Annotated in this window: 48 protein-coding genes, 4 tRNA genes and 2 pseudogenes (1 of these 54 running past the window's edge); 22 read left to right on the top strand and 32 right to left on the bottom strand. The window is 55.2% G+C overall.

Translation table 11 applies throughout. The annotated features are described in order from the left end of the window. The 4 genes from hrpA to NH344_RS08055 form a co-directional block, all read right to left on the bottom strand. A protein-coding gene (hrpA, locus tag NH344_RS08070; RefSeq protein WP_253027741.1) for an ATP-dependent RNA helicase HrpA crosses the window boundary here: on the bottom strand, positions 1–2,401 show its 5' portion. The gene continues 1,511 nt to the left of window position 1, outside the view; the window shows 2,401 of its 3,912 coding nt (coding positions 1–2,401); its start codon is at positions 2,399–2,401; its stop codon lies beyond the left edge, outside the window. 224 nt (positions 2,402–2,625) lie between these two features. Next, complete coding sequence (locus NH344_RS08065) at positions 2,626–4,299, bottom strand: AMP-binding protein (RefSeq protein WP_058576302.1); 1,674 nt, start codon at positions 4,297–4,299, stop codon at positions 2,626–2,628. Positions 4,300–4,464: 165 nt separating this feature from the next. Beyond that, the gene (locus NH344_RS08060) at positions 4,465–5,244 is read right to left on the bottom strand and encodes a class II glutamine amidotransferase (protein ID WP_074210766.1); all 780 of its coding nucleotides are present in this window, start codon (positions 5,242–5,244) and stop codon (positions 4,465–4,467) included. A 27-nt stretch (positions 5,245–5,271) separates the two neighbouring features. Beyond that, positions 5,272–5,694 carry a hypothetical protein gene (locus NH344_RS08055; RefSeq protein WP_058576301.1) on the bottom strand — a complete coding sequence of 141 codons (423 nt, stop codon included), beginning with the start codon at positions 5,692–5,694 and terminating at the stop codon, positions 5,272–5,274. 62 nt (positions 5,695–5,756) lie between these two features. On the opposite strand from NH344_RS08055, the gene NH344_RS08050 reads away from it, so the two are divergent. Continuing rightward, complete coding sequence (locus NH344_RS08050; RefSeq protein WP_253027739.1) at positions 5,757–7,856, top strand: prolyl oligopeptidase family serine peptidase; 2,100 nt, start codon at positions 5,757–5,759, stop codon at positions 7,854–7,856. A gap of 369 nt (positions 7,857–8,225) precedes the next feature. Here the strand turns inward: NH344_RS08050 and NH344_RS08045 are convergent, their stop codons facing one another. From NH344_RS08045 to grxD, 8 genes are all read right to left on the bottom strand, one after another. After that, positions 8,226–8,684 (bottom strand): YcgN family cysteine cluster protein, encoded by a 459-nt coding sequence (locus NH344_RS08045; RefSeq protein WP_044630126.1) that lies wholly within the window; start codon positions 8,682–8,684, stop codon positions 8,226–8,228. Positions 8,685–8,741: 57 nt separating this feature from the next. Further along, positions 8,742–9,314 (bottom strand): ACP phosphodiesterase, encoded by a 573-nt coding sequence (locus NH344_RS08040; RefSeq protein WP_228168997.1) that lies wholly within the window; start codon positions 9,312–9,314, stop codon positions 8,742–8,744. Between the two features lie 31 nt (positions 9,315–9,345). Then, positions 9,346–9,639, bottom strand: a complete 294-nt coding sequence (locus NH344_RS08035; protein ID WP_044630128.1) for a YcgL domain-containing protein — start codon at positions 9,637–9,639, stop codon at positions 9,346–9,348. Beyond that, positions 9,636–10,769, bottom strand: a complete 1,134-nt coding sequence (gene rnd / locus NH344_RS08030; RefSeq protein ID WP_253027738.1) for a ribonuclease D — start codon at positions 10,767–10,769, stop codon at positions 9,636–9,638. Before rnd ends, NH344_RS08035 begins: the two co-directional genes overlap by 4 nt. 53 nt (positions 10,770–10,822) lie before the next feature. Further along, positions 10,823–11,428, bottom strand: coding sequence for a recombination mediator RecR (recR, locus tag NH344_RS08025; RefSeq protein WP_044630129.1), 606 nt, complete (start codon positions 11,426–11,428; stop codon positions 10,823–10,825). A 3-nt stretch (positions 11,429–11,431) separates the two neighbouring features. Next, positions 11,432–11,758, bottom strand: a complete 327-nt coding sequence (locus NH344_RS08020; RefSeq protein ID WP_044630130.1) for a YbaB/EbfC family nucleoid-associated protein — start codon at positions 11,756–11,758, stop codon at positions 11,432–11,434. Between the two features lie 48 nt (positions 11,759–11,806). After that, positions 11,807–13,747, bottom strand: a complete 1,941-nt coding sequence (gene dnaX, locus NH344_RS08015; protein ID WP_253027737.1) for a DNA polymerase III subunit gamma/tau — start codon at positions 13,745–13,747, stop codon at positions 11,807–11,809. Between the two features lie 157 nt (positions 13,748–13,904). Further along, the gene (grxD, locus tag NH344_RS08010) at positions 13,905–14,255 is read right to left on the bottom strand and encodes a Grx4 family monothiol glutaredoxin (RefSeq protein ID WP_044630132.1); all 351 of its coding nucleotides are present in this window, start codon (positions 14,253–14,255) and stop codon (positions 13,905–13,907) included. A gap of 217 nt (positions 14,256–14,472) precedes the next feature. Here grxD and argF point away from each other — a divergent pair, with 217 nt between their 5' ends. After that, complete coding sequence (gene argF / locus NH344_RS08005) at positions 14,473–15,393, top strand: ornithine carbamoyltransferase (protein ID WP_044630133.1); 921 nt, start codon at positions 14,473–14,475, stop codon at positions 15,391–15,393. A 146-nt stretch (positions 15,394–15,539) separates the two neighbouring features. Here the strand turns inward: argF and NH344_RS08000 are convergent. Beyond that, positions 15,540–15,615 (bottom strand) — tRNA-Ala (locus NH344_RS08000). A gap of 175 nt (positions 15,616–15,790) precedes the next feature. Between NH344_RS08000 and uvrY the strand changes: the two genes are divergently transcribed. The 7 genes from uvrY (at position 15,791) to nadB (ending at position 21,159) form a co-directional block, all read left to right on the top strand. Next, positions 15,791–16,441, top strand: coding sequence for a UvrY/SirA/GacA family response regulator transcription factor (gene uvrY / locus NH344_RS07995; protein WP_213262232.1), 651 nt, complete (start codon positions 15,791–15,793; stop codon positions 16,439–16,441). Positions 16,442–16,487: 46 nt separating this feature from the next. After that, entirely contained in the window at positions 16,488–18,302 is a 1,815-nt protein-coding gene (gene uvrC, locus NH344_RS07990) for an excinuclease ABC subunit UvrC (protein WP_253027736.1), read from the top strand. A 99-nt stretch (positions 18,303–18,401) separates the two neighbouring features. Beyond that, positions 18,402–18,950, top strand: coding sequence for a CDP-diacylglycerol--glycerol-3-phosphate 3-phosphatidyltransferase (gene pgsA, locus NH344_RS07985; protein ID WP_172416049.1), 549 nt, complete (start codon positions 18,402–18,404; stop codon positions 18,948–18,950). Between the two features lie 99 nt (positions 18,951–19,049). Beyond that, positions 19,050–19,124 (top strand) — tRNA-Gly (locus NH344_RS07980). Positions 19,125–19,149: 25 nt separating this feature from the next. Continuing rightward, positions 19,150–19,223 (top strand) — tRNA-Cys (locus NH344_RS07975). A gap of 39 nt (positions 19,224–19,262) precedes the next feature. Beyond that, positions 19,263–19,349, top strand: a tRNA-Leu gene (locus NH344_RS07970). A 202-nt stretch (positions 19,350–19,551) separates the two neighbouring features. Next, positions 19,552–21,159, top strand: a complete 1,608-nt coding sequence (nadB, locus tag NH344_RS07965; protein ID WP_172416048.1) for an L-aspartate oxidase — start codon at positions 19,552–19,554, stop codon at positions 21,157–21,159. 370 nt (positions 21,160–21,529) lie between these two features. On the opposite strand, the gene NH344_RS07960 is transcribed toward nadB, so the two are convergent. After that, positions 21,530–21,823: a succinate dehydrogenase assembly factor 2 gene (locus tag NH344_RS07960; RefSeq protein WP_044628108.1), complete on the bottom strand. Its 294-nt coding sequence runs from the start codon at positions 21,821–21,823 to the stop codon at positions 21,530–21,532. A 220-nt stretch (positions 21,824–22,043) separates the two neighbouring features. On the opposite strand from NH344_RS07960, the gene NH344_RS07955 reads away from it, so the two are divergent. From NH344_RS07955 to lapB, 3 genes are all read left to right on the top strand, one after another. After that, positions 22,044–22,340, top strand: a complete 297-nt coding sequence (locus NH344_RS07955) for an integration host factor subunit beta (RefSeq protein ID WP_044628109.1) — start codon at positions 22,044–22,046, stop codon at positions 22,338–22,340. Between the two features lie 99 nt (positions 22,341–22,439). Beyond that, positions 22,440–22,745, top strand: a complete 306-nt coding sequence (locus NH344_RS07950; protein WP_044628110.1) for a LapA family protein — start codon at positions 22,440–22,442, stop codon at positions 22,743–22,745. Continuing rightward, positions 22,746–23,945 carry a lipopolysaccharide assembly protein LapB gene (lapB, locus tag NH344_RS07945; RefSeq protein WP_253027735.1) on the top strand — a complete coding sequence of 400 codons (1,200 nt, stop codon included), beginning with the start codon at positions 22,746–22,748 and terminating at the stop codon, positions 23,943–23,945. Here the strand turns inward: lapB and pyrF are convergent, their stop codons facing one another. Continuing rightward, positions 23,946–24,650: an orotidine-5'-phosphate decarboxylase gene (pyrF, locus tag NH344_RS07940; protein ID WP_058576291.1), complete on the bottom strand. Its 705-nt coding sequence runs from the start codon at positions 24,648–24,650 to the stop codon at positions 23,946–23,948. Between the two features lie 283 nt (positions 24,651–24,933). Here pyrF and NH344_RS07935 point away from each other — a divergent pair, with 283 nt between their 5' ends. Further along, on the top strand, positions 24,934–25,218 hold the full coding sequence (locus tag NH344_RS07935; RefSeq protein ID WP_044628113.1) for a ComEA family DNA-binding protein: 285 nt from the start codon (positions 24,934–24,936) through the stop codon (positions 25,216–25,218). Positions 25,219–25,287: 69 nt separating this feature from the next. Here the strand turns inward: NH344_RS07935 and prpF are convergent, their stop codons facing one another. The 5 genes from prpF to NH344_RS07910 form a co-directional block, all read right to left on the bottom strand. Then, a complete protein-coding gene (gene prpF / locus NH344_RS07930; RefSeq protein ID WP_062375731.1) occupies positions 25,288–26,466 on the bottom strand; it encodes a 2-methylaconitate cis-trans isomerase PrpF in 1,179 nt (392 codons plus the stop codon). Between the two features lie 79 nt (positions 26,467–26,545). After that, positions 26,546–29,185, bottom strand: coding sequence for a Fe/S-dependent 2-methylisocitrate dehydratase AcnD (acnD, locus tag NH344_RS07925; RefSeq protein WP_044628115.1), 2,640 nt, complete (start codon positions 29,183–29,185; stop codon positions 26,546–26,548). Positions 29,186–29,216: 31 nt separating this feature from the next. After that, the gene (prpC, locus tag NH344_RS07920; RefSeq protein ID WP_044628116.1) at positions 29,217–30,344 is read right to left on the bottom strand and encodes a 2-methylcitrate synthase; all 1,128 of its coding nucleotides are present in this window, start codon (positions 30,342–30,344) and stop codon (positions 29,217–29,219) included. Positions 30,345–30,423: 79 nt separating this feature from the next. Then, on the bottom strand, positions 30,424–31,326 hold the full coding sequence (prpB, locus tag NH344_RS07915; protein WP_044628117.1) for a methylisocitrate lyase: 903 nt from the start codon (positions 31,324–31,326) through the stop codon (positions 30,424–30,426). Positions 31,327–31,340: 14 nt separating this feature from the next. Then, a complete protein-coding gene (locus tag NH344_RS07910; protein ID WP_044628118.1) occupies positions 31,341–32,084 on the bottom strand; it encodes a GntR family transcriptional regulator in 744 nt (247 codons plus the stop codon). A 250-nt stretch (positions 32,085–32,334) separates the two neighbouring features. Here NH344_RS07910 and pabB point away from each other — a divergent pair, with 250 nt between their 5' ends. Further along, positions 32,335–33,693: an aminodeoxychorismate synthase component I gene (gene pabB, locus NH344_RS07905; protein ID WP_044628119.1), complete on the top strand. Its 1,359-nt coding sequence runs from the start codon at positions 32,335–32,337 to the stop codon at positions 33,691–33,693. A gap of 118 nt (positions 33,694–33,811) precedes the next feature. Beyond that, the gene (locus NH344_RS07900) at positions 33,812–34,432 is read left to right on the top strand and encodes a phosphoadenosine phosphosulfate reductase family protein (RefSeq protein ID WP_044628120.1); all 621 of its coding nucleotides are present in this window, start codon (positions 33,812–33,814) and stop codon (positions 34,430–34,432) included. Between the two features lie 71 nt (positions 34,433–34,503). Here NH344_RS07900 and cysB read toward each other — a convergent pair whose 3' ends face one another. After that, positions 34,504–35,478 carry an HTH-type transcriptional regulator CysB gene (gene cysB / locus NH344_RS07895; protein WP_044628121.1) on the bottom strand — a complete coding sequence of 325 codons (975 nt, stop codon included), beginning with the start codon at positions 35,476–35,478 and terminating at the stop codon, positions 34,504–34,506. A gap of 289 nt (positions 35,479–35,767) precedes the next feature. On the opposite strand from cysB, the gene trxA reads away from it, so the two are divergent. Continuing rightward, the gene (gene trxA, locus NH344_RS07890) at positions 35,768–36,151 is read left to right on the top strand and encodes a thioredoxin (protein WP_074210775.1); all 384 of its coding nucleotides are present in this window, start codon (positions 35,768–35,770) and stop codon (positions 36,149–36,151) included. Positions 36,152–36,211: 60 nt separating this feature from the next. Here the strand turns inward: trxA and NH344_RS07885 are convergent, their stop codons facing one another. The 3 genes from NH344_RS07885 to NH344_RS07875 form a co-directional block, all read right to left on the bottom strand. Continuing rightward, on the bottom strand, positions 36,212–37,345 hold the full coding sequence (locus tag NH344_RS07885; RefSeq protein ID WP_044628122.1) for an AI-2E family transporter: 1,134 nt from the start codon (positions 37,343–37,345) through the stop codon (positions 36,212–36,214). A gap of 270 nt (positions 37,346–37,615) precedes the next feature. Further along, entirely contained in the window at positions 37,616–37,960 is a 345-nt protein-coding gene (locus NH344_RS07880) for a hypothetical protein (RefSeq protein ID WP_044628123.1), read from the bottom strand. Between the two features lie 126 nt (positions 37,961–38,086). Continuing rightward, a complete protein-coding gene (locus NH344_RS07875) occupies positions 38,087–38,728 on the bottom strand; it encodes a hypothetical protein (protein WP_172416042.1) in 642 nt (213 codons plus the stop codon). Positions 38,729–39,285: 557 nt separating this feature from the next. Between NH344_RS07875 and NH344_RS07870 the strand changes: the two are divergent. Then, a pseudogene (locus NH344_RS07870) lies at positions 39,286–39,416 on the top strand (IS1380 family transposase); the annotation flags it as partial. A 67-nt stretch (positions 39,417–39,483) separates the two neighbouring features. Here NH344_RS07870 and NH344_RS07865 read toward each other — a convergent pair. The 4 genes and pseudogenes from NH344_RS07865 to NH344_RS18345 form a co-directional block, all read right to left on the bottom strand. After that, a pseudogene (locus tag NH344_RS07865) lies at positions 39,484–40,131 on the bottom strand (IS630 family transposase); the annotation flags it as partial. Between the two features lie 504 nt (positions 40,132–40,635). Beyond that, positions 40,636–41,802, bottom strand: a complete 1,167-nt coding sequence (locus NH344_RS07860; RefSeq protein ID WP_172416041.1) for a porin — start codon at positions 41,800–41,802, stop codon at positions 40,636–40,638. A 226-nt stretch (positions 41,803–42,028) separates the two neighbouring features. Next, entirely contained in the window at positions 42,029–42,241 is a 213-nt protein-coding gene (locus NH344_RS18350) for a di-heme oxidoredictase family protein (protein WP_074210778.1), read from the bottom strand. Next, positions 42,196–42,348 (bottom strand): di-heme oxidoredictase family protein, encoded by a 153-nt coding sequence (locus tag NH344_RS18345; protein ID WP_197746112.1) that lies wholly within the window; start codon positions 42,346–42,348, stop codon positions 42,196–42,198. The genes NH344_RS18350 and NH344_RS18345 overlap by 46 nt, the downstream gene beginning before the upstream one ends. A gap of 1,172 nt (positions 42,349–43,520) precedes the next feature. Between NH344_RS18345 and NH344_RS07855 the strand changes: the two genes are divergently transcribed. The 3 genes from NH344_RS07855 (at position 43,521) to NH344_RS07845 (ending at position 47,950) form a co-directional block, all read left to right on the top strand. Continuing rightward, complete coding sequence (locus NH344_RS07855; RefSeq protein WP_062359135.1) at positions 43,521–45,662, top strand: TonB-dependent receptor; 2,142 nt, start codon at positions 43,521–43,523, stop codon at positions 45,660–45,662. 268 nt (positions 45,663–45,930) lie between these two features. Next, positions 45,931–46,602: a response regulator transcription factor gene (locus tag NH344_RS07850; RefSeq protein WP_044628127.1), complete on the top strand. Its 672-nt coding sequence runs from the start codon at positions 45,931–45,933 to the stop codon at positions 46,600–46,602. Positions 46,603–46,627: 25 nt separating this feature from the next. Further along, positions 46,628–47,950, top strand: coding sequence for an ATP-binding protein (locus NH344_RS07845; protein ID WP_008174544.1), 1,323 nt, complete (start codon positions 46,628–46,630; stop codon positions 47,948–47,950). A 52-nt stretch (positions 47,951–48,002) separates the two neighbouring features. On the opposite strand, the gene NH344_RS07840 is transcribed toward NH344_RS07845, so the two are convergent. From NH344_RS07840 to NH344_RS07830, 3 genes are read right to left on the bottom strand one after another with little or no spacing between them, the layout of a single operon-like run. Continuing rightward, entirely contained in the window at positions 48,003–51,200 is a 3,198-nt protein-coding gene (locus tag NH344_RS07840; RefSeq protein ID WP_172416040.1) for a CusA/CzcA family heavy metal efflux RND transporter, read from the bottom strand. 14 nt (positions 51,201–51,214) lie between these two features. After that, the gene (locus NH344_RS07835) at positions 51,215–52,498 is read right to left on the bottom strand and encodes an efflux RND transporter periplasmic adaptor subunit (protein ID WP_253027734.1); all 1,284 of its coding nucleotides are present in this window, start codon (positions 52,496–52,498) and stop codon (positions 51,215–51,217) included. A gap of 21 nt (positions 52,499–52,519) precedes the next feature. Beyond that, positions 52,520–53,740: a TolC family protein gene (locus tag NH344_RS07830; protein ID WP_044628130.1), complete on the bottom strand. Its 1,221-nt coding sequence runs from the start codon at positions 53,738–53,740 to the stop codon at positions 52,520–52,522. A 251-nt stretch (positions 53,741–53,991) separates the two neighbouring features. Between NH344_RS07830 and NH344_RS07825 the strand changes: the two genes are divergently transcribed. After that, complete coding sequence (locus NH344_RS07825; RefSeq protein WP_058577637.1) at positions 53,992–54,822, top strand: SIMPL domain-containing protein; 831 nt, start codon at positions 53,992–53,994, stop codon at positions 54,820–54,822. On the opposite strand, the gene serS is transcribed toward NH344_RS07825, so the two are convergent. Next, the gene (gene serS / locus NH344_RS07820; protein WP_044628132.1) at positions 54,764–56,041 is read right to left on the bottom strand and encodes a serine--tRNA ligase; all 1,278 of its coding nucleotides are present in this window, start codon (positions 56,039–56,041) and stop codon (positions 54,764–54,766) included. The genes NH344_RS07825 and serS overlap by 59 nt on opposite strands. Positions 56,042–56,282: 241 nt before the next feature. Here serS and NH344_RS07815 point away from each other — a divergent pair, with 241 nt between their 5' ends. Continuing rightward, positions 56,283–57,536: a dicarboxylate/amino acid:cation symporter gene (locus NH344_RS07815; protein ID WP_044628133.1), complete on the top strand. Its 1,254-nt coding sequence runs from the start codon at positions 56,283–56,285 to the stop codon at positions 57,534–57,536. Positions 57,537–57,671 lie beyond the last annotated feature (135 nt).

Below are 57,671 nucleotides of genomic sequence, written 5' to 3'. Positions count from 1 at the left end.
ACAGCGTCTCTTCGTCCACCAAGATATCCCGTCGGCGGGCACGATCTTCTAGCGCCTCTACCTCTTCGATCAGCGCACGATTATGGGTGAAGAATTCTCCTTTGGTTTGGAACTCGCCTTCCACCAGCGCCCGACGAATAAACAGCTCCCGCGACTCCTGGGGCGCAATCGGCCCGTAATGGACGCGACGGCGCGCCACAATCGGCAGGCCAAACAGAGTGACCTGTTCAAACGCCACGACCTGCGCGCGCTTCATTTCCCAATGGGGTTCGCTATAGCTACTTTTCACCAGATGCTGCGCTTGGGGCTCGATCCACTGCGGGTCGATCTTTGCGACGGTGCGCGCAAACAGCTTGGTGGTTTCAATCAGCTCAAAGGCCATGACCCATTTGGGTGTTTTTTTCGCCAGCCCAGAGCCAGGGTGAATCATAAACTTGCGGTTACGTGCACCAAGGTACTCTCGATTCTCAAGCAGCGTGCCCAAGTTGGAGAGCAGGCCCGACAGCAGCGCCTGGTGCAGCTTGCCGGATGTTTTTCGCCTTGCCTGCTTGGCCTGCTCTTCGCTCTCGTTCTCATCACGAGGCAGCGGCGCAGGTACCTCGATGTCCATATCCCGCAGCAATTGGCGCAACTGGCGGAACGTATCGTGCCACTCGCGCATGCGCAGGTAGTTAATGTAGTGGTCACGGCACCAGCGGCGCAGTTGGTTGCCCGATAACGCTTCACGAGCATTCTCGATGCCATGCCATAAATTTAGCAGCGCAACGAAATCGGAGTCTGGGTCGTGCCAGCGCTGGTGAGCTTGGTCAGCGGCTTGGCGCTTGTCAGCGGGCCGGTCACGGGGGTCTTGAATCGCCAGCGCAGAGACCACGACCAGCACGTCCCGCAGACTGCCTCGCTCTGCACCGGCCAACACCATACGGGCCAAACGCGGGTCAATGGGTAGTTTCGCCAGCTTACGCCCCAGGGCGCTAAGCTGTTGCTTATCATTTACTGCGCCCAGTTCAAATAGCAGCCGGAAGCCATCTTTGACAAAGCGGCCATCGGGCGGATCAACAAAGGGGAAGTCTTCAATATTGCCGAGCTTGAGCGCCAGCATTGAAAGAATGACCGATGCTAAGTTGGTGCGCTGAATCTCCGGGTCGGTAAATGCAGGGCGTGATAGAAAATCCTCTTCGTCATAAAGACGAATACACACGCCTTCCGCAATCCGCCCACAGCGGCCCTTACGCTGATTGGCGCTTGCCTGACTGACCGGCTCAATGGGCAGCCGCTGGATTTTCGCCCGGTAGCTGTAGCGGCTAATGCGTACAAGGCCAGGGTCGATAACATAGCGAATTCCCGGCACGGTGAGCGACGTTTCAGCCACGTTAGTTGCCAGTACGATGCGACGCCCACGGTGGGGAGCAAACACCCGGTTCTGCTCCTCATTAGAGAGCCGTGCATACAGCGGCAGAATCTCGGTGCCCTTTAAATCCGCGCGGCGCAGCGTATCGGCGGTTTCGCGGATTTCCCGCTCGCCGGGTAGAAACACCAGCACATCGCGGGGGCCATGCAGCCAGCCTTTTTCACGCTCGATTGTTTCGATCTCACGCACGGCATGCAAAATCCCCTCCTGCAGCGTGCGGTCATCCTCGTCCTCTTCGCTGCGCACCAGCGGGCGGTAGTGGACATCTACCGGGAACGTGCGTCCAGACACCTCGACCACCGGCGCAGGCGTTTTAGGCGAGCCGAAATGGGCCGCAAAGCGCTCCACGTCGATCGTTGCGGAGGTAATGATGACTTTCAAATCAGGGCGCTTAGGCAGCAGACGCTTGAGGTAACCCAGTAAGAAATCGATGTTAAGGCTACGCTCGTGGGCTTCGTCGATAATCAGCGTGTCGTAGCGCAGCAGCAGCGGGTCGTGCTGCGTCTCAGCCAGCAGGATGCCATCGGTCATCAGCTTAACGAGTGTGCTCGGCGAGCTTTGGTCGTTAAAGCGCACCTGATAGCCCACCTGCTCGCCTAGCGGCACGCTCAACTCTTCCGCCAGCCTCCCTGCAACGCTGCGCGCAGCCAGCCGCCGTGGCTGCGTATGACCAATCAACCCTTTTCGGCCTCGGCCAAGCTCTAAACACATTTTGGGCAGCTGCGTGGTTTTACCCGAGCCGGTTTCCCCTGCCACGACCACCACCTGGTGGTCGCGAATCGCGGCAAGAATATCCTCACGGCGCTCTACCACCGGCAGCTCTGCCGGGTAATCCAGCGTCACGCGCAGGGCTTCGCGCTGCGCCAGCAGTTGCTTGGCTTTGTCGACTTCCCGCTCCACCTCGTTCAAGCCGCGGTCGATCGGCTTCTTTTCTCGCTGCCGACGCCGCAGGCCCGCCACACGACGCGAGAGCCGCTCCTGATCACGCAGCATAACGTGACTCAGCGACTCAGTGAGCGCTGTAAGCGACTCAGTGAGCGCTGTAAGCGAGGGGGCGTTGTCTTGTGGGGTATCGATGCGGGATGAGTGCGTGTCGGTGGTCACGTTAGGCTCGGTTCCATCTCAGAATAAACGTCGGCCCACTCGTAAGTGGGCCGACCATTGTAACGCTTTCGCGAACGAGACGCCTAACGCCCGCTTGACCGAGTGTTCAACCCTTACGGCGCATGGGTTGTTTCCTGGTCGCGCAGTTGGCGACGCAGCACCTTACCGACGTTGGTTTTCGGCAGCTCGTCGCGGAACTCGATGTACTTGGGCACTTTATAGGCCGTTAGTTCTTTCTTACACCAAGCGCGCAGCGTTTCAGCGTCAAGCTGGCTGTTTTTGGACACCACAAACAGCTTGATAGCCTCCCCTGCATTCTCGTCGGCAACGCCAACAGCCGCCGCTTCCAGCACATCGGGGTGGGCGGCTACTACGTCTTCAACCTCATTGGGGTAGACGTTAAAGCCCGACACCAGGATCATGTCTTTTTTACGATCAACGATCTTGATGTAGCCATCGTCCTGCAGCACGGCGATATCGCCAGTATGGAACCAGCCGTTTTCATCAATAGCGTTGCGCGTCTCTTCTTCACGCTGCCAGTACCCTTTCATGACCTGCGGGCCTTGCACGCAAAGTTCGCCCGGCTCGCCAAGCGGCACATCGTTACCATCAGCATCGACCACTTTCACCGAGGTGCCCGCGACCGGCTTACCAATCGTGCCCAGTTGAATCGCATCGTTAGGGTTGAAGCTGACAATCGGCGAGGTTTCCGTTAGACCATAACCTTCGGCGATCGGGCAGCCGGTGGTCTCTTCCCAGCGCTGTGCCGCCGCTTTGGTTAACGCCATGCCGCCTGAAATGGTCAGCTTCAACTTAGAGAAGTCGAGCTGCTTGAAATCGTCCCGATTGCACAGCGCGTTAAACAGCGTATTGAGGCCGATAAAACCCGTGAACGGCAGCCCCTTCAGCTCTTTAACGAAATTCGGCAAGTCGCGGGGGTTAGTGATCAGCAGCGAGTGGTTGCCGGTTTCCATCAGGAACAGGCAGTTCACGGTAAAGGTGTAGATGTGGTACACGGGCAGCGGTGCAATCACCAGCTCTTCGCCGTCCGTGAGATGCTCGCCAATAGCCGAGCGTGCCTGAAGCATATTGGCCACTAGGTTACGGTGGGTCAGCATGGCACCTTTCGGCATACCGGTGGTGCCCCCGGTATACTGCAGCGCCGCTAAGTCGTCCATATTGCGCTCAACGGGCGTGTGCTTTAACGATGCTCCTTTTTTCAGGGCATCACGAAAGCCCACTGCACTTGGCAATGAGTATGCAGGCACCATTTTCTTGACGTGTTTCACAACCGCATTAATCAACCAACGCTTAGGCACATCGTGTAAATCGCCCAGCTGCGTGACCAATACATGCTTGATTTCCGTTTTATCGAGCACTTTCTCAAGCTTGTCGGCCATATTGGCCAGAATCACAATGGCTTTAGCATTGGAGTCTTTAAACTGATGCGCCATCTCCCGCTCGGTGTATAGCGGGTTGGTATTGACCACTACAAGCCCCGCCCGCAAAGCACCAAATACCGCCACCGGAAACTGCAGTACGTTGGGCAGTTGTATAGCAATTCTATCGCCAGGCACTAAGTCGGTTTCATGCTGAAGCCAGGCGGCAAAATGGGCTGAGAGACGGTCAAGGTCGGAAAACGACAGCGTCTTCCCCATGCAGGTGAAGGCAGGCTTGTTGGTAAAGCGAGAGACCGCCGAGTGAAAAACATCCGTAACAGAGTGATATTGATCCAATCCTTCAAGCGCTGGTCCGCTTAAAATAGGAGTATTGGCGTGTTCGCTCATGGGCTATCTCCGCTATCCGTGTCGATGTGAGACCGACCTTGTTATTGTGGTGTGGTTGTATAAAGAGATTAAACGCCAACGATATACGACGTTTATGACACTGTAAAACGATCGATTGAAACTTGCGTTTCAACTTTAGCTTATAGTCCATCACCGGGACTTATCTTATGGACAGTATCGAGCGTTAATTTCTCCCTCTCTCCACACCAATAACTCCCCAGGCACCATGCGCTGCCATGCTTCATTTTGAGTCAGTGGCTCGGTGGCAATCACCGAGACAATGTCGTTAGGCGTGGTGTGCTCGATAAAATTGACCGTCATCTCTGCATCTGACAACTCCGCTTCACCAAAAGGCGCACGGCGAGTGATGTGCGCCAGTTTGGTAGAGCAGTAGCTATAAAGATGGACGCCGTCAGAAAGGAGTAGATTAAAAACGCCCAGCCCTCTTAGCTGCTCGCAGAGGTCATGGAGCTTTTCCCAAAGCGTTTCTGGGGCAGCCGGTGGCGTTGGAAACACCCGGCGCAACTCGCCCATTAACCAGCAAAACGCGTGTTCGCTATCGGTATTGCCAACCGGGGTGTAAACCCCTAAAGGCAGTTCCTGCCAATCACTTAATTGCCCATTATGGGCATAGCACCAGGGCCGCCCCCACATTTCACGAGCAAAGGGGTGCGTGTTGGCCAATCGCACGCCGCCTACGTTGGCTTGGCGAATATGGCTGATCACAACATTTGATTTGATGGGGTAGTCGCAAATTAAACGCGCAATCGGTGAATCCACAGAAGGGTGAGGGTCTCTAAATTCGCGATAGCCGCCCTCTTCATAAAAGGCGATGCCCCACCCATCGCGATGAGGGCCTGTGCCACCACCGCGATGTAAAAAGCCTGAAAAGCTAAAGCAGATATCGGTAGGCACATTAGCGCTCATACCCAATAGCTCACACATTGGCCCACCCCCTTGATGCCAGTCGCATTAACGGATAACCGGTTCGCGGCGGCGAGTAGGCTGTGGGTCCTCCACTTGGCGGCGGGCAGGCGTGTCTTCAACAGGCGCAGGACGACGCCACCACCACAGCGCTACACCAATCCCCGCGCCTAGGACTATTCCTAAGACTAACCAGAGCAAGCCGTTGCGCAGAGCAGTGGCACTGTTCTCAAAAACGCCCACGGCAGCGACCATAGCGGACGGTGCCCAACCGCTATAGAACTCACCCTCTTCGACCAGTGGCAGCCGATAACTGGCAGGCATCCACATCGCCCCCGCCACGCCCCATGTCACGATGAGCCGAGGCAAACGCGGCAAAAATGCCAATCCAAAGTAAACCGCTAGCAGCACCAGCAGTGAAAGACCGTAATAACTGAACCACAGCAGTGACATTGAGTCTGCAAACAGCATAATACCCCTCATGTGGGTGGAAGCACCCGACGTTGATTTCCCGTTATGGTACCTATCAATTTATGAAAGCACAGCCTGGTATGCACGAAGGCTCGCCCGTAGCGCGCTATTATCGCGCCGATGACCCTGAATGGCACTGGTTAGAAAACCGCGAAAGCGCTGATGTCAGCGATTTTCTTACCGCGGCCAACCAGCAGCATGCCGATTGGTTTGCACCGCTCTCCCCCCTCGCAGACACCCTTTACCACTCGCACCTAGCGCGCCGTGAATTGGCGGTGAAAAGTCTAGAGACAGCGCTTGACCACTTTACGTTCTGGAGCGAGACCGGCGCTGAGGATGATTACCCCTGCTGGTGGCGTTACCCAAATGGCCAACCTGAGCAAAAAAGCTGTTTTTTTGACGTTCGCGAGCGCGCTGCCGAGCAGCCGTTCTACGACATGGGTGATATGGCGCTCTCCCCGGATGAGCAGTGGCTCGCCTGGACCGAAGATACCCAGGGCGATGAACGCTTCACACTCTGGTTAAAAGCGCTGCCTAACGGCACGCCGCGCCAACTACTTAGCGATATCGGACCCAGCGTTTGCTGGGCAGAGGACCAAACTGCAGACGGCGCCACGCTGCTGTTTACCCGTTTCGACGATACCCAGCGCCCTGACAGCCTATGGCGGCTATGGGTCGCGTTCGCAGAACATGCCCCTATGCAGACACCGACCCTGGTGTTACGCGAGGCAGACCCAGAATTTTGGGTAGGCGTGGGTAAAACGCGCTCTAAAGCGTGGCTGATCATCGAGAGCGGCTCAAAAGACACCACCGAAGTTCTCGCCCTACCTGCCGACCAGCCCGAAACACCCCTCGTTTGCCTGCATGCCCGCGAGCCGGGCGTGGAAGTCAGCATTGATCATCGGCCAGGGGTCTTTTATCGCCTACACAACCAGACGGGCCCCCACTTTCAGCTGGATATGCGCGCCGAAAGCGATAACGCCAGTTGGCAGCCGCTGATTGCGCATCGCGATGACGCGACACTGGAAGGGGTTGATGCGTTTGAGTGGGGCTTGATACTGGCTGAGAGAAGCCATCAGGATGCGCAGGTACTGCTGCGGCGCTTGGAGCTGGATAGTCACCATCAAACGCTGCTTGATAGCTACATTGAGCTGCCCGAAACGCCCTGTTCACAGCTGCTGGAAGACTCGCCACACTTTAATGCACGCACGCTGCACCTGCGCGAAGAGTCGTTTACCCGCCCTCCGAGCTGGTATGCCTTAGACCTCGATAGCGGTGTACGCACGCTCTTAAAACAGGTGCCCGTTCATGGCAGTCTCGCTCCAGAGCAGCTAGTCAGCCGCCGAATATGGGCCACCAGCCACGATGGCGAGCAAGTCCCGGTATCGGTGGTCATGCGAGCAGACTTGGCAGGCCAGCCACTGCCCACCCTGTTATACGGTTACGGTGCTTACGGTGAAGCGCTGGACCCCTGGTTCTCGATTGCTCGCTTAGAGCTACTGGAGCGCGGCGTGGCCTTTGCTGTGGCCCATGTGCGCGGCGGCGGTGAGCGCGGCGAACCGTGGTACTTAGCAGGCAAGATGGCTCATAAAGAGAACAGCTTTCACGACTTTTTAGCCGCCCGTGAAGCGCTTGTAGCCGCCCATATCAGCCAGCCTGAGCGGATAGTCGCCTACGGTGCCAGTGCAGGCGGATTGCTGGTGGGTACTTGCATCAACCGTGCGCCGGAGGCCTTCTGCGCGGCGGTGCTGGATGTTCCTTTCCTGGATGTACTGCGCACCATGCAGAACCCAGAGCTGCCGCTCACCACCGCTGAGTATACCGAGTGGGGTAATCCTGAGGCACCCGACGTGGCTGAACGTATCGCCGGTTATTCACCTATCGATAACATCCGCTCGCAGCGCTACCCAGCGCTTTGGATTGAGGGTAGTTGGTTCGATACCCGCGTTAGCTACTGGGAACCCGCCAAATTCTACGCCCGAGTGAGTCAGGCACAGCAGGGGGCTGCGCCTATCCTGCTGCATACCGATATGAGCAGCGGCCACGGCGGCGCATCAGGAAGGTTTAAGGCGTGGCGCGATACAGCCCGCCAGGATGCGTTTATTCTGTGGGCGCTAGGGTTAGCAGAGGTGTCGCTGGCAGAGAGTCCGTTAACGCCTTAGATACAACCACTCGCAGCGCCAAGGCGCTGCTTTTTTTACGCCATTTATTTTATGAAAATACTTTCCATAAAATAATTTTTACGGCATACTAACCATAAGTTTTATATACCAACGTCTATATAGCTGATCATTAGGAGTAACACGATGAAATATCAGGAACAGTTTCCCACCATTTGGGATACCCCAACGAAGCCCGCTAACACTCAGGCAACCAAAAAAGCCGCTGCCCAGCCGCAACCCTCGGCTCTTAAAGAGGCTTTTTTAACGATTTGGGATAGCAGCAAAACGAAAACCGCTAGCTAACAGTGCATTCGCCAGCGGTCTAAGCGTACGCCAAGGAAGGCTACGGCAGGGGCTCAAACATGAAAATCACGACATAGGAAGAACGGCAATTATATGCTCTTCGAGTTGCCTTTCTGGCACCTCATCTTGGGACACAGCAAACCCTCTGACGCTGATGCCTTTTCGATGGACTCGTTCAGCATCGTTACTTAGCAAGGGATGCCATCCTGCCAGCTTGCGACCTTCCGCCACTCGTCGGTACCCACAGGTTTGCGGCAACCAAGTAAACTCTTTTACCAGCGCTGGGGTCAGCTGGGTGCAGTCAGGCACGCTCTCAAAGCGGTTTTCATAATCGCTGCACTGACAGCTATGAGTATCCAGCAGGCGGCACGCTACGTTAAGAATGGCCAGCTCTTGCGTCTCATCATCATGCAGCTTTAGCAAACAGCACTGACCGCAGCCGTCACACAGGGCTTCCCATTCTGGAGGCGTTAGCTCTTCCAACGAATAGCGTTCCCAGAAGCGCTCGCGCAACGCGGTTTCCATCGTCTAATCACCCCGGTTAAACATTAACGTTAGGCAGGCTATAGCAGCCAGCTAATCTCAGCTTGTCTTACCATCACTGGTCAGCGCCTCCCGGCACTCACTCCATAACACGCTGAAATCCGCCTCTAAAGCAGTGTAGTCTTCACGCAGCCAGGGCACTAATTCAGCCAGACGGTTGGGGCCGGAAAGGCGCTGCCCGATGCCCGCCACCGCACGACATGTAAAATCAAAATCAGCATAACGGCGCAACCAGTCGTGCTCAACCAGCACCGGCATCATCGTCGCTAGACGTTGTGGCGCGGGCCACGCGCTGAGTAATCGATAGCAGCGATCAATCAGTTGATGTTGACTAGCCCCCTCCTGCTGGCGAGAAATAAAATGATCCCACACAACATCCAGCGCAATGCCCGCATAGCGTCTTTGAGCCTGAGGAGCGCGCTGCTTGGCCATCATAACGCTAGGATGCTGGTCTACCCAGGCATCAACTCGCCGATGGTGGCGAATGCCACAGGCAACGCTTGGCGACCAAGCAGAAAGGTCGCTACCTTTCACACCATCGGCAATCAAATTACCGTAAAGAAAGCCGTCGTCCCCCGGCTGAGCCAGCCATGCGTGGGCAAGAAAGTTCATCGCTTTTGCACCACGCTAATGCGCCGATAACTCACGAGCGATCTGTCGTCTGAGCGCGATGAATGTCCAGTAAGTAGGGCTCTTTGGCAGGCGGCATTTGTAGGTAAAATCCCTGTTCCTCAATCGCAGCCATCACATCGGCAGCCTTCACGCGGGCAAGCGGCTTATCAGCGGTCAGCATCATCGTTAGCACAGGAACCGGCTTACCAAAGGTCTCCATCAGCGCCTCAGGCACTGTCTCCATTCCTTTACGCTTATCCACGTAGAGGTACATTTCGTCTTTGCGCGAGCTTTTAAAAATCTCGCATAGCAGTTTTTCGCTCATAAAGATGACTCCTCAAGCGCCTGATGAATCGCTTGCGTTAAGCAGGTATCGCGCCAACCACTCAGTTCTTGTAATGGCTGGTGTGCAAGCCGCTGCATGACCAGCGCCTCAATATCCCGGCGACGCAGCAACATTTCCGGAGCAATATTAAGAGCCGCTGCTTTTTCGGCAACTACTCCCTTAATCGCCTTGAAACAACGCTTAAACGCAGGCTGCATGGGGTCTGGCCAACGCGTAGGTAAGTCGCTTTCTGGACAGTGCTGGGCCTGCTTCACTAGCGCCAGTAGAGCATCGCCCTCTTTTTTGACCAGCGGCGGCTTAATGCCCTCAACCTCGGCTAGCTCATAGCGGTTTTTGGGCATTTTTTCTGCCACAACGAACAGCAGCTTATCGCTCACCAGCCAATTACGCGGTAAATCTCGACGGCGGGTTTCGCCCTCGCGCCAAATCGTCATTAGCCGGTAGGCCTCAAGCTGGCGAGGCGTCAATCGCCAAAGCTGGCGCTGGCGGGTATACCACTGGCCGTCGTTTTCAACGCTGCGTCCTGCCTGTTCGATCAAGCTGGCGCACTCGCTGTCCAACCACTCACGCCGCCCTAAGGCGTCGAGTTTTTCCGCTTGAAGCTGCCACACTTTAAGCAAGTAAATTACGTCTAGCGCGGCGTACTCACATTGAGAAGACGTTAACGGACGCTCCAGCCAATTAGAGCGTGTCTCCTCTTTGGGAAGCGTTTCGCCTACCCAGTGCTCTACAAGTTTTTGGTAACCCATGCCAGGATTTTCGCCTAAGAAGGCTTGCGCCACCTGGGTATCCACCAGCGGCGTAGGCAACACGCCCGCCCAGCGTTGGAAGACTTCTAAATCTTCACTGCAGGCATGCAGCAGCTTCACCGCGCTATTTTGCAATAGCGCTTTAAAAGCGTTGGTGCAGGGTGTTGATAACGGGTCGACTAAATATGCCACTTCATGACTGGCAAACTGAATCAGCGCCGGTATGGGGAAAAACGTATTCTCGCGGAAAAACTCGGTGTCTAAGGCAATAACGCTGGCACCGGAAACCTGTTCACAGGCGGCGTCTAACGCCTCGGCGCTATCAATCCATTGATACAAAGCAGAAGTTGAAGAGGACAAAGCAATCTTCCGGGTTGGCACAACCGCATCAGCGCTTGCGTTTATTATCAGCATTAATCGCTAGCAAAGGGCTGGCGACCATTAAAAGCGCGGCTTAATGTACCGCCATCCACATACTCCAACTCACCGCCCATCGGCACGCCATAGGCGAGACGAGAAAAGGATACACCGTAATGCGCAAGCTGAGAGGCAATGTAATGCGCTGTCGCCTCACCCTCTACCGTAGGGTTAGTAGCAAGAACGACTTCACGAATATTGCCTTCAGCTACACGGCTTTCGAGCAACTCCAGCCCGATAGCTTCCGGGCCAATACCATCTAGCGGTGAAAGGTGACCATGCAGTACAAAATAGCGCCCTTGAAAACCGCCAGCCTCTTCAATCGCTAGCTGGTCTGCGGGCGATTCAACCACGCACAACAGTGCATCATCACGGCGAGAGCTCTCGCACAGCGCGCAAATATCGGCTTCGGTGAGCGTACGGCAGCGCTGGCAGTAGCCTACTTCCTCTATCGCCTGCTGAATCACTGCGGCTAATCGCTGGCCACCTGGGCGTTCACGCTCTAGTAAATGCATCGCCATGCGCTGAGCCGTTTTTGGCCCAACGCCTGGCAACACGCGAAACGCGTCCATCAATTGCTCAACAAGCGGAGAAAAGCGCATGGTTTAGAACGGCATCTTAAAGCCGGGCGGTAGGTTTAAACCGGCTGTTGCCTCTTCCATTTTCGCTTTGGAGTTCGCTTCTACTTTGCGTACAGCATCGTTGACCGCTGCCGCCAGCAAATCTTCAAGCAGCTCTTTATCTTCTTCCAGCACGCTGGGGTCGATCGTCACATCGCTGACATCATGGCGGCCGTTCATGGTAATTTTTACCATGCCCGCACCCGCTTCGCCGTGCACTTCAGCTTTGGCCACTTCTTCTTGAACGCGCTGCATTTTTTCCTGCATTTCTTGGGCTTGCTTCATGATGTTGCCCATTCCGCCTTTAAACATGCGGTCTTCTCCTAAATCATTAATAAGCGAGTTGGTAGCCGTCGGCCGTTAGGAACGTGGCTCTGGCGCTGGTTTTACGGTTGACTCAATTAGCGTAGCCCCAAACGCCTGCTGCAACTTCTGAATATTGGGGTCGTGATGCAACAGATCAACAGCCTGCGCATGGCGTTCTTGCTGTAAACGCTCTTCCTGTTGCTGGGGTGTTTCCAGCGTGGCGTCAAGTTCAGCCACGCTGAACTGAACCCTTCTTGGTATGCCGATCTCTTTCAGCGCTCGCTCAATGCGCACGTTATGAACCTCGGCCTTCATGGCGGACTGGCTGGGGTCAAGCCGCAGCACCACAGTGCCACCATCATCGCTTTCTAACTGGCAATGTGCCGCTAAGTTACGCGTCAGCCCGCCTAAACCTAAGGCGTCAAAACAAGCCAGCCACGCGGCGTGGTTTAAGAGATCTCCCGAGGCCAGCGATTCAGCCGAAAGCGAGGAAGGCGCCACATTAAAGGATGGAGTGGGCTCTGGCTCTGGCTCTGGCTCTGGCTCTGGCTCTGGCTCTGGCTCTGGCTCTGGCTCTGGCTCTGGCTCTGGCTCTGGCTCTGGCTCTGGCTCTGGCGAGAGCGTAGCGGCGCTTTCTACCTCTTCAAGCGACCAGGGCGGCGGCGCATCATATTGCGGCTCTAATGCCTCGGGCGCCTCACTTGGTGGAGCTACCTGCACCGCAGGCTCAGGCGGCTCAGCCTCGGCAGCGGCGGGTGCAGGCTCAGGCTTTTTTGCGGCTGGCTCCGCTAACACAGGGGCGCTTGGCGGTGCTGTGGGAGCTGGCGTTGCATCTGCTGACGGCGCAGGCTCAGGGCGTAGCGGCAGCGGCGTCGCAGGTGGCTTGGGAACGCCCTGAGGGCGGAAAGCCAGCATCCGTAACAGCGTCATCTCCAGAGCACTACGCAAGTCTGGGGCGTGTACCATATCGCCACGCCCCTGGATACCAATCTGGTAGTAGAGCTGGATATCTTCAGCGGTAAAACGGCTGGCCAGCTGCTGAATTTGCGCTCGGTCACCGTGGCTATTATCCACTGCATCCGGCACCATTTGCGCCACGGCCAAGCGGTGGAGTATGGCAGTTAACTCATCTAGCACGGCGGCAAAATCAGGCCCCTGCTCGGCTAGCTGGGCCACTTCTGCCAGCAACTTCTGAACATCTACCGCTGCTAGCGCTTCAACCAAGGCCAGCACATGGCGATGATCCAACGTGCCCAGCATTGCCGCTACATCAGCATGGCGCACAGCCCCTTGGCCAAAGGCTATGGCTTGATCAGTCAGGCTCATTGCATCGCGCATGGAGCCTTCAGCAGCCTTGCCTAACAGCCACAACGCGCTTTCATCATACTCAACCCCCTCTTCGCCCAGCACATAAGTTAAGTGCTCGACTACCCGCTCAGGCGGCATATGCTTGAGCGTAAACTGCAAACAGCGGGATAGTACCGTGGCGGGGAGCTTCTGCGGATCGGTGGTCGCTAACAGAAATTTTACATGGGGTGGCGGCTCTTCCAGCGTTTTAAGCAGCGCATTAAAGCTGCTGGTGGAGAGCATGTGCACCTCATCAATAAGGTATACCTTGTAGCGCCCTTGGGTAGGCGCGTACTGAACGTTATCGAGCAGTTCGCGGGTATCTTCTACTTTGGTTCGCGAAGCAGCGTCGACTTCGATCAGGTCGACAAAACGGCCTTCATCGATGGCTTGGCAACTATCGCACTGACCGCAGGGTGTCGAGGTAATTCCCTCATCCCCGCGCCCATTAGCGGTACAGTTAAGGCATTTCGCCAAAATGCGCGCCAGCGTGGTTTTGCCGACGCCACGCGTGCCAGTAAACAGGTAAGCGTGGTGTAAGCGGCCCTGATCAAGGGCATTGACCAAGGCGCGTTGAACATGGGCCTGGCCCACGAGCTCGTGGAATGTACGTGGCCGCCATTTGCGGGCCAGAACCTGATAGCTCATTGAGCAAAACTTCCTTAGGCGGGCTGACTGTCGATGCTAAACAACCTATCGTAAACCGTAGATGCTAATTGTTGGTGCTTCATAGAGCACCATTCTAGCGGCTGCACCGCAGCCCGCCAACCGCCCGGCAGATGCCGAGCGGCATGAGGCGTTACGCTTAGGCGTTATCGCCACCTTCAGCGGCACCAGCACGTTGGGCGGCTTCTTTTACCAACTTTTCAAGCTCACCGTTTTGATGCATTTCAATCACAATATCGCAGCCGCCTACCAGCTCGCCTTCTACCCATAGCTGGGGAAAGGTCGGCCAGTTGGCAATTTTCGGCAGCTCAGCACGGATATCCGGGTTATCCAATACGTTGACGAAGGCAAAACGTTCGCCGCAGCTCATCAGCGCCTGCACTGTCTGTGCAGAGAAGCCGCACTGGGGCAGTTGGGGGGTGCCTTTCATGTAGATCAAAATCGGGTTTTCGCTGATTTGACGCTGAATATTTTCGGCAGTGGTGCTCATAATGTGCTCCTAAATAAGTGATGTGATCCAAGCCAGTTTACGCAATTCGTCAACTGGCTTTAACCCCACGACCTAGTAATGCCATGGATTGGTGATTACACCAATACCCGAGCAAACTACTCGGCCTTAACGCGTGGCCGCCATTCTACGCATGCCGCCCGCGTTGCGCATCCCCTGCTGCATCGCTAGGATGGTGTTTTTGCGCGGAGAGAAGTCCATGGCGACACGCCATTTCCTTACCCTATTGGATTTGACCCCAGATGAGCTGGCGTATTTGATCCAGCGTGCCATTAAGATCAAGACGGATCTTAAAGCTAATGGCCCAGTGTACACACCGCTACCAAACCGCACGCTGGCGATGATTTTTGAAAAATCGTCCACCCGAACCCGCGTCTCTTTTGAAACAGGCATGGCGCAATTTGGTGGCCATGCGCTCTTCCTCTCTCCTCGTGATACCCAGCTTGGCCGCGGTGAGCCAATCGAAGACACCGCTCGCGTGCTCTCTGAGATGGTGGATGCAGTCATGATTCGCACCTTCTCCCACCAAGGCCTGGAAACCTATGCCAGCGCCAGCAGCGTGCCGGTGATTAATGCCCTAAGCGACGACTACCACCCCTGCCAACTGCTGGCAGATGTAATGACCTGGACAGAGCTGCGCGGCAGCGTCAAAGGTCGCACCGCGGTGTGGATTGGCGATGGCAATAATATGTGCCACTCCTGGATCAACGCCGCCCGCCAGTTCGGCTTTCATCTGCGGGTCTGCTGCCCGGAAGGCTATGAACCACGCGAAGATATCATGGCCGCTGCGGGTGACTGCGTCACCCTGCTCCACGACCCACAAGAAGCGGCTAAAGGTGCTGACTTAATCACTACTGACGTATGGGCTTCCATGGGCCAGGAAGAGGAGCAGGCAAAACGAGAAGCCGACTTTGCAGGCTTCCAGGTAACTGAAGCCCTGCTCGACTCCGCCCAATCTGACGTGCTGTTTTTACACTGCTTGCCTGCTCATCGAGGCGAAGAGATCAGCCTCACGCTGCTGGACGACCCAAGGGCAGTAGTATGGCAGGAAGCCGGCAACCGCCTACACGCTCAAAAAGCATTGATCGAGTTTTTGTTACTAGGCAAAGTCGACGCATAACCTCTATCGCCTAACCTCTATCCCGCCCTGTATGCTTTGCAGGGCGGGCTTGTGCACAACGCCCTCGAAAGCAAACGCCACCACACCGGGTACAAAGCAAGCATAAAAAAACGCCACGTTATAAATAACGTAGCGTTTAGAAATATTGGTGGAGCCTAGCGGGATCGAACCGCTGACCTCAACACTGCCAGTGTTGCGCTCTCCCAGCTGAGCTAAGGCCCCACATGCTGCCAGTTTCGTGCAGCGGGGCGAATACTAATTCACAGCACTGTAAGAGTCAAGCATTAAAGCAAACCAGCATCATCTAATTCTCCTTTGCTGAGAGCTGTGGCACTCTATAGGTTCGCAGCGTGCGTATCGCTTGAGTCCACGATGATTACCTGCAGGAGCCAGACCTTTGATCAACGTTTTAATTGCCGATGATCACCACCTGGTGAGAACCAGCATCGCCCACCTGCTAAACGAAGAGTCCGATATTAAAATTGTGGGCGAAGTGGATGATGGAGAGAGCGCCGTCGCCCAGTGCCGACAACTAAAGCCCGACATTGTCCTCATGGATATTCGTATGCCGGGTATCGGCGGGCTAGAAGCCACACGGCGTATTCATCGCACCCTGGCTGACATTAAGGTTATCATTCTTACCGCCCACTTAGAGGACAGCGTCCTGAGGCGCATGCTTGAAGCCGGTGCATCGGGCTTTTTAAGCAAAGGGACTGATGCGGTGGAAATGACCGATGCCATTCGCCAAGTCTTCCGCAACGGGCGCTATATAAGCCAAGAAATTGCACAGCGGCTAGCACTCGCCCACTTCACTGACGAAGATAGCCCATTTAACCAGCTCTCTGATCGCGAGCTACAAATTGCTTTGATGATCGTCAACTGTCAGCGAGTACAAGATATTTCTGACCGTCTACACCTTAGCCCTAAAACTGTTAACACTTACCGTTATCGCTTGTTTGATAAGCTACATGTCACCAGTGATGTCGAGTTGACCCATCTCGCCTTACGCCACGGTCTAGTCGAAGGTTTTGACGCCACTATGGGATAGACCTACCATCGCAGCTTCTGCCGTTTAAGAGCTCCAATGCCCAGCTATGACTTTTGATGCCAAGCAGTTTTTAAGCTCTGTCAGCACTTCACCCGGTGTTTACCGCATGCTGGATGAGGAGCAAAACACGCTCTATGTCGGCAAAGCGAAGCGTTTGAAAGCACGGCTGGCAAGCTATTTCCGCGGCCAGCTCAATACCAAAACCCAGGCGATGGTGGCACGCATTGCCGATATTCAAATTACGGTTACCCGTAGCGAAACCGAAGCACTGCTGCTTGAACAAACATTAATTAAGGAGCTTCACCCGCCCTACAACATCCTGCTACGGGATGATAAATCCTACCCGTTTGTGTTTGTCACTGACCGCCACCCCTACCCCGCTTTGGAATATAAGCGAGCACGCCAGCGTCGCGACGATGGCCGCTACCTGGGCCCCTACCCCAGCAGCGGGGCCGTAAAAGAGAGCCTGACACTGATGCAGAAAATTTTTCGCATCCGTAACTGCGAAGACAGTGTTTTTGCCCACCGCTCTCGCCCTTGCTTGCAGTATCAAATTCAGCGCTGCAGCGCCCCTTGTGTTGATTACATCTCAGAAGAGGAGTATCGCCGGGATGTGGAACATGCGGTGATGTGCCTAGAAGGCAAAAGCGAGCACGTGACCCAGCTATTAACCCAAGAAATGGAAGCAGCCAGCCAAGCGCTCAACTTTGAAGAGGCCGCACGCCTGCGTGACCAAATCCAGCAGCTACGCCAGCTGCAGCAGCGCCAGTTTGTGGATAACGAGAGCGGCGACGCAGACGTTTTCGCCTTAGCCCAACGGCCTGGCGCACTCGGCATCTCCATATTGAGCGTGCGTGATGGTCGTCTACTGGGTGCTCGGCACCATACGCCAAAGAATGATCTAGACCTACCGCCAGAAATACTTCTGACCGAAGTGGTTAGTCAATACTATTTTGGCCAGCCACATAACGTACCCGGAGAAGTAATTACTAGCCTCCCGCTGGAAGATAGCACTCTGATTGCCGATACCCTCTCTCAGCAAGCAGGCAAAAAAGTCAGAGTAGCAAGCCAAGTGCGCGGGCATCGCGCCCAATGGCAGCACCTCGCCATGACCAACGCCGAGCAGCAGCTTGCATCACAGCTGGCCAATAAAACCCAGCTCACTCAGCGGTTTGAGGCACTGCAAAAAGCGCTGGGACTGGAAAAACTGCCAGAGCGGCTTGAGTGCTTCGATATCAGCCACAGCCAGGGCGAAGCCACCGTGGCGTCCTGCGTGGTGTTTGACCATCAAGGCCCGCGTAAAAGTGACTATCGCCACTTCCGCATTGAAGGCATCGCAGCAGGGGATGATTACGCCGCCATGCAACAAGCGCTGACGCGGCGCCTGAAGCGGGTAAAAAGCGGAGAAGCAGTGGCCCCCGATATTCTGATTGTGGATGGCGGCAAAGGGCAGCTCAATATGGCACGCGGGGTACTAAACGACCTTTCGGTCACCAACATCATTCTACTAGGCGTTGCCAAAGGAACCACTCGCAAGGCCGGACTGGAAACTCTCTTCTTAGAGACCAGCGATAACCCGCTACCTTTAGATCCGGCTTCGCCGGCACTGCATTTAATCCAGCATATCCGCGATGAGTCCCACCGCTTTGCGATTGCAGGCCACCGGGCAGCGCGAGACAAAGCGCGACGCACGTCTACTTTGCAGGATATTCCTGGCATAGGCCCTAAACGGCGGCGTGAACTTCTGCGCTTTTTTGGTGGCCTACAAGGCGTACAAAAGGCCAGCCGTGATGAACTAGCCAGGGTGCCCGGAATTAATGCAGCCCTCGCAGAGAGCATTTATACGGCACTGAATGGATAAACTTGTTCTTAACATGGATGCAATGCGCTAAGGGGGATAGAATAACCCGCACATTACACTCCGACTTTCATGATTCTCCGGCAAGGATCGCACCCTGCGATGAACATACCCAACATACTCACACTGGCAAGAATCGTCTTTATCCCGCTACTGGTAGTACTGTTTTATCTACCTTTCAGTTGGAGCATGCCGGTTGCCGCTGGCTTATTTGCCCTAGCATCGGTCACCGACTGGCTCGATGGCTATCTGGCCCGCCGCTGGAATCAGTCGACCCCCTTCGGTGCCTTTTTAGACCCTGTGGCAGACAAACTTATGGTCGCCGTGGCGCTTGCACTGTTAATTGAGCGTTTTGACACGCTGATCCTGACGCTGCCCGCACTGGTGATTATCGGTCGTGAGATCGTTATTTCAGCCCTGCGGGAGTGGATGGCCGAAATGGGTAAACGCGGCATGGTGGCTGTCTCTTGGGTTGGCAAACTAAAAACCACGCTGCAGATGGCCGCCATTCTGGTACTGCTGGCCTTCCCGCCAGGGCACGAAATCGCGCTACTGGGCGTGGTTGTTCTGTACGCTGCCGCTACTCTCACGCTTTGGTCAATGGTTCAGTATCTAAAAGCTGCTTGGCCGCACCTTAGTCGCTCAATGTAGGCAGCATAAATGTCAGCAGCACAGTAGCTCTTTGAACCCGTTGATAAATTGATTGTTTGACAAGCGCGCAGCGATGCGTATAATTCGCCCTCGAGTCGAGCGGGAATAGCTCAGTGGTAGAGCATCGCCTTGCCAAGGCGAGGGTCGAGAGTTCGAATCTCTTTTCCCGCTCCATTTGGCTCACGCCAATGACTTGTTAGGCTGGATGGCAGAGTGGTTATGCAGCGGACTGCAACTCCGTGTACGCCGGTTCGATTCCGACTCCAGCCTCCATTGTCAGTGTAGCGATTGCTGCTAAAGCGCCGATACACTGCCCGGATGGCGAAATTGGTAGACGCAAGAGACTTAAAATCTCTCGGGGGCAACCCCGTGCCGGTTCAAGTCCGGCTCCGGGCACCATGAATTGTTAGTAAGAACATGACGCTGCGAGATCTTCTGATCTACGCGGCTTTTTTATGTTTAACGCCCACCCGATCAGTTACCTTTCGCTTTTTTGCCTGCACCATCGCTAAGCGCCAGTGGTCACGCTATGATGCCATCCTCCCTGTGAAAGCGTGTTGCGCGCGCAGCTTTTGATAGCAAAAAGAAGGAGCGGGCCCCTATGAGCACGCCAACAACCGACCTACTTATTATCGGCGGAGGCGTCGCTGGCCTCACCCTAGCGCTAGAAGTTGCTGACCACTTGTCAGTCACGCTGGTACGTCCGGCAATGGATGATCAAGGAGCCAGCCGCTGGGCACAGGGCGGCATTGCGGCAGTGCTCTCTCCGGATGACAATCTCGACGACCATGTACGCGATACCCTCATCGCTGGTGATGGACTATGCGATGAAGACGCCGTTCGTTTTACCGTCACCCATGGCCCTGAGGCGATTCAATGGCTCATTGACAACGGTGTGCCGTTTACGCCCGACCCGGACCCAAGCGCCCGCTACCCCTACCACCTGACCCGAGAAGGCGGGCACAACGCGCGACGCATTATTCATGCCGATGACGCCACCGGTCGTGCGGTAGTTGAAACCTTGGTCAATAAAGTCTCTGCCCACCCTGGCATTACTCAGCGCAGCGACCTGACCATTCTCACCCTGCTGAGTAACGCTGAGGGCCACTGCATTGGCGCCCAAGGTGTCGATAGCGAGCAGCGCCTACAAGCGTTTTATGCCCATCACACCGTTCTCGCTACCGGCGGCGCAAGCGGGTTATACCGGCACACCACCACCCCAGCACCCAGCAGCGGCGAAGGTATGATGATGGCGGCTGAGCTGGGAGCAACGCTTGCCAATCTTGAGTTTCAGCAGTTTCACCCTACCTGCCTATTCGACCCGGATGGCCCAGCCTTTCTGATTAGCGAGGCGGTGCGCGGTGAAGGCGGCCACCTGCTTAACGAAGCTGGCCATCGTTTTATGCCCGACCTCGATCCACGTGCCGAGCTAGCGCCTAGAGATGTGGTGGCCAGAGCCATTGATGCACAGATTCAGCAAGGCACACTGGGGCACGTCTGGCTAGATATACGCCATTTAGGGGAAGCCTCTATACGCCATCACTTCCCTACAATTTTGGCTCATTGCGCCTCGCGGGGAATGGATATTACGCGCCAACCGATCCCCGTTGTGCCCGCCGCCCATTATAGCTGTGGCGGCGTCGCTACCGACCACGCTGGCGCTACCGACGTTGCCAACCTTTATGCCATTGGCGAAACGGCCTACACCGGCCTCCACGGCGCAAACCGTATGGCTAGCAATTCGCTGCTTGAGTGTTTGGTTTATGCGCGTAGCTGCGCCCGGCATCTGCTCTCCTTGCCCTCGCCACCCAATGAGCCGCTGAATACAGGGGGTGATCATCAAGCACCTATCATTCAGCCCAGCATTAACGTGGAACTAGAGGCACTTAGAAAGCTCCGCTTTAAGATGCGCAGCGTCATGAGTCAATACGTATCGATAGTAAGAAGCGACCAAGGCCTTGCTGCCGCCAGTGAAGCACTGGCAGAAATCAAAAAAGAATTGGAAAAGCTAGATAAAGCGATGTCGCACCCAGAAAGTATGCGACTAAGGCAAGCCATTATGCTTGCTCAACTCACTGTGCTGGCCGCCTCTCAACGCCACGAGTCTCGGGGCTTGCATTACTCTATTGACTGGCCAGAACATCAGGCCACCTCCAGCCCTTCTCAGCTGACACTAGATAGTTTACGTTTAGCAGGGCTTCCGCACTAACGCCCTGCCAAACTATCGACCAGGCCGATGGAAACATCGGCGCAGGGCGCGCTGACTGTCGCCTGGGAGACTGTCTGGCCATAACCAGAGACGCTGTGATCCCATACGAAGCCCTACTAGCCAAGGCCCTAGATAGTCACAGCTAACTCCTAATGTCGGCCCCGCCTCTCCAGTGGCTAGCAACCAGCATCCCTCTATCTGGCTGCCGTTCTTGGTGAGCTGCAGCGCCCCACATGGCTGCGCACTATAGGAGCAATACACTAACGCCATTCCAATGCTTAGCGTTAATCCCCCTAACCAATGGCCTATCGCCCAACCTATTAGTATCGCCAGCCCCAGCACCAACGCCCCGTAAAGCCCGCCTGCCAGCTTAGAGCGTGCGATAAGCAGTGTTATCGGTGGTTTCAGCATGCTCAACGATCATTTGCACAAGATGGCGCAAGTCCGGATCTTCAGGCCACTCACGATGCATCAGCCAAACGAACAAATCTTGATCCTCTTCTTCAATCAAACGCTGATACGTCAACTGCTCCTCTTCGCTCAGCGTGTCGAAGCGTTTTTCTAAAAAGGGAATTAACAGCAGATCCAGCTCCCACATACCGCGCCGGGAGTGCCAGTAAAGCCGCTTACGAAGCACAGCGGCGGGGGAAGTATCGTCGCTCAACGTCAGCCTCTCCGAGTAGATGAAAATGAAAAGCCAGTATACCGAAGCTGTGGGGTCGCGCCAGGGCCAAGCTTCGCCTATGCTGTTAATCAGCTTCGTACTAACTTGCCTAGTACCTTGTTTTATCTGAATTGTTTTATGCGGTTATGCGCAGTATGCTGATTTCAAAGTTATCGAGGTCGCATGTGCATTACGGCCTTTAAACGCAGGGAGCCAACCGATGACCAAGTCTGAACTAATCGAACAAATTGCGATGCGTCAACCGGAGCTATCCGCCAAGGATGTCGAAACAGCGGTGCGTATTATCCTAGATGATATGACCGATGCTCTCGCCACTGGAGGACGAGTAGAGATCCGTGGTTTTGGCAGCTTTTCGCTTCATTATCGCAAGCCGCGCACGGGGCGTAATCCTAAAACCGGCGACCCGGTAGATTTAGACGGCAAATACGTACCGCACTTTAAACCGGGCAAGGAGCTGCGCGAACAAGTCGATGCGAGCCGCGCTTTAGGTTACTAAAGCGAGTTAATAGCGCCATCCGACCTTCTGCGGGATGACGTCGCGCCCAGACTCAGACACAATAGCATCATCGTGAACGTCACTGATTAGGAAACTCTCATGCGTTGGATCAAAGGGCTGATTCTGGCCGTCATTTTATTGGTAGTGATGCTGGTGGGCATTCTGTTTGCTGTGAATAACCAGCAAGCCATTGCCTTAAACCTAATTTGGGCTGAACTGCCTGCCGTATCACTCTCCGTATGGCTACTAGCCACCCTAGCGGTGGGCGTCATTGTCGGCATGCTGGCCATGCTGGGTGTTTATGTTCGCCTGAAAGCACGGCTTGCCCGCAGTGAGCGTCACAATAAACAGCAGCGCAAAGAGCTAGACCGGTTACGCACTCAGGGGTTGAAGGAACTGGCGTAAATGCATGATGCTGTGCTGCTAGGCGTACTCTTGGCAGCCATTGCCATCGGCTTTGGCCTAGGCATCCGTTACGCCTACCGCCGCCAGCAGCACTCCCCCGCCTCGCGTACTCCCGGCTTATCACGGGAATACTTCGTCGGGCTGAACTATCTGCTGAACGAGCAGCCCGACGAAGCGATTAACACCTTTATCCATGCATTGGATGTTAATAGCGACACCATTGATACTCATATTGCCCTTGGCAAGCTTTTCCGTGCCCGCGGTGAAGCAGATAAAGCCGTTAGCATTCATCAAAACCTGCTAGCCCGCCCAGCACTCTCTACCACGACTAATGAAATCATTCAGCTTGAGCTCGCCCGCGACTTTATCGCCTTGGGTGTGCACGACCGAGCCCAGCGGCTACTGCGCAGCCTGCTAGAACACTCGGTGAACGAAGCGCTCCGTCTAGAAGCGAAGCGGCTGCTGATTGATTTACTTGAGCGAGAAAAAGAGTGGCAAGACGCGCTAGACGTTGTTCAACCGCTGATTAAGCAGCAACCCGCCATGCGCCGCCCTGCATCACACTGGCTCTGTGAACTTGCCCAACAGGAAATTGATCAATCTAGCCGCGCAATGGCGCGTAAGCACCTTAAAAAAGCGCTTCAGTTGGATGAGCACTGTATTCGCGCCACCTTAATGCTGGCTGAATTAGAGATGGATAATGGTCACTATGCAAAAGCTATCGAGCGGCTTAATCATATACCCCGGCAGGATATCGCTCACGTACCGACCATGCTACCAGCGCTCCAGCGCGCTTATACCCGCAATAACAACTTACCCGGCCTGGAAAGCCACCTGTATAAACTACTAGGCCAAGCGCCGTATACCAGCGTCATTGTGACGCTAGGGGAACTCGTTCATCAAAGAGATGGAGTAGACAGCGCTATCGAGCGAACCGGCAAGTGGCTGAGTGAAGCACCCAGCCTAGGAGGGCTTGATTACCTAGTTGATCTCTACCTGGAAAGTGAACGGCTCGCTGGTAAAGCCACACCGGATACCCGACTCCTCTTACTAAAACACCATACCGATGCCCTGCTGAAGGGACGCCCCCGCCATCGCTGCCGCCGCTGTGGGTTTAGTAGCGACAGCCTGGCTTGGCAGTGCCCCAGCTGCCGCCGCTGGGGCACTATTAAACCAATTACCGGCGTCGAGGGCGAATAGCTATTGCCCACCTACCAGCTCGGCCTCAATAGCCGCTAATGCTGCCATAGGGTCTTCTGCTTGCGTGACCGGACGACCTACCACTAAATGCGTGCTACCCGCCTGCATTGCGTCAGCAGGCGTCATGATGCGCTGTTGATCGTTCGCCGCCGCAAAGCTAGGACGAATACCGGGCGTTACTTTTAAGAATGCGCTGCCGCACTGCGCCTCGATCTGCGCCGCCTCCTGCGCCGAGCACACCACGCCGTCTAATCCGCTTTGCTGGGCCAGGGCTGCCAAGCGCATGACGTGCTCAGCAGGGCTTGCAGTAATGCCCACATCCGCCAAGTCTTCCGCCTGCATGCTAGTCAGCACCGTGACCGCAATTAAGTGCGTAGTAAGCTGATGGTCGGATAAGCGCTTTGCCGCTGCCTCCATCATTTTGCGCCCGCCAGAGGCGTGAACGTTTACCATCCAAACACCCTGCTCTGCCGCCGCCTGAACAGCACTGGCCACGGTATTAGGAATATCGTGAAATTTAAGATCCAGGAACACATCGAAACCACGTCCATGGAGCGCTTCCAGTACGGCAGGGCCACTTCGCGTAAACAGCTCTTTACCGACTTTGAGACGGCACCGAGTAGGGTCAAGCTGGTCTGCCATGCACAGAGCTGCATCAAGCGAAGGGTAATCCAGGGCAATAATCAGTGGGGAATCGGTGGACACGCGCTTACTCCGTGTTCGTGAACGCTTAAAGGGAAATTGCGCCATTGACGCGATGGGTATTGATTAGTGTACCAGCCCCACAGAGCTTGCAGTGTAAGCGATTGGCCATTTCCCTGTAGCAAAAGGCTTACAAAAACCATCGTCGATGACTTACAGCATTCACTGTTCTAAATGCTAATTTCAACTAAGGCGGCGAATAAAGCTTCACTCCTATCGCTGCGCTCATGGCCTTTCGTGCTGAGTACGCGACTGGCCCAATGGAAAAAACAGAAGGATGTTAACGATGCAGACAACGTTTAAGCGTATCGCAGCCGCACTACTTATTAGCCTCAGCCTTGGCCTATCAGGAACAGCGATGGCTCAAGCCATTGCGCCGATTAACGTCAACAGTGCCGATGAGGAACTGCTTGCTGAGCTGCCCGGTATTGGCCCAAGCCGCGCGACAGCGATTATTGAAGAGCGCGAAGCCAACGGTGCCTTTGAAAATGCCGATGACCTGACCCGCGTGAACGGCATTGGGCCAGCCACCGTTGACCGTATGCGTGATCAAATCAAATTTGAAGAGTAAATTTAAAAAGCAACCCACCACATGCCACCGCACGGTTACACATCGGCGGTGGCGGTGCTGACAAGCCGCTTAAATTGTATCGCCGGGCACTCGCACTCGCCCTTCCATTAACACTCGTGCACTGCGGCTCATTACCGCCTGATCAATCTGCCAGCGCCCGTCTACCAGGCTGGCTTTCGCCCCAACCCGAAGTGACCCTGAAGGATGGCCAAACGTCACCGCTTCACGCTCAATGCCACCGGCCGCTAAATTCACCAACGTACCCTGAATCGCCGCTGCCGCGCCAATAGCGACCGCCGCCGTGCCCATCATGGCGTGGTGTAGCTTGCCCATCGAGAGCGCCCGCACCACTAGGTCAATATCTTCAGCATTGATGGCTTTCCCACTCGATGCCATATAGCTAGCCGCGGGGGCCACAAAGGCCACTTTGGGAGTATGCTGACGGCTGGCAGCCTCCTCCACATGGTTAATCAATCCCATGCGGACAGCACCGTGGGCGCGAATCGTTTCGAACATCTCCAGCGCCTTGGCATCCCCATTAATCGCTTCTTGCAGCTCACACCCGGTGTAGCCCAGCGCCTCAGCATTCACGAACACCGTTGGAATACCGGCATTAATCAGCGTTGCTTTCAGTACACCAACACCCGGCACCTCTAGATCATCGACCACGTTACCGGTGGGAAAAATCGCGCCCTCACCATCGGCAGGGTCTATAAACGCGACGGGGATTTCTGCCGCCGGAAAGGTCACGCCATCCAGCTCGAAATCACCGGTCTCTTGCACTTCACCCTCCGCCATGGGTACTTGGGCAACGATGGTTTTCTGAATATTGGCCTGCCAAATACGCACTTCCGCGATGCCGTTTCGAGGCACCTTAGCGGGATCGACCAAGCCATTGGCGATAGCGTAAGGCCCTACCGCCGCGGATAGGTTGCCACAGTTGCCGCTCCAATCCACAAAGGGTTTATCGATCGAGACTTGGCCGAATAGGTAATCCACATCGTGATCGGGCGAGTCACTCTTCGAGAGAATCACCGTTTTGCTGGTGCTGGACGTGGCGCCCCCCATGCCATCAATTTGTTTTTCATAAGGGTCGGGGCTGCCTATCACCCGCAGCAGCAGCTTATCCCGCGCTTCACCCGGCACCTGAGCGGCGGTGGGCAGGTCACTCAAAGTGAAAAACACCCCTTTACTGGTGCCGCCCCGCATATAGGTGGCGGGAATACGCATTTGTGCTTGATGAGCCATGACGCACCTCTTAAACAATAGCCTGGCTACGGCCAGGCTATTCGCTATTCATTACCCCCTTACCATCGCGCTGAGACGACTAGGCAACGGAGGATTCCAAAAAGTCCTGAGCAAAACGCTGCAGCACGCCACCGGCAGAATAGATGGTCACTTCTTCGGCCGTATCCAATCGGCAAACCACTGGCACGCGCTCGGTGCTACCACTGGTGCGGTGAATGACTAGGGTGAGCATGGCGCGCGGTTCGGGCGTGCCTTCCACATCGAAGACTTCCGTGCCGTCCAACTCTAGGGTTTTCCGCGTGGTCCCTTCCTCGAACTGCAGCGGCATAACACCCATACCGATCAGGTTCGTGCGGTGAATACGCTCAAAGCCCTCGGCGACGATGGCCTCTACCCCCGCAAGGGCAACGCCTTTGGCCGCCCAGTCACGGGATGAGCCTTGGCCGTAATCCGCTCCGGCAATAATAATCAGCGGCTGCTTGCGGGCCATATAGGTCTCGATGGCTTCCCACATGCGGGTCACTTTACCCTCCGGCTCGATCCGCGCCAGCGACCCCTGCAGCACCTTGCCCTGCTCGTCGTGGACCATTTCGTTGAACAGTTTCGGGTTCGCCAACGTTGCCCGCTGGGCGGTCAGGTGATCACCGCGGTGGGTGGCGTAGGAGTTAAAGTCCTCCTCCGGCAGGCCCATTTTGTGCAAGTACTCCCCCGCTGCGCTATCGAGCATGATGGCATTGGAGGGCGAGAGGTGGTCGGTGGTGATGTTGTCCGGCAGAATCGCCAGCGGGCGCATGCCCTTCAGCCCACGCTCTTTCGCCATGTTGCCTTCCCAGTAGGGCGGGCGGCGAATATAGGTGCTCTGGGGCCGCCATTCGTAGAGCGGGCTTACCTGCGTGCGCGCACTCTTATCCAGATCAAACATCGGGATATAGGTTTGGCGGAACTGCTCGGGCTTCACCGACGACTTCACGATGGCATCGATTTCGCTATCGTCGGGCCAGATGTCCTTGAGGGTGATCGGATTACCCTGCGTGTCATACCCCAGCACGTCTTTTTCGATATCAAAGCGAATGGTGCCTGCGATGGCATACGCCACCACCAACGGCGGTGAGGCCAAAAACGCCTGCTTGGCGTAGGGGTGGATACGCCCGTCAAAGTTTCGGTTACCGGAAAGCACCGCCGTGGCGTACAGGTCGCGGTCGATGATTTCCTGCTGGATGTGCGGCTCCAGCGCACCAGACATCCCGTTACAGGTGGTACAGGCGTAGGCCACCACACCAAAGCCGAGGTTCTCCAACTCATCCATCAAGTGCGCTTCTTCTAAGTACATCTTGACGGTTTTTGAGCCAGGGGCCAGCGACGACTTCACCCACGGTTTGCGGGTCAGCCCTAACCGGTTGGCGTTGCGAGCAATCAACCCAGCCGCCACCATATTGCGCGGGTTAGACGTGTTGGTGCAGCTGGTGATGGCGGCAATAATCACCGCACCATCCGGCATTCTGCCTGCCTGCTCATCGGCCCGGGCTTTATCCAAGTCGATGGCGATACCCCGCTTTGCCAGCTCGGAAGTAGGCAGATGGGCATGGGGGTTAGAAGGGCCAGCCAACGTGCGCTCCACGCTTGAGAGATCAAACGTCAATACCCGTTCGTAATAGGCACTCTTGAGATCATCTGCCCATAGCCCAGTATGCTTGGCATACGCTTCCACCAGCGCGACTTGCTCATCTTCACGCCCAGTGAGCTTGAGATACTCAATGGTTTGGTTATCGATGTAGAACATCGCCGCCGTGGCACCATACTCCGGCGTCATATTGGAAATCGTGGCGCGGTCGCCCACGGTCAGCGCGTCAGCGCCTTCGCCGTAGAACTCTAAGTAAGCGCCCACTACGCGCTCTTTACGCAGAAACTCGGTAATCGCCAGCACCATATCCGTGCCGGTAATCCCCGGCTGCAGCTTGCCAGTGAGCTCGACCCCGACAATATCCGGCAGGCGCATCATCGAGGCGCGGCCCAGCATCACGCTTTCCGCCTCCAGGCCACCGACACCTACGGAGATCACCCCTAGCGCATCCACCATCGGCGTATGGCTGTCGGTACCCACACATGTATCTGGATAGGCAATACGCACGCCCTGCTCATCAGGGCGGCACTGCACCACTGGGGACATCTTCTCCAGGTTGATCTGGTGCATGATGCCGTTGCCGGGAGGAATCACGTCGACGTTTTCAAACGCCAGCTTGGTCCAGTTAATAAAGTGGAAGCGGTCGTCGTTACGACGATCCTCTACTTGGCGGTTTTTCTCGAAGGCATCCTTCTCAAAGCCCGCATGTTCGACGGCCAGCGAGTGGTCGACGATAAGCTGAGTGGGCACAACCGGGTTGACCTTGGCCGGATCACCGCCTTTGTCGGCAATGGCATCACGCAGACCAGCTAAATCTACCAGCGCGGTTTGGCCAAGAATGTCGTGACATACCACCCGTGCCGGGTACCAGGGAAAATCTAAATCCTGCTTGCGCTCAATGAGCTGTTTTAGAGCATCGGTGAGCAGCTCAGGGTCACAGCGACGTACCAGCTGTTCGGCCAATACACGCGAAGTGTAGGGCAGTTTGGCATAGGCGCCGTGCTGGATATCCTCGACCGCTTGGCGTGCATCGAAGAACTCTACCGGCTCGCCCTCTACCAGAACGCCCGGTAGCGGCTTGCGATAATTCGTGTTCATAACGCCTCTCACTTAGTCACCTCGCAACCGATCAGTCGCGCGCTTCGATGGGTACCCATTCGTTCTTCTCAGGGCCGATGTAATCAGCACTGGGGCGAATAATTCGATTATTGGCACGCTGCTCGAACACATGCGCTGCCCAGCCAGTCACCCGGGACATCACGAAAATCGGTGTAAACAGCTTGGTCGGGATATCCATGAAGTGGTAAGCGCTGGCATGGAAGAAGTCCGCATTACAGAACAGCTTCTTCTCCCGCCACATTACCTCTTCACAGCGTACCGACACCGGATAGAGCACCGTGTCGCCTACATCTTCAGCTAACTTTTTGGACCACTCTTTGATAATAGCGTTGCGCGGGTCCGACTCACGATAGATGGCGTGACCAAAGCCCATGATCTTCTCTTTACGCTCCAACATACCGAGCATTTCCCGCTCTGCTTCCTCTGGCGATGCCCAGTTCTCGATCATCGCCATGGCAGCTTCGTTGGCACCGCCATGCAAAGGGCCGCGCAGCGAGCCAATCGCGCCGGTGATACAAGAGTGCATATCGGAAAGCGTAGAAGCGCATACCCGAGCGGTGAAAGTTGAAGCATTGAACTCGTGCTCGGCATAGAGAATCAGCGAGACGTTCATCACGTGAGCATGAAGCTCAGAGGCTGGCTCGCCGCGCAGCATATGTAGGAAGTGGCCACCTACCGAGGCATCATCAGTTTCGGTATCAATACGCACGCCGTCATGGCTGAAGCGATACCAGTAGCAAATAATCGAGGGCAGCACCGCCAGCAGACGATCCGCCACATCCTGCTGCTCGTCAAAACTCTCCTCGGTTTCCAGGTTACCCAGCATGGAGGCCCCCGTACGCATCACGTCCATCGGGTGAGCGTCTTTAGGAATCTGCTCCAGCACGGTTTTCAGCGCATCAGGCAGGCCACGCAGGCCTTTTAGCTTGGCAATGTAGTGGTCAAGCTCCGCCTGGTTGGGCAGTTTGCCTTTCAACAGCAGGTAGGCGACTTCTTCAAATTTGGCTTTTTCAGCCAGCTCCTTAATATCAAAGCCGCGATAGGTGAGGCCGGAACCGGTTTTACCCACGGTACATAGGGCCGTCGCACCTGCGCTCTGCCCCCGAAGTCCTGCGCCTGCTAGCGGTTTATCAGCCATGTTATCTCTCCTGACGTACTTATTAGTTTTATAAGTGTTGTTAGTAAATTAGCGCTGTTAGCTAAAGAGCTCGCTTTCGTTAAACGTCTTTTTGCTCGGCAAACAGCGCGTCAAGCTTTTGCTCAAAGTCGTGGTAATTCAAAAAGCCGTACAGCTCATCGCGGGTCTGCATGGTGTCGACCACCTCACGTTGATGACCGTTATCTAGAATGCTCTGGTACACCTTCAACGCGGCGGCATTCATGGCCCGGAACGCCGAGAGCGGGTAGAGCACCATGCGGCAACCCACTTCACCCAGCTCCTGCTGGCTAAACAGCGGCGTCGCGCCGAACTCGGTAATGTTGGCCAAAATGGGAGCATTTACTCGCTGGCAGAATGCCTTATAGTCATCCAGCGTATGTACCGCTTCGGCAAAGATAGCGTCGGCACCTGCTTCCACGCAGGCGTTCGCCCGCTCGATGGCAGCGTCCAGCCCCTCTTTTTGGAACGCATCGGTGCGTGCGATGAGGTAGAAATCGGGGTCCAGCTTGGCATCGGCGGCGGCTTTGATGCGGTCTACCATTTCCTGCTGCGAGACAATGGCTTTGTTCGGCCGGTGGCCGCAGCGCTTTTGCGCTACTTGGTCTTCCAAGTGAACAGCCGCCACGCCTGCCCGCTGCATCTCTTTCACAGTGCGGGCAATATTAAACGCACCGCCCCACCCTGTATCGATATCCACCAGCAGCGGCAACTCAGTGGCGCCACAGATGCGGTGTGCATCTTCCACTACGTCGTTCATGGTGGTCATACCTAGATCCGGCAGGCCAAACGATGCATTCGCCACACCACCACCCGAAAGATAAATGGCTTGATGGCCTACACGCTCAGCCATCATGGCCGTATAGGCGTTGATGGTGCCTAAAATCGGCAGCGGGCGATTGGCTTCAAGCGCGGCACGAAACCGTGCCCCAGGGGTAAGCTTGGATGATGGTGTGGTAGACATGGGCGTTAGCTCCTTTAGTCGGCAGATGTTGTTGATTGTTGTTCGAGAATGGCGGCATAGCGGTCAGCGACATTGGCACGAGAAGCGCTGACATGGCGGCGCATCAATAGCTCGGCAAGTTCAGCGTCACCGGCTTCAATAGCGTCCACAATACGGTGGTGCTCTACAAATGCCCGCTGGGGGCGCGTACCGCTGGCACTAAACTGGGTACGATAGAGGCGCACTAGGTAGTAAAGGTCATCGCAAAGCAGGTTCATCAGCATCTTGTTGTGGCTGCCTTGAACAATGCAATAATGGAAATCCAGGTCGCCTTCACGCTGGTAATAGGCTTCACCGCGCTTTAAGTCGCCCTGGCTTTCATGCACCGCCAGTACATCGCGTAAGCCCTGAATCTCCTCAGGCGACATATGCTCGGCGGCCAAGCGGGCAGCCATGCTCTCTAAGGCTTCGCGTACGTCGAAGAGCTCCAGCAGCTCTTTCATGGAGAGTTTGACCACCCGCGCGCCTACGTGGGGCACGCGTTCAATCAAGCGGTGAGCTTCCAGGCGTCGCATGGCTTCACGCAGCGGCCCACGGGAGATACCGTAGGTTTTGGATAGCCCTGGCTCGGTAATTTTACTGCCTGGCGCTAGCTCGCCGCGCACAATGGCGCTTTGCAGCTGATGAAACACGCGCTCTGCGAGCGTACGCACCTCAGGTGAGACCGGCTCGGACGAGGCTTCATCGGAAGGCGAGGAGGTTGTAGCAAGTAACGTCATGGCTTATTGTCGACAATCAAGGAATAGAGGAACTTTATCCCTCTCTATTTCCCTCGTCAACCATGCAAAATAGGCGTTTTTATACGTCTTTCGTTGCAAGCGGGTATGGACCCGGGAAGCAACTGTCAACAATCAAATAAATTAGAATAGCTCGCACCTCAAGCGTGAGAAAGTCGTCGATGGCTTCTGCTGGTGCGATGGTGGTACGACCTATAAAATATGGCGCCCTCACTGGCCTGGCGTTTGCTTCATGACAACGGCGTTGACGATTACAGCCCTGCCCTACTCTTCCGACCCTTTGGCACTGTTTGCCAAACTCAGGCAACGCCCCGGTGCGGTGTTGCTCGATAGCGGCCGTCCGAAGGCCACAACCGGGCGTTACGACATCCTTAGCAGTGACCCCCTCGCTACGCTAAAAATATCGCCAGATGGCCACACAGCGTTTGAGTCTGACACGCTGACACTCCCCCCATCGTTGATGGGCAACAGCCATGCACAGCAGCAGTGGCTTTTAGAGCAGCTACCCACAGCCAACCTCAAGAGCGAGCTCCCCTTTTTAGGTGGCCTGATGGGTTACTGGAGCTATGACCTTGGCCGCAACCATGCAGACATACCCAGCCAGCACCCGCCCGTCACCCAGTTACCTTTAGCGCGTTTAGGGCTGTTTGATTGGTGTATCACATTTGACCACGTCACCGAACAAGCGTGGCTGGTAGGCAGCGAACAGCGGCGCAAGCAGGTAATGGAGTGGTTAAACGAACCAGCAACACCTAGCCACGCCTTTCGGCTCACACAGCCGTTTATAGCCGAACTTAGCCAGGCAGAATATACCGAGCGTTTTGCGGCGGTACAGCGCTATATCCTTGCGGGGGACTGCTACCAAATCAATTTGGCCCAGCGCTTTTCGGCCCGCTATCAAGGAGACGAGTGGCAGGCATACCTTAAACTGCGTGAAGCAACGCCTACGCCCTTTTCAGGCTTTATGGCATGGGGTAGCCAAGCTGTTTTATCACTCTCCCCTGAGCGCTTTATCCAGTGCCGTGACGGCTTGGTGGAAACCCGCCCGATAAAAGGCACCCGCCCACGAGGAAGAACCCCAGAAGAGGATCGTGCCCTGTCGGACGAGCTGCTCAGCAGTACTAAAGATCGCGCGGAGAACGTGATGATTGTGGACTTGCTGCGTAATGACCTAGGGCGCGTATGCACACCTGGCTCTATTCGCGTGCCGCAGCTGTGCCAGCTTGAGAGCTATCCCAACGTGCACCACTTAGTCAGCGTGGTACAGGGCCAACTTGCTGCCCAGCACTCACCGCTTTCGCTGCTCACCGCCGCGTTTCCTGGCGGCTCGATTACCGGCGCGCCAAAAATACGGGCGATGCAGATTATTGATGAGCTGGAACCCTGCCAGCGCAGCGTTTACTGCGGCAGCCTAGGTTATATCGATGTTCGCGGCAGCATGGACACCTCCATTGCCATACGCACAATGGTGGCTGACGATGGCGCTCTCCACGTGTGGGGTGGCGGCGGGCTGGTGGCGGATTCAAAAGCAGATGAAGAGTACACCGAAACGCTGGATAAGATCCGCCACTTAATAGACGCTTTGGAATAAGCGATCAACGTTCTTACATCAAAAAGAAATATAAAAGCCTAACCAAACGGTATTGGGGAGAAGCCCCCCGCCTTTGGTAGCCTAGGGGCATTGCACACTTTTTCACTTAGGAGGCCGCATGTCCTCAACGCTTGAACAGATTAATCGCGACTTTGCCAACAACCCTCAAGAACTGATTGAGTGGGCGTTCAGCCAGGGCGAACGCCCTATCTGCACCACCAACTTCCGCCCCTTCGAAGCGGTCATTCTGCATATGGTGACGCAAGTACGCCCTGATATCCCCATTGTCTGGATGGATAGCGGTTACAACACCGAGGCGACTTACCAGTTCGCCGATGCGCTGATCCAGCGCCTCAATTTAAACATTGTCAGCTTTTTGCCAAAGCGTACTCGCGCCCACCGCGAAGCGCTGGAAGGCCCCATGCCCGGCATTGATGACCCGCGCCATGATGCCTTTACTCAAGAAGTGAAGCTTGAACCATTTGAGCGCGCACTACGCGAGATGCAACCCGATGTGTGGTTTACCGCGCTACGTGCCGAAGACACGCCCGAACGGGCTAAAATGCAGGTGGTTAGCCGCAATAGCGACGGCTTACTAAAAGTCGCCCCACTGCTGCAGTGGACCGCTAAAGATATGTACTACTACTTAGAGGCCCACGACCTACCCAACAACTTCGACTACTTTGACCCCACCAAGGTAGAAGAGAAACGCGAATGCGGGCTACACCTTCAGCACTAAGCTACCAATAAAGCTACCAATACCCAGCACGACGCCCAGGCTTCCCGCCTGGGCTTAAAATGAAATAGCACTTAATACTCAGGCAGTTCTACACCCTCAAACAGCGCTTGTTCAAAGCGCGGCCCGGCCATGAGTGCTTCGTCCACCCGGTCACGGGTTAAGTGAGGCGCAAAGCGAGCCAAGAAGTCGTACATATAGCCGCGCATAAAGGTGCCACGCCGAATGCCGATTTTAGTGGTGGAGCTGGCAAATAAATGGCTGGCATCCAGAGCCACTAGGTCACTATCTAGCACCGGATCTACGGCCATGTGAGCGACAATGCCAACGCCCATACCTAGGCGAACGTAAGTCTTGATCACATCGGCATCGGCAGCGGTTAGTACCACATTGGGTGTTAAGCCCTTCTCTTTGAATGCATCGTCTAACTGTGAACGCCCGGTAAACCCGAACACGTAAGTCACCAGTGGATGCTCGGCCAGGGCCTCAAGCGTTAGCGGGCCATCCAGCGCTGCCAGTGGGTGCTCTTTGGGCACCAGTACGCAACGGTTCCAGCGGTAGCACGGCAACAGCACTAAATCGGTAAATAGCTCTAATGACTCCGTCGCAATAGCAAAATCTGCCAGCCCTTCGCTCACCATCTGGGCAATCTGCTTAGGCGTGCCTTGCTGCATATGCAGCGCCACTTCGGGGTATTTCAGAGTAAATTCACTGATAATCGGCGGCAGCGCATAGCGAGCCTGAGTATGGGTCGTGGCAATCGCCAGGCTCCCGCGGCGCTCGTCGCTATGCTCTTGCGCCACCTGCTTGATATTTTCGGTCAGCTTAAGTACCTGGCCTGCTAGCTCGATAATCGACTGCCCAGCAGGAGTGACGCGGGTTAAATGTTTTCCACTGCGAGCAAAGATTTCAACGCCTAGCTCATCCTCCAGCAAACGAATCTGCTTTGAGATACCCGGTTGAGAGGTAAACAAACTCTGCGCCGTTGCCGAGACGTTCAGGTTGTGTCGATTGACTTCCCAGATATAGCGAAGTTGCTGTAGCTTCATATCCTCACCCTATAATCTATGCAGGAAGCACGTAAAAGCGCATCCTCACGCTGCCACTGTGTGCTTAGCCAAGCGCGCGGTTTCGTGGCTCAATTTCATGGCTCAATGAGCACATTTTTGAATAAAAAAACGCCTCGTAATTCACTTATAGTATAAAAAATAGAGGCTATGAACATCTATTAATTTTTTCTATTTAAGGACAAATCGCATCAAGAATTTGCCAGCACCCTTCGCGCACGCTAACATCTGGCAAACTTGGCGCGGTGAAAATGCGCTAATATTTCGCGTAATGACCGTTGCTCCACTTGAGGCAACGAAACAGCAAGAGCAACGCAAACGGGAGAAGCAAATGGCTAACAATGTTGATGTCACCAACGCCAATTTTGAGCAAGAAGTCCTCAACGCCGAACAGCCTGTCCTGCTGAAGTTCTGGGCCCCCTGGTGCGGCCCGTGTAAAGTCATGGCACCTGTTGTTGATGAAGTGGCCGCTGAGCGTGGCGATAACCTGAAAGTCGTCAGTGTGAATGTTGACGATGCACCTGAAATTGCCGCAGAACAAGGCGTCCGCGGTGTACCCACCGTCATGCTGTTTAAATCCGGCACTAAAGTCGCTTCACTGGTTGGTGCGCAATCTAAGTCGCAGTTGACCCAGTTTATCGACCAAAACGCCTAAGCTGGTAACGTTACCGCTGGCACTGCCAGCGGTATCTCTGTTCTTATTGGCATTGCCTGCCTAAGCGTCGCTTTCTTCTCGCTTCGCCCACTCACCCCGCTTCCAAGGCGGCCGACGCGCGTCTCCAGGGCGTCTCATCTGTACATTACGCTGCTTACCCGGCCCTAATAGATGGGCTATCCAGCGCGTTTGAGGGTGGCTATCCAGAGCAATCTTTAGCGTCATCGTTAGCACCACCGACAGCAGCATGCCCGCCGCGCCAAAGACCCACCCCCACACCACCAGTGAAAGAAACGCCACAAAGGTGGATAACCCCAGCGCCTGCCCCATCACTCTAGGCTCAATCAAATTGCCCAAAATAAAGTTGATGACCAAGTACGCCGATGCCAACAGAAACGCCTGCAGCACACCGCCATCCTGAGAAACCAACAGCAGCAGTACCGGCGGAATCGCAGCCAACGCCGAGCCAATATTAGGAATAAAGTTAAGCGCAAATGCCAATACGCCCCACAGCAGCGGAAACTCAACGCCCACCAGCAGGCACGAGAGCCAGACCAACACACCGGTTGCCAAACTAATCACGGTTTTAACCGCCAAGTAGCGTTTTAGCGTTAGGCTAAATTCACTAAACCGCTCCAAGCTCGGTGCCGGATTTTCAAGCGCCCGGGACACCTTATCGCGAAAATTCAGCGTCTCGAACAGCATGAAAATCACCAGCAGCGCGACGATACTGCCCTGCATAAACAGCGAGCCAATCTCACCCAGCAGTGTGGCCACCCAGGAGCCGCTCTCCTCCATGGCAAACATCGAACTGAGCTGGTCGGGGTCGATAGCCAACCCATGAGAGGCCAGCGCATTGAGCAAGTCCCAGTAGTGCTCGTAAAGCCTGGTTTCAATATCAGGCAGCGCTTCAACAAAGGTACTGAAGCTATTGACCACCAACAGGCCAATCAGCGATATAAAACCCACCAACACCAGTAGCGTAATCAACGCCGACATCCGCCGACTCAAACCGCAGCGATGCAGCCACTGCACGGGTGAGGTGCACACCACGACAATAAACACCGCCAGCAGTAGCGGCACCAACAGGTCCGCGCCCACTTTCATTCCCGCAATAATCACTACCAACGCGGCAAGCGCCAGTGTGGCATTGAGCGGGATACTTCGATAATCCTCATCCGACAACTTCGACATAGCCCTTTCCTTAGCGTGTTATCCATACATAATGGCTGCTTGCCTGTTATTGCACAAACCATGCAAACATTAAGGAGTCAACTGATCGCTCACTACAAGCTTTAGCAAGGCCAGGGGGTTTGTCAAAGATGGGGAAGCGGCCATTTTGCCATGATTCCGGCGTGCCCGGGCGGATTGTTGGCCGTGCGACTGCCCATATCGTCAGGGCCGATAAATATCAACCCGCCCGGCGCCTTTCGAATCCGGGCGGGTTTTTGTGTTTTCTCCAGGTTACATTTTGTCATCCATCGGAAGAATGGCAAGGAATGGCCGTTCACTGTGGGCACCCAGAACGATATTCCACTGCAGCAATACTTCCATGCCGCTGTCGCCGCCATCAACGTCAAGACGACGCGCCTGTACCTGCAATCGTGCATGGGGCGAGTAATACCAGCTGTAATGCGCCGAATAAGCCCTGGACGTCAGCGATTTATCCAGTCGCCCCTGAGTGTATTCGGCACCCGCGCCCAGATGATGCGCAGGTTTGAATTGGTAATCCACGAGTGTCCAGGCGCCGTTGGCGTTGTTGCTGACGCCAGGGGCGATTTCCCGCTGGTTGAACAGGACCTCGCCCATCCAGGAAAAACGTGCCGGGTAATCGTAGCCCCGGGCAAATTCCGGTTCGAGCAGGACGCGGAAATCCAGCGCCTGTATATCGGTTGTACCGCCCGTATCGTTCTTGCCGGTCAGGGCACTGAGACCTCACTGGTAGGCCATGTCACTGGCCTGACGACCAAAATAGAGTTTGCCGCCAAAGGCCTTGTCACCGGACTGGCCGGCATCAAACGCCGCATCGTTGTCGGAATTGAACACGGCGCCGCTGATGCCGGCACGGTAGCCGTTGCCCAGATCGGTGAGACGACCCAGGGTGACAGCCGTCTCCCGAAGCTGTTCTTCGCCGAGAAACTCCTCCACTGGCAAGGGAAGTGAGACTTGTGGCCGTTCCGGTTCATGAACGGTGTTGAGCAATCCGAACTCGTTACGATACTTCCCTGCTTTCAGCCTGAACCCTCTTCCCAGGTCGGCGATCACTGCGGCCTCCTCGACACTTATGTCCTCATCGGACGGCCGGGTCAGGAATATCATCCCATAGAGCCAAGGATTGATCTGCGATTCCAGGGAAACCTCCACTTCACGCAGGTCAAGCACCTGGCGGTTCATATCAGCACCGAAATCCCGGGCTTCGGCGATCAGATCCATATTGGCGCCCACCCGCAGGTCCCCGGACCAATGACTGTCGTGAACCGCCTCGGCACTGTAGGCAAGCGGAACAGCCCCTGCTGTCATGGATAAGCCGAGCATTACGATGGCTGCCGGCGATAACCGGTTATAGTTGCCAATCATTACGTATTCCTGAATTGATTTATCGTGCGAATCCCCGAGCAGGCACGCAGTAACCGTGCACTGCGCACTTGCTCATCAATTAAACGGGTAAACAGAGACAGATCAGAACAGGGGTGGTGCGCGGGCCAGCCAGGGGTGGATAAAAATCCGGTGGAAGTGTTGGCTGTACGGTATTTCCAGAAACAGCGCCGGAATCAGTAACGGAAGACCGGGTAATGGCGGGGATAACTGAGCATAAGGCAGGTGATTGAGCAGACATTCCTGATGCCCGACCGGGCCCCCGCCAGCACCATCGATGTCATGCATGGCAAGGTGCTGCGCGGCGAGCAGCAACGAAAGTATCAGCAACAGCCTGAATAGGCAATTGCCGTGCCGTTTTCCTGTGAGTAGCTGATTACGCACTACTTTATCGACGGGCCAATATCCTGGGGTAATTACAACATCCTTCTGCTCTTAAAATGGCCCGGATTTCTCATAGGGGACAAAAGAAAACGGCTGCAGGTGCTATAATTTCAAGCTCCTACACGCGAAACCAACACCAACCGCCGCTGCCCGGGATTATACCTGAAAAACTTCCCTTCGCTCCACCGTCCGCCGCCAGATTGAAACCGATTACTCCGGCGGCCATATCACCTCCGATGCCGGATTGCCTGGCCTTAGGAAACCCGATAGGCAACATCGCCTGACCGGTTGCTATGGGTTAATTTCTTGTGGCATTTGGGGAGCTCTGCTAGTGTCCCGTCTGGGTAATCCGTTTATTTATTATCAATAACACTCAGCTTTGCTCGCGTCACTGAAGTCATAATCGATTCTGCACTCTTGTGCCAGCGGAACGGCTTTGCCAGTTTCTCATTATGAGTTTGGATAAAGCGACGAATCGCCTTCTTAAGTTCGCCGACACTGGTAAAAATGCCACGGTACAAAGCGCGGCGTTCCAGTTGACCAAACCAGCCCTCCACGGCATTCAGCCAAGAGGCGCTGGTGGGTGTGAAGTGAAGCTTGAACCGGAAATGCTTTTCCAGCCAGGCCTTCACTTCTGGTGTTTTGTGAGTCGAGCTGTTGTCCAGAATCAGATGAAGGTCCTGCTCTTTCGGTGTTTCTCGATCAATTTGTCGCAGAAAATCGAGAAACTCTTTGGCGCGGTGGCGTTGTGTAATGCGCCCAATCACTTCGCCGTTCAGGATATTCAGGGCCGCGTATAAGCTGGTCGTCCCGTGCCTCTTGTAATCGTGGGTACGGCGCTCGATCTGGCCGGGTTTCAGTTGCAGCTTTGGTTGAGTGCGATCCAGTGCCTGGATCTGCGTTTTTTCGTCAACCGACAGCACCAGCGCGTTATTCGGCGGATTCAGGTACAGGCCAACGACATCGAAAACCTTCTCAGCAAAGTCTGGATCGTTGCTTACACATTAAGTGACAAGCATCTGCCAGAGAAAGGAAAGTTGAGCGGGGCTGCGTTATATCATAACAGTCGGCACGGGGCACGGTAGAGTTTTTCACCTCCGAGCCTCATTGCTGCCGGGATTTCCACTGGCGAAACTGTTTCCATTCCAGCCATTTCTCAAATTCCCTGTATTCTTGTGAGTCTGGGTCCATCCGCCTGAAGGCTTCGAAGCTTCTGTAGGTGTCAGAGTCCGGGGCCGCCTTCCCTCCGGCGCGTTGACTGGTCGCACAATCTGAGCAACGACCCGACAGGATAGAATATCCCTCCCGGGCGCTGTCATCGGGACTGCTGGCAAACAGGCCTGGTCCATCAGGCAGGCGGTCTTCTCCCGGCATCGGCGTCGTGTCAGCGGGTCGGACCACATTAAGTCCGCAGCCCGACAGAGCTACTACCAGCACGGGAATTATCCATAACCGCAGTTTGTGCATATTTTACTCCTGTCTGTTATTCAGGTCAGACCCGTTGGTTAAAAGGCGATCCGGATACCGGCATAGAGCTGGCTGATATCGTTGGCATCGCCCCATCCTTCAGCGGTCTTGACCGACGAAGGCAGGTCAAGCGAATACAGGTGATACGAGGAGTACAAGCGGACCGCGCTCGACCAGTCGTACACGTATGCCAGACCAATCTGGCTTCCCTTGGTTCCCTCAACAATCAGATCTTTGGTCTCGCCATAGTTGACTGCAAAGTGATGAGCGCCAGTCGAGTAGCCTACCTGACCGAATAGGTTGGTCGCATCATAGCCTTCTTGATTAGCCTGCCCCGCATTGGCCATTGCGTCGGTTTCCTCATTACCGTAGGAGACGGTAAAGTTCAGGCCACCGTCCAGCAACAAAGACGCCGAAGCACCAAGGACTTGCTTCTCTTTGAATTCCGACCCAGGGGTGAGTGGCTGTCCATCGGTGGGCGAGGTCGGAATCTCCAGATCATTAGCATCAACCCAGCTCAGCCCCGTGGCCAGTTTGGCACCCGGAAAATCTACGTGGTACCGGGCCGCCAGTTCATAGGCATTGCCGTTGTCGAGACTGGTCGACAGCACCAGACCGCCGATCGACGGGCTGTCGTAGCGGATACGCTCTTGTCGACCAACGGCATTGAAGACGCCGTTGGTTTCACCAATTCTGTAAAGTTTGTTGCCGTTATCATCGACAAAACTGATGCCGGAAGAATAAAGGGTATACCAGGCACCGCCACCGAAGTAGAGCGTTTCGGAGTAATCCATCATGTTGGCGTAGTAGCCAGCACCATCGCCTTTGCCGAAACTCACCGTACCAAAGTCACCCTCGAGATAGATGTCAATTTTCCGGGTATCCAGGTCAACGCCACCCTCACCCCCCCCGGAGGTATTGTTGCCGATATCGAACTCCGTGGATCCGTACTGAACAACTGACATTTCATAGATAAAACCGACGTTCATGCCGTTGGCCATCTTCTCATTGCCAGTGAACCGGAAACGTGAGTTGGAACCGATGCTGTCGACACTCGAGTAATCAGTCTCATTCCCGTTATCCGCGACGGTGATCGCACGATTCACCTGGCCGGACACCTTGAATTCCATGGCGTGACCCGGCGAAGATAACCCCGCCATCACCAGTGCGAGCGCTGAACTCAGTGCCGCTTTTTTATTTGTCATTAGTATCATAATCCCCTCATTATCATTGATTTATTACTGAACGTGTCATATTATCATTGATTTATTACTGAACGTGTCATGCGTATTACGTCCATTATCTTAAAGTGCTGTGCCCTCCTGTCCCGAAACTCAAGTGGCTTCGGGTCTTGCGTCAGCACTGGGCACAGCAACAATATTGACCACACTGATCGTAGCACAAGCCCGACGACTGAGAAGTCAATTAACATTAGACTTTAGTGCAACCGGGAGCCTCTTCAGGCACTTTCAGGAAGGCAATCAGCACCGCACGTTCAGTCCTGAATCGTGCCTTGAACTGTTCCCTGGATATCTCGGCTTCGCCCCCGTGCCACAAAATGGCTGGGCCAGATCGTCTGGTCGCTGAGGTCTGGCCGGTCAGCGACCAGACCGGTCGTGCTTTGGTGTGTGGCAGGCGGCACACCCCGTGTTGCTAACGAGTCTGGCGCCTTGCTGCACTTCCGGGTTTTCCATGGCGCGACGGGCGGGAACTGCAAGGCTGCTGGCGTAGAAGGTGATAAAGCCTGCCACTTTGTCGCTGACTTCGGGGTCGCCGCCATTAGCAAACTGGCCACAATCTTGCGTCCACTACCTCGCCAAGAACCTCGGCCGTTGTCACCGCATCCTGGAACGTGGCGTGCGCCAGATCTGCATAATGGCTAACAACGTCAGTTTTGGTCGGCGTGGATGCGGGTGCCTTATCTGCCGTTGGCTCTCTGCTGTGTTGTGCGTTGGCAGCGTCCTGATTGCCGCTGCATCCGGCCATCAAAAGCAGGGTGATTGACAGGGCCAGAGGTCGCGGACGAGTATTGACGTCATGTGCAAATCCTTTGAGGTAAATTAAATATAAATCATTATTATACGCATTAGAGATTGATGGGCGTGTATTGCATGAGTTAAACGACACAAGACTGCGGACCTGTAATAATTCATGGCTGATAGCGGCGGTTGCATTTAATATTGTGTCAGCAACAGTACTAAAAGCCCGTAAAGCGCCGCGCCCCCAATGCGGTCAATGTTCACTGTTGTTGACAGTTGGGGGAGGTCTGAGTTGTCGGGGGCGGGATGAATAGGGCAATCCGGCGCCGCAGCATTCCTTTGTGGTGGTTAGCATTAGCAGCGGCGTTAAGCCTGCTGCTCACCATTCATGATACGTTTGTCATTGCTGTCTTCGAAGGCTACATATCCTGGTGCATACCCTACTGGGACAGTTGCACCAGTATCAGCCGTACAGGGCGTTACTGGCGGTGGGAATTCTCTCCGTTATCCTCACTGCCGCAGTACCTGCCTTGTACAGTCAACTAGACAATGCCTTTGAATGGGTATTGGCGCTACTCCATGCGCTCTGGGTTGCGCTGCTCTGGCGGCAAAGCTCTTTCCGGGCAAGATTGTGGACGGAGTAAGGGATCGAACCGGGTTACCATGATCACCGACATTGCGAGCAGACCACCGGCGGCTTGTTTGGCCTTCAGAAAAGCTGGCCCCGGATTGCGGGCCAGCTGATACCCTCACCCTCCGCCCAACCCGCTCCGACCTCCGAATTGCCCGTTTGAGAGAAATTCAACCTTTTCAGCCTGGTGACACTCTCTCATTATCATTAACATTGGTTATTGACTTGATTATGAGAAGTCCTTAAATTCGTATCCGCAAATGGAACGCGTTTCTATTTAGAATTTCAAATACGAATAATTGCGGAGAAACACATGTTTAAACCTTCCCGCTTATCACTGGCCGTGGCTGTCAGCCTTGCCCCGGGCGCCAGTTGGGCAGTCGGCGATGATCAGCCCCAGATGCTTGAACCCATGGAAATCATTGGCGATGCGTCTGCCGCCCAGACCTTGCCGGGGTCAGGCTACGTTGTTGGCGATCAACAGTTGAAAACCGAGGTTGAGGCCGACATCAACCAGGTACTGAAAACCGTCCCGGGCGTGTATGTACGGGAAGAGGAGGGTCTGGGCCTGCGCCCTAACATTGGCATTCGCGGTGCCACGGCCGAGCGAAGCAGCAATGTTACCCTGATGGAAGATGGCATTCTGATCGCGCCGGCGCCCTACTCCAATCCGGCCGCCTATTATTTCCCGACGTTCAAGCGCATGTCCTCGCTGGAAGTACTCAAGGGTGCCCCGCTGCTGCGCTATGGTCCGCAAACCACCGGCGGCGTGATCAACCTGATTTCCACACCCATTCCCGACGAGCAGAAGGGCTACGTCGAAGCCGTCACCAACGAGCGCGGCTCCACCGACGTTCATGCAACCTATGGCGACACGAACGGTGACTGGGGCTATCTGGTTGAAACGGTCCAGCGCTCAGCGCAAGGCTTCAAGGACATTGACCGAAGCAACCGCAACAGTGGCTTCGACATCAGTGATTATGTCGGCAAGCTACGCTGGCAGGGAGAGCGCCAGAGCGTAACCGCCAAGCTGCAGTATTCCGAGGAAACCTCCAACTCGACCTATGTCGGACTGACGGATGCGGACTTCAACCAGGACCCCAACCGGCGCTACGGGCTTTCCAGTCTCGACCAGATGGATAATACTCACTCCGGTGTCAGCCTGACTCATCAGTTCGAGTGGAGCGACAATGTAAGCAGCACCACGACTCTCTACCGCAACGACTTCAAACGCAATTGGTACAAGCTCAGTGGCGCCGGAAACATCATCGGCCAGGCAAACGCCGGCGACGCCAATGCCCAGGGTATTCTGGACGGCACAATTGACGCCAGCGGTCTGGAATACAAAAACAACGCCAGGGACTACCTGTCCCAGGGCGTGCAGACAAACTTCGATGTAAACATTGGCAACCACGAATTCGACTTCGGCGCCCGCATCCACGAAGATGAAATGGATCGCTTCCAGCCGGTGGATGTGTACGACCAGGTCAATGGCTCCCTGGTGTTCCAGAACAGCGTGGCCCCAACGGGCAGCAACAACCGCTTTGAGACCGGCGAAGCCCTGAGCTTCTGGGCACTCGACAAGTGGCAGGCGACGGACAAGCTCAATATCAACCTCGCTCTGCGCTACGAGGATGTACAGACCAGCCGCACCCAATACGCGGATCCCGGTCGCACGACCGTCGACAGCACCCGCGCCAATGACAGCGCCGAACTCCTGCCTGGCGCTTCCTTTACCTATGACCTGTCCCAAAGCTGGCAGGTTCTGGGTGGCGTGCACCGGGGTTTCTCCCCTCTCGGAGGTGGTGCCAGGGCAAACGAAGATCCGGAAACCAGCAAGAACTGGGAAGCCGGCGTCCGCTACTTTGGCAATGCGTTCTTCGCGGAAGTGATCGGCTTCTACAGCGACTTCTCCAACAAGGCTGAAAACTGTTCAGTGGGCTCGCCGTGCAGCAATGGCGCCACTTCTGGCAGTTTCGTAGCCGGCGAGGCTGAAATTGCCGGTGCGGAATTCCAGCTCCAGACCGGCACCGAGGCGGGCGAGTTCTACCTTCCGGTCAGCCTTACCTACACCTTTACCCAGGCGGAAATCAGCAAGGACAATGCTGCCTCTGGCCTGAAAAAAGGCGAGCAACTCAAAGACGTTCCGGAAAACCAGATGAGCCTGCGGGTCGGCATGGAGCACCCGAGTGGCTGGGACAACTACCTTGTGGCCACCTACGTCGATGAGATGTGTGTCAGCGCAGGATGCAACAACACCGCGACGAAACTGGACGAGACCGAATCCCTGTTCCTGGTCGACTTCATCAGCCGTTACGCGCTGACCGCCAGTGCCGATGTCTTCCTGAAAGTGGACAACCTGTTCGATGAACAGCAAATTGTCTCACGTTGGCCCGATGGCGCCATGGCGAACCTGCCGCGCACCGCTTCACTGGGGATCAGCGTTAATTTCTGATGAGTGAACGGAGATTGCTGAAAATCCGGCTTCCACTCATCGGGAGCCGGATTTTTGGATCACTCCGATAATCCTTTTTTCACACTCAGGCGCCACTTCGCCTGAGAACGTCGCGCCATTGATGATCTGGACCGCAGCGTCGCCAACCTCGGAAGAGCCAATCTGGACAACGCTAACAACCGGCTTTTCTGATCCTGATTCCTTCGTTACTGTTACAATCAACAGAGGACGAGCGAAACTTTCCCACCACGAAAAACGGCGCTTACAAATGAAAATTCTGATTGTTGAGGACAATGCGGTACTTGCCAAAAGAATATCGGACTGGCTTGCGCAGGCGCACTACACAGTCGATATCGCCAAAACCGGCAAAGAAGCGGACTCGTTGATTGAAACAAGCTCCTACCAGGCCGTTATTCTCGATATCGGACTGCCCGATGAAAATGGACTGTCTTTAATGCAAAGATGGAGAAAAAACGGGAAAAAAGAGGCCATCCTTATTCTGACCGCACGCTCCAACTGGACTGAGAGAGTAGAAGGGTTGAACGCGGGTGCCGACGATTACCTTCCCAAACCGTTTGAGTTTGATGAACTGAAAGCCCGGCTCAGTGCGATTATCCGCAGAAAGGACGGCAGAACGACAGACCAGATCAGTGTTGACGGATTCAGTCTCAACGCCACCTACCGAACGCTTACCACGCCCGACCAGAAAGAGTTCAGACTGACAGCTACGGAATTCCGCCTTTTACAGTGTTTCCTCCGTTCACCAGACAGGGTATTTTCCCAGGACGAACTGGTTGAAACCCTCTACAACATAGAAAGATGCCCCACCAGAAATGTTGTTCAGGTCTATATAGCCAGGCTCAGAAAAATAATAGGGGGCAATAAAATCAAGACTTTGCGTGGCCAGGGCTACTTCTTCGAAAAAGATCCTACTGGCTGAACGCCCGAACGAACCAGGTCAACATATGCCAGCTCCAAAGAGTATCCGAAGAACAGCCATTCAGTATGGGGCTGTTTTCAGCCTCGTCTATTTCACCCTGATATTCTTTTCACATGCCTACGTGATAAAACAACTATCGGACGAGTCCAGGAAACAACACCTGAGTAAAGAGCTGGAAAACTTTCAGGCAATCATTGAAGCCGAGTCCCCGACAACTGACGACCTCAGGAACATGATCCATCAGTTTGAAATGCTTCTGGGGCATGCCATCATCATCGAAACGGCAGGCGGGAGCGTCCTGACGAGCAACAACTTTGACCTGAGCCAAATGCAGGGCGTTGTGGATAAGCCCGAGGGTTTTATTCACATAGCGCAGGGCGCGAACACGCTTTTTGGGCTTAGACGTACGTTCACTGCTACTGGAAAGCTGGCCTCAATCACCGTTCTTGAAACCGAGGGGGCGCTCTCTGAACGACCGCTGAAGGCCCACCTGACATTGCTCGGTGCCTCGGCCGTTCTTCTGGCGATACTGCTGGCACTGATTGGAACCACCACACATCTGACGTTAAAGCCCATCAGTAGGATAAAAGAGGACCTGAGACGGCTCCAATCCGGGAAACAAAGTCGTCTGAACCCTCACGTGCCGGAAGAGTTTCGTCCGCTGATCCGGCAGCTCAATGATTTGCTCGAGCTGTCAAACCGGCGGCTGGACCGCCACCGCCGCCTGAATTCCGATCTCTCTCACCTGGTCAAAACCTCTATTTCTGCCAATCTTGCCATTTTGTCGGATATCGATACCTTGCCTCCGTCACGGGAGGATGTTGTGTTTATGGCCTCTAACTTGCGGGAGCTTGACAAATCCCTGAAATACCGGATGAGCAAAGCAGACATATCAGGCAGACAGATGGGACGGACGTGCATGCCGGTTGAAATCACGGCAAGTGTCATCACCGTTATGGAAAAAATCTTCCCTGACACGGTTTTTCGCCTCCACACCAACTTACCTGAAAACTTCAGCTGGCCAATGGAGCGACAGGATCTTTCAGAGCTACTTGGCAATTTACTCGAAAATGGCGGGAAGTGGTGCCAGACAACCGTCGACGTTACAATCGCCCGCACGTCATCAGGACTCTCCATAGAAGTAGCGGACGATGGCCCCGGAATTTCTCCCGAGGCGGCAGCCACTGTCATGAACAGGGGTACCAGGCTGGATGAAACGGTCGCCGGTTTTGGGCTCGGATTGTCCATCGTGTCCGAGATTGTCGAAGACAACCTCGGACAGATGAACATGGGTACCTCAAAAAACGGAGGAGCCAGCATTGTCATTCTACTGCCACTTCCGGATTAGAAAACCTCCAGAAAGGCAACCGTCGATGACGCAGCGCGGCTTCTCCCATTTTTTACCGTTGGATATCACTCACCTTGGCTCTTGAAAAGCGACCGAACAGAACCGGCAAAACAAAGAGTGTCAGGAAAGTTGCGGTGATAAGGCCGCCAACAATCACGCTGGCCAGTGGCTTCTGGATTTCAGCACCCACGCCCGTCGACAACAGCATCGGTATCAAACCGAGCGCCGAGGTTATTGCTGTCATCAAGACAGGACGCAAACGGGAGACGGCACCTTCAAACACCGCGGTATCCACGTTCAATCCATCCTGTATTCGCTGATTGATGCTTTCGACCATAACGACCCCGTTAAGCACCGCCACACCAAACAGTGTGATAAATCCAACGGAACTGGGCACCGAAAGATACTGGCCGGAGATCCAGAGTGAAAAGACGCCACCAATAACGGCAAGCGGCACGTTGACAAGGATTAACAGTGCCTGACCAACCGAACTGAAAGCGAAGTAGAGCAACAGCGCAATCAGTCCCAGAGATACAGGAACCACGATAGTCAACCGCTTCTGAGCTCGCTGCTGGTTTTCAAACTGACCACCAATATCCACCGAATAGCCGGGGGGAAGGTTCACTTCTGACGCGATGGTATCCTGAATATCGGCAACCACACTGCCCATGTCACGACCCTGCACATTGGACTGAATGACCACACGGCGCTGAACGTCGTCGCGGCGCACCTGGGGCGGGCCAGACTCAATAGACACATCGGCCACATCACCGAGTCTCACCCAGGCTCCGGAAGGCGCCTGCAACCTGAGATCAGCAATGGCATCCCGGTCTTCCCGGAAACGTTTGGCCAGGCGCACATAGATATCGTACCGCTCATTTCCGTTGATGATCTGGCCCGCGGCGGCACCACCCAGTCCGTCCCGGACGACACTCATCACATCAGACACGGCGAGTCCGTACCGGGAAATTGCCTGACGGTCTGGCTGAACCACCAACTGCGCTTCACCGGCAATCTGCTCCATGGCCACGTCCCGGGTCCCCTGAACAGTTCGGACCGCCGCTTCGATCTGCTGACCTTTCTCGGCCAGCACCTTGAGATCCGGGCCAAAGAGTTTGATGGCCAACTGCGCGCGGACACCTGACAACAATTCGTCAACCCGAGTTGCAATAGGCTGAGAAAAGTTAAACAGTAGCCCCGGGTGCTGTTCGAGCTTCGCCTCAAACAGGGCCTGCAATTCATAGCGATTACTGGCGCTGGTCCACTCCGAAGTTGGTTTTAAGCCAATATAGATCTCTATATTGTTAACGGGCTCCGGATCCCCGCCTATTTCCGGTCGGCCCGCCCGGGACAGCGCGTAGGTCACTTCTGGAAATTCCATCAGCATGGCTTCCAGTTTTGGCGCCACTTCAAGCGCCGTATCAAGGCTTGATGAAGGGGCCAGGGTCACCCGGAGGTTAATCGTTCCCTCTTCCAGTTCAGGAACGAACTCCGTGCCGAGTCGTGGCACAACCAGCGCCGCCAGCACAACAAGAACAGCCGCCGCGCCAACAACCACGCGGCTATGCTTCAGTGACCAGGCAAGCCCCATGCGATAGAGCTTTTCCAGGGGTTTTAGAATGAAGCTTTCCCGCTCCCGGATACCCTTACGGAACATGTATGACGCCAGCGCGGGTACAACCACCAGAGCGACGATCACAGCGGACACAATGGCCAGCATGATGCTGATCGCCATTGGCTGGAAAAGCTTGGCTTCCACACCTTCAAAGCTGAACAGAGGCATGAAAACGACCAGGATAATCGCCGTCGCGAAAAAGATCGGCCGCGCCACTTCCCGGCCCGCTTCCTGCAGTCGAAGTGCAATGCCACGATCATCGTGCGATGCATCCAGCGGATCGGGGTCGCCTTCAGCCAACTCATTCCGGTGGGCGTCATGCTCAGCATCGGGATGGGTCAGATGCTTGAAAATGTTCTCAACCATAACAACAGAGCCATCCACCAGCATGCCAATTGCCACAGCAATACCGCCCAGAGACATCAGGTTGGCCGAGAGACCGAACCAGGCCATGATCATCAGGGCAATCCCGATGGAAATCGGTATTGAAAGCAGCACCAGCGTTGTTGCCCGCAGATTCATCAGGAACAGGGCAAGCACGATCGCAATAAACACAAAAGCCAACAGAAGCGCATTGGTCACCGTCTCTACGGCCTTGGTCACCAGATCCGCCTGGTTGTAATAGGGCTCAAAACGAACCCCACTCGGAAGCGCCTGATTTATGCGATCAATGCGGGCCTCGATGCCGTCGATGGTGGCTTTTGTGTTGGCCCCCATTCGTTTGAGTACAATGCCAGAAACCACTTCACCCAGTTGTTCAACCTGACCGGCTTCATCCTTCCGGGTCATGGTTACCGCACCCTGGCGAATTTCAGTGCCCAGCGCTACCTCGGCGACATCGTTCACTGTCACTGTAATGCCATCACTGGTTTTAACGGGCACCTGACGGATCTGCTCGAGCCCCTGCTCGCCATTACCCAGCCAGCCCATACCGCGAATAACCAACTGCTCCTGCCCGCGGCCCATATACCAGCCCCCAACATTGGAGTTGTTGTTCTCCAGGGCTTCCATGACATCGTTCTGTGATAAGTCATAGGACAGCATTCGCGCCGGGTTCAGGTTAACCTGGTACTGGCGGACCTCTCCGCCAAACGACAGGATTTCCGTAACCCCTTCAGCCGGTATCAGCAACAGTTTGACCAGCCAGTCGTGCAAGCTGCGCAATTCCATTGCGTCGTACCCCGAATCCGGGTCCGCTATCAGCAAGTACTGGTAGACCTGGCCAAGACCGGACGTATTCGGCCCCATTTCAGGCACCCCGACCCCGTCCGGAATCAGCTCCCGCGCGGCCTGCAACCGCTCGAAAACCAGTTGGCGCGCGAAATAGATATCCGTGCCCTCTTTAAAGACCACGGTGACACCAGACAACCCGGTTTTGGAGATGGACCGAACCTCCTCAACATCCGGCAACGCATACATCACCGCTTCAATGGGATAGGTGATCAGCTGCTCGACTTCCTCAGCCGCAAGTCCGGGCGCCTCTGTATTAACAGCGACCTGGACGTTTGTAACGTCGGGGAAAGCATCAAGATTCAGTTTTGGTATCTGAAACGCGGCCGTGGCGATAAGCACTGCAAGCGCAATAAGAACCAACAGGCGGTTCTGAACCGCCAAGTCGACTACTCGGTTGAACATAATGGCTCCCGGAATCAGTGGTTGTGCGGATCAAAGCCGCCTTTGGCAATCTCAGAGGCCACAAAAAATGCGCCCCGCAAAACGACTCGTTGGCCCGCAGCCAGGCCGGAAACCTCACGGAGCCCGCCAATTGAGCGGCCCAGTTCCACTTCCACGGGTTCATACTCGCCTTCGGCCTCTTCCACATAGACCGTCCAGTCGCCGTCCGCGCCACGCATCAATGCAGTCTCCGGCACGGCAAGCACCGGCTCGCTGGTCTTAAAACGAAAATACACATCTGCGAACATTCCTGGATGAAAACGATCTTCAGGATTGTCCAGCTCAAGCCTGACAATCCGCGTGCGGGTCACAGGATCAATGGTGTGGGCTTCCTGGGACACCGTTGCCACGCCCACACGACCCGCTGCCCTGACTTCGGCTTCCGCGCCCTTCTCTAGAACAATGTCGGAGCTTGCTGGCAGATGGGCTTCTACCCAAAGCTCACTCTCATCAGCAAGAGTCACCAGCGGCTGGCCAGCCTCAACTCTTTGTCCTTGCTCAAACTCATCGGTCAGTACTGCACCATCCACGCGAGCCCTGAGCATGTATTCACCGAGACTATCCACCCCGCTGGCCTTCAACGCACCAATGTCATCATCGTTCAGCCCGTAAGCAAGCAGAGTCGCCCTTGCTGCTTCAATGTTGGCTTTCGCTGTATTGAACCGCTGATCGCCAACCACGGAACGACCCAGCCCGCTGATTCGCTTCCATTCAGGAAAAGCTTTCCTGTAATCCGCCTGCGCCTGTGCCACCGTCTCACTGAACAGGGTTACCAGCGGCTGGCCCTTGGTCACGTGCTCACCCAGTTCCACGTGACGCCGCAGCACCACTGAGGCAACCCGGGGGGACACGTGATAGCTGGTATAGCCGTTGGTCAGCAGCTCACCGGGAGCGTAGATTTCATAGTCAACGCGCTTGCTCTCAAGGGTTGCTACTTCAATGCCGGCGAGCTCTTTCTGTTTGGCATTGATGCTTGCGGTGGCCGCTTCTTCATGGCCACCGTTCTTGTCTTCGTGGCCGTGCCCCCCTTCCTCTTCATGATCACCTTCCTCCTCATGCTCACCTTCCTCCTCATGCTCACCTTCTTCACCATGATCTTCCTTATACTCGCCCTCCTCACCGGTGACTTCCTGATGATCGTCGCCACTGGCAGCATGATCATGACCGGCTTCCTGATGAGCATCTTCCTCTGCCTGTACAAAAGAAAGTGGGGCTGTAAGCAACGTCAATGCGAATACAGAAATCAGAGTTTTTTTCATAATGAATATCCAGTTTCCAGACTAGTATTGGAAGAGGGTGATCAGTTCGCCAGACTGGCTCAAGAGCTCAATCAGACCCAACTGCGCCTGCTTTTCCAGTTCAATACCGGTTTTCAGGCTCTCCGCGCGCTGGCCCAGCGCCTGGAGATACTCAGAGGTGGAGAGGTCGCCGACCTGCCACTGCTTCTCAAGCAAATCAGCACTTCGCTGTACACGCCCCTGGGAGAGTTCTGTCCATCGGCTGAGTTGGGTGTCGTATCGCTTCCAGGAAGCGCGAGCGCCTGCCAGGTCATATTGTCGTTTCCGGTAGAGCGCCTGAAACCGCGCTTCCGCCTCCAGAGCCCGTCGATTCGCAGCCCGGGTTTCAGCGCTGTAGTTATTACGGACGTTCAGAGGGATCGAGAACGTCAGGCCAACCAGGTTCTCACCGCCATCACGCCCTCCGCTCAGCCCGACCGTGGGAGATGCCGTCGCTCTGCGACTGACCACCTCGGCTTCGCTCCGCAGCACCTGCCACCTCGCGCGGGCAGCAGCAATTGACGGATGATCCAGCAAATTGTCGTTATCGACCCTGGAAGCAAGAGCCGGCCAAATGTGCCCGGGGATTCCCCCATCCTGAGGCCTCCAGTCCGGCAGACGTTCTCTAACTTGAGTTTCTGCTCGATCAACTGCGGCCTTTGCCTGGGCGAGTTCACTGAGCTGCTGAGAAAGGCTTAAAAAAAGCAACTCTGCATCGGTACTCCCCAGGTCGCCCGCCTGCTGGCGTTGCTCAACCTGCTCCAGCAAGGCATTCAGACGGTGTTGCTGGGATTCCGCAATTTCTTCGGCACGCGTCGCCGCGCGCCACTCGACAAGCGCAAACAGCGACTCGGACGTTTGTGCCAAAACCGCCTCGTTCAAATCAGCTTCAGCGGAAAGCCTGATCAGCTTTGCCTTGTCCTTTAGCGCACCCTGTTGATCAGACCAATCGATCGTTTGTGATAGCCCTGCCACAAAGTTGTTGTCACTGCCCGTTCTGTCTGCTCCAACAGACAGCTCCGGGTTATACAGCGGTTGTTCGCTTGCCTCAGCATCCTGATTCCGGGCTGCCGCCTGCTCTGTCGCCGCCATAACATCCGGATGTTTGCTTATCTGGCCAGTGAGCCAATTTGTCCAATTCACAGTCTCCGCTTGACCGAACAGAGGAATGGACAATAGTACTGAACACAACAACGCTCTGGGCGAGTGCTTGCTTGCCTTCATCGACTTTCTCCCGAAGGGGTAAATAGCCACAATTCATGGGCGCGAGGCGTCCATGACAAAGTAGGAACAGGCTAGGATAGTAAGTGAAAAGGTTAAAATGAACTTGAATTCGAAGCGTCATCCACAAAAAGCAACTGTTTTCCGTCTACTCTTTGCCAGCGAACTTTATGGCAACCTTTCCTTCCAAACAGCGATACACAATATTAGTTAGCCTACTCTGCTCATTGGCTCTCTTAGCAAGGAAGTGACCTATGAATACAGCAATGCAACACTTTAAACGCCTCCGCTACGGCATCGTGAGCAGCGCTTTGTTTGCCCTATTGACTACCCCTATGGCTTACGCCGCGCCGCCTGCTCCGCCAAGCCTTCACGTTCAGGCGCAGTCATGGGTGGAAGTTGAACCCGATAAAGCCACGCTCTCTGCACGTTTGTGGGAAAACACCCCAGCGGTTTCAACCTTAGAAGACACCGATAGCGAAGCCCTGGGCAGCGCCCGCGAGCGGCTTGAGCAGCGTGCCAGCGAGCTGATTGCCGCCATGGAAGAGATCGGCATTGAGCAACGCGCCATCAATGCAGGCTCCCTGAACGTGTATCCTGAGCATGTCGCAGGCCCGCGCAACGACAACGGCGAACAAGAGACGCTGATGCGCACCCGCTTAGAACGCCCCTTCAGCGTTGAGCTAACTAATATAGACCAATTAGGCGATGTGCTGGACGCTTTGATTGGCGCTGGTGTAAATGCGTTAGATGGTGTGCAGTTTGACCTGCAGGATCGCGACGCCGCCACCGACGAAGCACTGACAAAAGCGTTAGAAAAAGCCCGCCATAAAGCCGACCTTATGGCGAGCACGCTAGATGTCACGCTTGGCCCTGTTCAACACATTGAAGAGACCCAAGCGCCGGTTTTTCAACCCCGCATGATGGCCATGCGCGCCGAAAGTGACGCTATGGGCAGCGGTTCAGCCAGCGACTACCGCCCCGGCACCATTCGCATCGATGCCGGGGTGAACGTCGAGTGGGCGCTTAGAGGGCAAGACGGTCGAGGCCGCCTAGATAGGGCTGCAGGGGAGCCGGAACAGTAATCGACCCATCCGCCTGCTGGTGGTTTTCGAGCACCGCCAGCAGGCAGCGCCCTACTGCTAAACCCGAACCATTGAGCGTATGCAGTAGCTGAGGCTTTTTGGAATCAGGGTGGCGGTAACGGGCTTGCATCCGACGCGCCTGGAAATCTTCGCAGTTAGACACAGAAGAGATTTCCCGGTAGGTGTTTTGGCTCGGCAGCCACACTTCCAAATCGTAGGTTTTTGCCGCGCCAAAGCCCATGTCGCCCGTACACAGCGTCACCACCCGATACGGCAACTCAAGCGCCTGCAGAATGGCTTCTGCATGGCCGCGCATCTCTTCCAGCGCTTCATAGCTCTTCTCCGGCTCCACAATTTGCACCATCTCGACTTTATCGAACTGGTGTTGACGAATCATGCCACGGGTATCGCGCCCATAAGCGCCAGCTTCCGAACGGAAACATGGAGTATGCGCCGTGAGCTTCATCGGCAGCGCAGCCAGCTCGACGATCTCATCACGCACGAAGTTGGTCAGCGGGACTTCTGAGGTGGGAATCAGGTGGTACTCCCGCTCGTCGTTCAGCTTGAACAGATCCTCGCCGAACTTGGGCAGCTGGCCCGTACCCATCAGCGAATCCCGATTCACCATGTAAGGCACATAGCACTCTTCATAGCCGTGCTGCTGGGTTTGCGTATCCAGCATAAACTGCGCCAGCGCGCGATGCAGGCGAGCGATGGGCCCGCGCATCACTGCAAAGCGCGCGCCGGTCAGCTTGGCCGCCAGTTCAAAATCGAGATAGCCGGACTTCTTACCCAAATCCACATGGTCCAGCACCTCAAAGTCGAACTCACGCGGCGTGCCCCAGCGGTGCAGCTCCACGTTATCGTCTTCGTTCTTGCCTTCCGGCACGCTCTCATGGGGCAGGTTGGGAATACCGCTAATCGCGTCATCCCACTCAGCCTGTACCTCGGCCAGCTCGCGCTTAGCAGCATCCAAACGGTCACCAAGATCGCTCACCTCATCCAGCAGCGGCTGGATATCTTCGCCACTGGCTTTGGCCTTACCAATCGCTTTGGAGCGCATATTACGCTCGTTCTGCAACTGTTCGGTCTGGGTTTGCAACTCACGACGGCGCGACTCTAGCGCCTGCAGTGCCGCTTTATCGAGTTCGAAGCCCCGGCGGGCCAGTTGTTGCGCAGTTGCATCAAGATCGCCGCGCAGCAGTTTCGGATCGAGCATGAGTTATCCCTTGGCCAGAATTCAGTGAAACACGGCTCTCAAAGGCCGTGACAAAGGGGTCTATTGTAGGCAAAAGCGCGAGTTGGGGCTATGGCAGCGCACCACCATGCTGAACTTAGTCGTTGACGGGTATGCACCATGACCCTTACGCATATTCCCCCTTATTAGCCAAAAGTGATAGAGTGCCCGCCGCTTTAAAGCAAGAATCACTAACAACGGGTTATAGAAAAGGAGAAAGTTTATGCAGGAGACCGCAACGCAAGAAAAATTTGGTTGGTGGCGACGTATCGCTCTATGGCAGAAAATCCTGGCAGGTTTGGCGCTCGGGGTGTTGGCAGGCGCACTGCTCGGCGAAACAGCGAGTGTATTTAAGCCACTGGGCGACATCTTCATCAACGCCATTATGATGCTGATTGTGCCGCTGGTCTTTTCGACGCTGGTGGTGGGTATTACCTCCATGCGCGATCCACAGAAGATGGGCCGTATTGGGGCTCGCACCATTATCCTTTACTTGGTGACCACTGCCTTTGCCATCAGCATTGGCCTTGTGCTCTCTACCCTGCTGCAGCCTGGGGTGGGTGTCGGGCTAAGTTTCGACGCTGAAGTCTCGGCTAACGAAGCACCATCGCTAATGTCGATTCTCATTAATCTCGTGCCGCGCAATCCGATTGATGCCCTGGCTAATGGCAACATTATGCAGATCATTGTGTTTGCCATTGGCTTGGGCATCTCGCTAACGCTTATCGGTGAAAAAGGCGAGCCGGTGATGAAGGTCTTCGATAGCTTCGCGGAAGCCATGTATAAACTCACTGGCCTCGTGATGGCGTTTGCGCCATTCGGGGTGTTTGGTTTGATTGCCCATGTATCGGGCCAGTATGGCTTAGAAATTTTGCTCCCACTCGCCAAACTGATCGGCGTGGTCTATCTCGCCAGCATTTTACATGTGCTTGTTATCTACTCTGGCTTTATTTCTCTGATGGGACGTTTGAACCCGGTGCGCTACTTAAAAGGCAGCCTGGATGCCATCGTGGTGGCGTTTTCTTCTGCTTCCTCAGCAGGCACCCTGCCCGTCTCAATTCGCTGCGCACAGAAAAACCTGGGCGTATCGGAAGGGGTGTCCGGCTTTGTACTGCCCGTAGGCGCCACCATCAATATGGATGGCACCGCACTGTATCAAGGCGTGGTGGTGCTATTTATTGCTCAGATGACCGGCACTGATTTGAGCATGATGGATTACGGCATGATCGTAGCCACCGGCACGCTGGCCTCGATTGGTACTGCAGGCGTTCCTGGTGCAGGCCTGATTATGCTCTCCATCGTGATGGCACAAATTGGCCTACCCCTTGAAGCTATTGCCGTGGTTGCGGGTATTGACCGCATTCTGGATATGGCGCGTACCAGTGTTAACGTCGCAGGCGATCTGATGGTCACCACGCTGGTAGGTAAAAGCGAAGGCGAACTCAACGAAGAAATCTACAACACCAGCCGCTCTTAATAATCGATGTAACTATTCAGGTGGCTGCGGATGGGGTATCGCCAACCAGCTGATTTTTCTGGCATAGTGCACAGCATCATTCGGCACACCTATGCGGTGATATGACCATCAGCGATATCAACGTCGACGAGGCCC

It is taken from the genome of Halomonas sp. Ps84H-12 (genome assembly GCF_024124725.1).
GTDB lineage: Bacteria > Pseudomonadota > Gammaproteobacteria > Pseudomonadales > Halomonadaceae > Vreelandella > Vreelandella aquamarina.
Note: the sequence above shows the minus strand (reverse complement) of the source record. Positions and strands in the feature narration are given on the sequence as shown.

Excerpts from the sequence above, each read along its gene's own strand:
- recR (WP_044630129.1), bottom strand. The coding sequence starts at position 11,428 with ATGCGCTTTTCTCCGCTTGTTGAGCAATTGATGGACGCGTTTCGCGTG.
- NH344_RS08065 (WP_058576302.1), bottom strand. The coding sequence starts at position 4,299 with ATGAGCGAACACGCCAATACTCCTATTTTAAGCGGACCAGCGCTTGAA.
- pabB (WP_044628119.1), top strand. The coding sequence starts at position 32,335 with ATGACAACGGCGTTGACGATTACAGCCCTGCCCTACTCTTCCGACCCT.
- argF (WP_044630133.1), top strand. The coding sequence starts at position 14,473 with ATGGCGACACGCCATTTCCTTACCCTATTGGATTTGACCCCAGATGAG.
- grxD (WP_044630132.1), bottom strand. The coding sequence starts at position 14,255 with ATGAGCACCACTGCCGAAAATATTCAGCGTCAAATCAGCGAAAACCCG.
- NH344_RS08060 (WP_074210766.1), bottom strand. The coding sequence starts at position 5,244 with ATGTGTGAGCTATTGGGTATGAGCGCTAATGTGCCTACCGATATCTGC.
- NH344_RS08020 (WP_044630130.1), bottom strand. The coding sequence starts at position 11,758 with ATGTTTAAAGGCGGAATGGGCAACATCATGAAGCAAGCCCAAGAAATG.
- NH344_RS07840 (WP_172416040.1), bottom strand. The coding sequence starts at position 51,200 with ATGTTCAACCGAGTAGTCGACTTGGCGGTTCAGAACCGCCTGTTGGTT.
- prpB (WP_044628117.1), bottom strand. The coding sequence starts at position 31,326 with ATGTCTACCACACCATCATCCAAGCTTACCCCTGGGGCACGGTTTCGT.
- NH344_RS07825 (WP_058577637.1), top strand. The coding sequence starts at position 53,992 with ATGAATACAGCAATGCAACACTTTAAACGCCTCCGCTACGGCATCGTG.
- NH344_RS08050 (WP_253027739.1), top strand. The coding sequence starts at position 5,757 with ATGAAAGCACAGCCTGGTATGCACGAAGGCTCGCCCGTAGCGCGCTAT.
- NH344_RS08040 (WP_228168997.1), bottom strand. The coding sequence starts at position 9,314 with ATGAACTTTCTTGCCCACGCATGGCTGGCTCAGCCGGGGGACGACGGC.
- trxA (WP_074210775.1), top strand. The coding sequence starts at position 35,768 with ATGACCGTTGCTCCACTTGAGGCAACGAAACAGCAAGAGCAACGCAAA.
- NH344_RS07910 (WP_044628118.1), bottom strand. The coding sequence starts at position 32,084 with ATGACGTTACTTGCTACAACCTCCTCGCCTTCCGATGAAGCCTCGTCC.
- nadB (WP_172416048.1), top strand. The coding sequence starts at position 19,552 with ATGAGCACGCCAACAACCGACCTACTTATTATCGGCGGAGGCGTCGCT.
- dnaX (WP_253027737.1), bottom strand. The coding sequence starts at position 13,747 with ATGAGCTATCAGGTTCTGGCCCGCAAATGGCGGCCACGTACATTCCAC.
- NH344_RS07880 (WP_044628123.1), bottom strand. The coding sequence starts at position 37,960 with ATGGGCGAGGTCCTGTTCAACCAGCGGGAAATCGCCCCTGGCGTCAGC.
- NH344_RS07875 (WP_172416042.1), bottom strand. The coding sequence starts at position 38,728 with ATGATTGGCAACTATAACCGGTTATCGCCGGCAGCCATCGTAATGCTC.
- NH344_RS07855 (WP_062359135.1), top strand. The coding sequence starts at position 43,521 with ATGTTTAAACCTTCCCGCTTATCACTGGCCGTGGCTGTCAGCCTTGCC.
- acnD (WP_044628115.1), bottom strand. The coding sequence starts at position 29,185 with ATGAACACGAATTATCGCAAGCCGCTACCGGGCGTTCTGGTAGAGGGC.
- NH344_RS07935 (WP_044628113.1), top strand. The coding sequence starts at position 24,934 with ATGCAGACAACGTTTAAGCGTATCGCAGCCGCACTACTTATTAGCCTC.
- NH344_RS08055 (WP_058576301.1), bottom strand. The coding sequence starts at position 5,694 with ATGCTGTTTGCAGACTCAATGTCACTGCTGTGGTTCAGTTATTACGGT.
- NH344_RS07885 (WP_044628122.1), bottom strand. The coding sequence starts at position 37,345 with ATGTCGAAGTTGTCGGATGAGGATTATCGAAGTATCCCGCTCAATGCC.
- prpC (WP_044628116.1), bottom strand. The coding sequence starts at position 30,344 with ATGGCTGATAAACCGCTAGCAGGCGCAGGACTTCGGGGGCAGAGCGCA.
- cysB (WP_044628121.1), bottom strand. The coding sequence starts at position 35,478 with ATGAAGCTACAGCAACTTCGCTATATCTGGGAAGTCAATCGACACAAC.
- NH344_RS07845 (WP_008174544.1), top strand. The coding sequence starts at position 46,628 with ATGCCAGCTCCAAAGAGTATCCGAAGAACAGCCATTCAGTATGGGGCT.
- pgsA (WP_172416049.1), top strand. The coding sequence starts at position 18,402 with ATGAACATACCCAACATACTCACACTGGCAAGAATCGTCTTTATCCCG.
- NH344_RS07815 (WP_044628133.1), top strand. The coding sequence starts at position 56,283 with ATGCAGGAGACCGCAACGCAAGAAAAATTTGGTTGGTGGCGACGTATC.
- NH344_RS07900 (WP_044628120.1), top strand. The coding sequence starts at position 33,812 with ATGTCCTCAACGCTTGAACAGATTAATCGCGACTTTGCCAACAACCCT.
- lapB (WP_253027735.1), top strand. The coding sequence starts at position 22,746 with ATGCATGATGCTGTGCTGCTAGGCGTACTCTTGGCAGCCATTGCCATC.
- NH344_RS07835 (WP_253027734.1), bottom strand. The coding sequence starts at position 52,498 with ATGAAAAAAACTCTGATTTCTGTATTCGCATTGACGTTGCTTACAGCC.
- NH344_RS07860 (WP_172416041.1), bottom strand. The coding sequence starts at position 41,802 with ATGACAAATAAAAAAGCGGCACTGAGTTCAGCGCTCGCACTGGTGATG.
- uvrC (WP_253027736.1), top strand. The coding sequence starts at position 16,488 with ATGACTTTTGATGCCAAGCAGTTTTTAAGCTCTGTCAGCACTTCACCC.
- NH344_RS07830 (WP_044628130.1), bottom strand. The coding sequence starts at position 53,740 with ATGAAGGCAAGCAAGCACTCGCCCAGAGCGTTGTTGTGTTCAGTACTA.
- NH344_RS08045 (WP_044630126.1), bottom strand. The coding sequence starts at position 8,684 with ATGGAAACCGCGTTGCGCGAGCGCTTCTGGGAACGCTATTCGTTGGAA.
- NH344_RS08035 (WP_044630128.1), bottom strand. The coding sequence starts at position 9,639 with ATGAGCGAAAAACTGCTATGCGAGATTTTTAAAAGCTCGCGCAAAGAC.
- prpF (WP_062375731.1), bottom strand. The coding sequence starts at position 26,466 with ATGGCTCATCAAGCACAAATGCGTATTCCCGCCACCTATATGCGGGGC.
- NH344_RS07950 (WP_044628110.1), top strand. The coding sequence starts at position 22,440 with ATGCGTTGGATCAAAGGGCTGATTCTGGCCGTCATTTTATTGGTAGTG.
- NH344_RS07955 (WP_044628109.1), top strand. The coding sequence starts at position 22,044 with ATGACCAAGTCTGAACTAATCGAACAAATTGCGATGCGTCAACCGGAG.
- serS (WP_044628132.1), bottom strand. The coding sequence starts at position 56,041 with ATGCTCGATCCGAAACTGCTGCGCGGCGATCTTGATGCAACTGCGCAA.
- NH344_RS07850 (WP_044628127.1), top strand. The coding sequence starts at position 45,931 with ATGAAAATTCTGATTGTTGAGGACAATGCGGTACTTGCCAAAAGAATA.